The 55847-nt window shown below is 64.2% G+C and carries 59 protein-coding genes and 1 pseudogene (2 of these 60 cut by a window edge); 24 read left to right on the top strand and 36 right to left on the bottom strand.

Annotated elements, in window-relative coordinates; translation table 11 throughout:
• The 3 genes from F9Z44_RS06725 to F9Z44_RS06715 all read right to left on the bottom strand — a co-directional run.
• Nucleotides 1-361 carry the start of an aconitate hydratase gene (locus F9Z44_RS06725; RefSeq protein WP_159604628.1) on the bottom strand. It extends 2519 nt beyond the left edge of the window, so only the first 361 of its 2880 coding nucleotides appear in the window; its start codon is at nucleotides 359-361; the stop codon falls past the left edge of the window.
• Nucleotides 362-526: 165 nt separating this feature from the next.
• Nucleotides 527-685, bottom strand: a complete 159-nt coding sequence (locus tag F9Z44_RS06720; RefSeq protein ID WP_159604626.1) for a DUF3309 family protein — start codon at nucleotides 683-685, stop codon at nucleotides 527-529.
• A 30-nt stretch (nucleotides 686-715) separates the two neighbouring features.
• On the bottom strand, nucleotides 716-1039 hold the full coding sequence (locus F9Z44_RS06715; RefSeq protein ID WP_159604624.1) for a collagen-like protein: 324 nt from the start codon (nucleotides 1037-1039) through the stop codon (nucleotides 716-718).
• Between the two features lie 354 nt (nucleotides 1040-1393).
• Between F9Z44_RS06715 and F9Z44_RS06710 the strand changes: the two genes are divergently transcribed.
• Nucleotides 1394-2566, top strand: coding sequence for an OmpA family protein (locus F9Z44_RS06710; protein WP_159604622.1), 1173 nt, complete (start codon nucleotides 1394-1396; stop codon nucleotides 2564-2566).
• Nucleotides 2567-2627: 61 nt separating this feature from the next.
• On the opposite strand, the gene F9Z44_RS06705 is transcribed toward F9Z44_RS06710, so the two are convergent.
• Nucleotides 2628-3053 carry a hypothetical protein gene (locus F9Z44_RS06705; protein ID WP_201450020.1) on the bottom strand — a complete coding sequence of 142 codons (426 nt, stop codon included), beginning with the start codon at nucleotides 3051-3053 and terminating at the stop codon, nucleotides 2628-2630.
• A gap of 104 nt (nucleotides 3054-3157) precedes the next feature.
• Between F9Z44_RS06705 and F9Z44_RS06700 the strand changes: the two genes are divergently transcribed.
• The gene (locus F9Z44_RS06700) at nucleotides 3158-4009 is read left to right on the top strand and encodes a helix-turn-helix domain-containing protein (protein WP_159604620.1); all 852 of its coding nucleotides are present in this window, start codon (nucleotides 3158-3160) and stop codon (nucleotides 4007-4009) included.
• Here F9Z44_RS06700 and F9Z44_RS06695 read toward each other — a convergent pair whose 3' ends face one another.
• The 9 genes from F9Z44_RS06695 to F9Z44_RS06655 all read right to left on the bottom strand — a co-directional run bounded on the left by F9Z44_RS06695 (nucleotide 4010) and on the right by F9Z44_RS06655 (nucleotide 14901).
• Nucleotides 4010-4396 (bottom strand): Na+/H+ antiporter subunit G, encoded by a 387-nt coding sequence (locus F9Z44_RS06695; protein WP_159604618.1) that lies wholly within the window; start codon nucleotides 4394-4396, stop codon nucleotides 4010-4012.
• Nucleotides 4393-4671 carry a K+/H+ antiporter subunit F gene (locus tag F9Z44_RS06690; protein WP_159604616.1) on the bottom strand — a complete coding sequence of 93 codons (279 nt, stop codon included), beginning with the start codon at nucleotides 4669-4671 and terminating at the stop codon, nucleotides 4393-4395. The genes F9Z44_RS06695 and F9Z44_RS06690 overlap by 4 nt, the downstream gene beginning before the upstream one ends.
• Entirely contained in the window at nucleotides 4668-5156 is a 489-nt protein-coding gene (locus tag F9Z44_RS06685) for a Na+/H+ antiporter subunit E (RefSeq protein ID WP_201450019.1), read from the bottom strand. Before F9Z44_RS06685 ends, F9Z44_RS06690 begins: the two co-directional genes overlap by 4 nt.
• Nucleotides 5156-6859: a monovalent cation/H+ antiporter subunit D gene (locus tag F9Z44_RS06680; RefSeq protein ID WP_159604612.1), complete on the bottom strand. Its 1704-nt coding sequence runs from the start codon at nucleotides 6857-6859 to the stop codon at nucleotides 5156-5158. The genes F9Z44_RS06685 and F9Z44_RS06680 overlap by 1 nt, the downstream gene beginning before the upstream one ends.
• On the bottom strand, nucleotides 6856-7200 hold the full coding sequence (locus tag F9Z44_RS06675; RefSeq protein ID WP_159604610.1) for a Na+/H+ antiporter subunit C: 345 nt from the start codon (nucleotides 7198-7200) through the stop codon (nucleotides 6856-6858). The genes F9Z44_RS06680 and F9Z44_RS06675 overlap by 4 nt, the downstream gene beginning before the upstream one ends.
• Entirely contained in the window at nucleotides 7200-10145 is a 2946-nt protein-coding gene (locus tag F9Z44_RS06670; RefSeq protein WP_201450056.1) for a monovalent cation/H+ antiporter subunit A, read from the bottom strand. The genes F9Z44_RS06675 and F9Z44_RS06670 overlap by 1 nt, the downstream gene beginning before the upstream one ends.
• Before the next feature lie 82 nt (nucleotides 10146-10227).
• Nucleotides 10228-12831 (bottom strand): bifunctional aconitate hydratase 2/2-methylisocitrate dehydratase, encoded by a 2604-nt coding sequence (acnB, locus tag F9Z44_RS06665; RefSeq protein ID WP_159604606.1) that lies wholly within the window; start codon nucleotides 12829-12831, stop codon nucleotides 10228-10230.
• A 66-nt stretch (nucleotides 12832-12897) separates the two neighbouring features.
• Nucleotides 12898-13896 carry an HpcH/HpaI aldolase/citrate lyase family protein gene (locus F9Z44_RS06660; protein ID WP_236574283.1) on the bottom strand — a complete coding sequence of 333 codons (999 nt, stop codon included), beginning with the start codon at nucleotides 13894-13896 and terminating at the stop codon, nucleotides 12898-12900.
• Between the two features lie 18 nt (nucleotides 13897-13914).
• A complete protein-coding gene (locus tag F9Z44_RS06655; protein WP_159604603.1) occupies nucleotides 13915-14901 on the bottom strand; it encodes a malate dehydrogenase in 987 nt (328 codons plus the stop codon).
• A gap of 214 nt (nucleotides 14902-15115) precedes the next feature.
• Here F9Z44_RS06655 and F9Z44_RS06650 point away from each other — a divergent pair, with 214 nt between their 5' ends.
• The 20 genes from F9Z44_RS06650 (at nucleotide 15116) to F9Z44_RS06555 (ending at nucleotide 34965) form a co-directional block, all read left to right on the top strand.
• Nucleotides 15116-15925: a GntR family transcriptional regulator gene (locus tag F9Z44_RS06650; protein ID WP_159604602.1), complete on the top strand. Its 810-nt coding sequence runs from the start codon at nucleotides 15116-15118 to the stop codon at nucleotides 15923-15925.
• Between the two features lie 163 nt (nucleotides 15926-16088).
• Nucleotides 16089-16520, top strand: a complete 432-nt coding sequence (gene sdhC / locus F9Z44_RS06645) for a succinate dehydrogenase, cytochrome b556 subunit (protein ID WP_159604601.1) — start codon at nucleotides 16089-16091, stop codon at nucleotides 16518-16520.
• A 30-nt stretch (nucleotides 16521-16550) separates the two neighbouring features.
• Nucleotides 16551-16916, top strand: coding sequence for a succinate dehydrogenase, hydrophobic membrane anchor protein (gene sdhD, locus F9Z44_RS06640; protein ID WP_159604600.1), 366 nt, complete (start codon nucleotides 16551-16553; stop codon nucleotides 16914-16916).
• A 4-nt stretch (nucleotides 16917-16920) separates the two neighbouring features.
• Nucleotides 16921-18726: a succinate dehydrogenase flavoprotein subunit gene (sdhA, locus tag F9Z44_RS06635; protein WP_159604599.1), complete on the top strand. Its 1806-nt coding sequence runs from the start codon at nucleotides 16921-16923 to the stop codon at nucleotides 18724-18726.
• Between the two features lie 24 nt (nucleotides 18727-18750).
• Nucleotides 18751-19455 (top strand): succinate dehydrogenase iron-sulfur subunit, encoded by a 705-nt coding sequence (locus F9Z44_RS06630; RefSeq protein WP_056271468.1) that lies wholly within the window; start codon nucleotides 18751-18753, stop codon nucleotides 19453-19455.
• Nucleotides 19456-19472: 17 nt separating this feature from the next.
• A complete protein-coding gene (locus F9Z44_RS06625; RefSeq protein ID WP_159604598.1) occupies nucleotides 19473-19784 on the top strand; it encodes an FAD assembly factor SdhE in 312 nt (103 codons plus the stop codon).
• Nucleotides 19781-21091 carry a citrate synthase gene (locus tag F9Z44_RS06620; protein ID WP_159604597.1) on the top strand — a complete coding sequence of 437 codons (1311 nt, stop codon included), beginning with the start codon at nucleotides 19781-19783 and terminating at the stop codon, nucleotides 21089-21091. The genes F9Z44_RS06625 and F9Z44_RS06620 overlap by 4 nt, the downstream gene beginning before the upstream one ends.
• 162 nt (nucleotides 21092-21253) lie before the next feature.
• Entirely contained in the window at nucleotides 21254-22180 is a 927-nt protein-coding gene (locus F9Z44_RS06615) for a LysR family transcriptional regulator (RefSeq protein WP_442907261.1), read from the top strand.
• Between the two features lie 28 nt (nucleotides 22181-22208).
• Complete coding sequence (gene leuC / locus F9Z44_RS06610) at nucleotides 22209-23630, top strand: 3-isopropylmalate dehydratase large subunit (protein ID WP_159604593.1); 1422 nt, start codon at nucleotides 22209-22211, stop codon at nucleotides 23628-23630.
• Between the two features lie 12 nt (nucleotides 23631-23642).
• Nucleotides 23643-23771, top strand: a complete 129-nt coding sequence (locus tag F9Z44_RS06605) for an entericidin A/B family lipoprotein (RefSeq protein ID WP_159604591.1) — start codon at nucleotides 23643-23645, stop codon at nucleotides 23769-23771.
• Between the two features lies 1 nt (nucleotide 23772).
• Nucleotides 23773-24423: a 3-isopropylmalate dehydratase small subunit gene (gene leuD / locus F9Z44_RS06600; protein ID WP_159604589.1), complete on the top strand. Its 651-nt coding sequence runs from the start codon at nucleotides 23773-23775 to the stop codon at nucleotides 24421-24423.
• Between the two features lie 53 nt (nucleotides 24424-24476).
• A complete protein-coding gene (leuB, locus tag F9Z44_RS06595; RefSeq protein WP_159604587.1) occupies nucleotides 24477-25565 on the top strand; it encodes a 3-isopropylmalate dehydrogenase in 1089 nt (362 codons plus the stop codon).
• Nucleotides 25566-25646: 81 nt separating this feature from the next.
• Nucleotides 25647-26774 carry an aspartate-semialdehyde dehydrogenase gene (gene asd / locus F9Z44_RS06590; protein WP_159604585.1) on the top strand — a complete coding sequence of 376 codons (1128 nt, stop codon included), beginning with the start codon at nucleotides 25647-25649 and terminating at the stop codon, nucleotides 26772-26774.
• A 264-nt stretch (nucleotides 26775-27038) separates the two neighbouring features.
• Nucleotides 27039-29702, top strand: coding sequence for a FimV/HubP family polar landmark protein (locus tag F9Z44_RS06585; RefSeq protein WP_236574282.1), 2664 nt, complete (start codon nucleotides 27039-27041; stop codon nucleotides 29700-29702).
• 68 nt (nucleotides 29703-29770) lie between these two features.
• Complete coding sequence (gene truA / locus F9Z44_RS06580; RefSeq protein WP_159604583.1) at nucleotides 29771-30559, top strand: tRNA pseudouridine(38-40) synthase TruA; 789 nt, start codon at nucleotides 29771-29773, stop codon at nucleotides 30557-30559.
• Complete coding sequence (locus F9Z44_RS06575; protein ID WP_159604581.1) at nucleotides 30556-31233, top strand: phosphoribosylanthranilate isomerase; 678 nt, start codon at nucleotides 30556-30558, stop codon at nucleotides 31231-31233. Before truA ends, F9Z44_RS06575 begins: the two co-directional genes overlap by 4 nt.
• 42 nt (nucleotides 31234-31275) lie before the next feature.
• Nucleotides 31276-32559 carry a tryptophan synthase subunit beta gene (gene trpB / locus F9Z44_RS06570; RefSeq protein ID WP_159604579.1) on the top strand — a complete coding sequence of 428 codons (1284 nt, stop codon included), beginning with the start codon at nucleotides 31276-31278 and terminating at the stop codon, nucleotides 32557-32559.
• Nucleotides 32556-33365 (top strand): tryptophan synthase subunit alpha, encoded by an 810-nt coding sequence (gene trpA / locus F9Z44_RS06565; protein WP_159604577.1) that lies wholly within the window; start codon nucleotides 32556-32558, stop codon nucleotides 33363-33365. Before trpB ends, trpA begins: the two co-directional genes overlap by 4 nt.
• Nucleotides 33366-33409: 44 nt before the next feature.
• Entirely contained in the window at nucleotides 33410-34288 is an 879-nt protein-coding gene (accD, locus tag F9Z44_RS06560) for an acetyl-CoA carboxylase, carboxyltransferase subunit beta (RefSeq protein WP_159604575.1), read from the top strand.
• Nucleotides 34285-34965, top strand: coding sequence for an LON peptidase substrate-binding domain-containing protein (locus tag F9Z44_RS06555; protein ID WP_159604573.1), 681 nt, complete (start codon nucleotides 34285-34287; stop codon nucleotides 34963-34965). Before accD ends, F9Z44_RS06555 begins: the two co-directional genes overlap by 4 nt.
• 19 nt (nucleotides 34966-34984) lie before the next feature.
• Here F9Z44_RS06555 and nagZ read toward each other — a convergent pair whose 3' ends face one another.
• The 23 genes and pseudogenes from nagZ to F9Z44_RS06440 all read right to left on the bottom strand — a co-directional run bounded on the left by nagZ (nucleotide 34985) and on the right by F9Z44_RS06440 (nucleotide 55000).
• Nucleotides 34985-36076 (bottom strand): beta-N-acetylhexosaminidase, encoded by a 1092-nt coding sequence (nagZ, locus tag F9Z44_RS06550; protein ID WP_159604571.1) that lies wholly within the window; start codon nucleotides 36074-36076, stop codon nucleotides 34985-34987.
• Between the two features lie 101 nt (nucleotides 36077-36177).
• A pseudogene (acpS, locus tag F9Z44_RS06545) lies at nucleotides 36178-36561 on the bottom strand (holo-ACP synthase); the annotation flags it as partial.
• Nucleotides 36558-37322 carry a pyridoxine 5'-phosphate synthase gene (locus F9Z44_RS06540; protein ID WP_159604567.1) on the bottom strand — a complete coding sequence of 255 codons (765 nt, stop codon included), beginning with the start codon at nucleotides 37320-37322 and terminating at the stop codon, nucleotides 36558-36560. The gene F9Z44_RS06540 and the pseudogene acpS, both read right to left, overlap by 4 nt.
• The gene (gene recO / locus F9Z44_RS06535) at nucleotides 37319-38131 is read right to left on the bottom strand and encodes a DNA repair protein RecO (protein WP_159604566.1); all 813 of its coding nucleotides are present in this window, start codon (nucleotides 38129-38131) and stop codon (nucleotides 37319-37321) included. The genes F9Z44_RS06540 and recO overlap by 4 nt, the downstream gene beginning before the upstream one ends.
• A gap of 90 nt (nucleotides 38132-38221) precedes the next feature.
• Nucleotides 38222-39241 carry a GTPase Era gene (era, locus tag F9Z44_RS06530; protein WP_442907260.1) on the bottom strand — a complete coding sequence of 340 codons (1020 nt, stop codon included), beginning with the start codon at nucleotides 39239-39241 and terminating at the stop codon, nucleotides 38222-38224.
• A gap of 4 nt (nucleotides 39242-39245) precedes the next feature.
• Complete coding sequence (gene rnc, locus F9Z44_RS06525; RefSeq protein ID WP_159604561.1) at nucleotides 39246-39986, bottom strand: ribonuclease III; 741 nt, start codon at nucleotides 39984-39986, stop codon at nucleotides 39246-39248.
• Between the two features lie 43 nt (nucleotides 39987-40029).
• Nucleotides 40030-40377, bottom strand: coding sequence for a DUF4845 domain-containing protein (locus tag F9Z44_RS06520; RefSeq protein WP_159604560.1), 348 nt, complete (start codon nucleotides 40375-40377; stop codon nucleotides 40030-40032).
• Between the two features lie 27 nt (nucleotides 40378-40404).
• Nucleotides 40405-41382 carry a signal peptidase I gene (gene lepB, locus F9Z44_RS06515; protein ID WP_159604559.1) on the bottom strand — a complete coding sequence of 326 codons (978 nt, stop codon included), beginning with the start codon at nucleotides 41380-41382 and terminating at the stop codon, nucleotides 40405-40407.
• Nucleotides 41382-43190 (bottom strand): translation elongation factor 4, encoded by a 1809-nt coding sequence (gene lepA / locus F9Z44_RS06510; protein WP_159604558.1) that lies wholly within the window; start codon nucleotides 43188-43190, stop codon nucleotides 41382-41384. Before lepA ends, lepB begins: the two co-directional genes overlap by 1 nt.
• 72 nt (nucleotides 43191-43262) lie before the next feature.
• Nucleotides 43263-43553, bottom strand: a complete 291-nt coding sequence (locus F9Z44_RS06505; RefSeq protein WP_159604557.1) for a hypothetical protein — start codon at nucleotides 43551-43553, stop codon at nucleotides 43263-43265.
• A gap of 165 nt (nucleotides 43554-43718) precedes the next feature.
• Complete coding sequence (locus F9Z44_RS06500; RefSeq protein ID WP_159604556.1) at nucleotides 43719-45209, bottom strand: DegQ family serine endoprotease; 1491 nt, start codon at nucleotides 45207-45209, stop codon at nucleotides 43719-43721.
• A gap of 118 nt (nucleotides 45210-45327) precedes the next feature.
• Nucleotides 45328-46410: a MucB/RseB C-terminal domain-containing protein gene (locus F9Z44_RS06495; protein ID WP_236574280.1), complete on the bottom strand. Its 1083-nt coding sequence runs from the start codon at nucleotides 46408-46410 to the stop codon at nucleotides 45328-45330.
• Nucleotides 46411-46416: 6 nt separating this feature from the next.
• Nucleotides 46417-47136: a sigma-E factor negative regulatory protein gene (locus F9Z44_RS06490; protein ID WP_159604555.1), complete on the bottom strand. Its 720-nt coding sequence runs from the start codon at nucleotides 47134-47136 to the stop codon at nucleotides 46417-46419.
• A gap of 57 nt (nucleotides 47137-47193) precedes the next feature.
• Complete coding sequence (gene rpoE, locus F9Z44_RS06485) at nucleotides 47194-47835, bottom strand: RNA polymerase sigma factor RpoE (RefSeq protein WP_159604553.1); 642 nt, start codon at nucleotides 47833-47835, stop codon at nucleotides 47194-47196.
• 91 nt (nucleotides 47836-47926) lie between these two features.
• Entirely contained in the window at nucleotides 47927-48346 is a 420-nt protein-coding gene (locus tag F9Z44_RS06480; RefSeq protein ID WP_162147748.1) for a hypothetical protein, read from the bottom strand.
• Between the two features lie 87 nt (nucleotides 48347-48433).
• Nucleotides 48434-49678, bottom strand: coding sequence for a beta-ketoacyl-ACP synthase II (fabF, locus tag F9Z44_RS06475; protein WP_159604549.1), 1245 nt, complete (start codon nucleotides 49676-49678; stop codon nucleotides 48434-48436).
• A gap of 92 nt (nucleotides 49679-49770) precedes the next feature.
• The gene (acpP, locus tag F9Z44_RS06470; protein ID WP_159604547.1) at nucleotides 49771-50010 is read right to left on the bottom strand and encodes an acyl carrier protein; all 240 of its coding nucleotides are present in this window, start codon (nucleotides 50008-50010) and stop codon (nucleotides 49771-49773) included.
• Nucleotides 50011-50133: 123 nt separating this feature from the next.
• On the bottom strand, nucleotides 50134-50895 hold the full coding sequence (fabG, locus tag F9Z44_RS06465) for a 3-oxoacyl-ACP reductase FabG (RefSeq protein WP_159604545.1): 762 nt from the start codon (nucleotides 50893-50895) through the stop codon (nucleotides 50134-50136).
• Nucleotides 50896-50910: 15 nt separating this feature from the next.
• Nucleotides 50911-51861: an ACP S-malonyltransferase gene (gene fabD, locus F9Z44_RS06460; RefSeq protein ID WP_159604543.1), complete on the bottom strand. Its 951-nt coding sequence runs from the start codon at nucleotides 51859-51861 to the stop codon at nucleotides 50911-50913.
• 51 nt (nucleotides 51862-51912) lie between these two features.
• Nucleotides 51913-52890, bottom strand: coding sequence for a beta-ketoacyl-ACP synthase III (locus F9Z44_RS06455; protein ID WP_159604541.1), 978 nt, complete (start codon nucleotides 52888-52890; stop codon nucleotides 51913-51915).
• A 19-nt stretch (nucleotides 52891-52909) separates the two neighbouring features.
• Nucleotides 52910-53971, bottom strand: a complete 1062-nt coding sequence (plsX, locus tag F9Z44_RS06450; protein ID WP_159604539.1) for a phosphate acyltransferase PlsX — start codon at nucleotides 53969-53971, stop codon at nucleotides 52910-52912.
• A gap of 134 nt (nucleotides 53972-54105) precedes the next feature.
• Nucleotides 54106-54288, bottom strand: a complete 183-nt coding sequence (gene rpmF, locus F9Z44_RS06445) for a 50S ribosomal protein L32 (protein ID WP_019575026.1) — start codon at nucleotides 54286-54288, stop codon at nucleotides 54106-54108.
• A 145-nt stretch (nucleotides 54289-54433) separates the two neighbouring features.
• Entirely contained in the window at nucleotides 54434-55000 is a 567-nt protein-coding gene (locus F9Z44_RS06440; RefSeq protein ID WP_159604537.1) for a YceD family protein, read from the bottom strand.
• Nucleotides 55001-55037: 37 nt separating this feature from the next.
• Here F9Z44_RS06440 and F9Z44_RS06435 point away from each other — a divergent pair, with 37 nt between their 5' ends.
• Both F9Z44_RS06435 and F9Z44_RS06430 read left to right on the top strand, forming a co-directional pair.
• Nucleotides 55038-55652 carry a Maf family nucleotide pyrophosphatase gene (locus tag F9Z44_RS06435; protein WP_159604535.1) on the top strand — a complete coding sequence of 205 codons (615 nt, stop codon included), beginning with the start codon at nucleotides 55038-55040 and terminating at the stop codon, nucleotides 55650-55652.
• Nucleotides 55653-55711: 59 nt separating this feature from the next.
• Nucleotides 55712-55847: the beginning of an SAM-dependent methyltransferase gene (locus F9Z44_RS06430; RefSeq protein WP_159608607.1), read on the top strand. It continues 599 nt past the right edge of the window; the window shows 136 of its 735 coding nt (coding positions 1-136); the start codon lies at nucleotides 55712-55714; its stop codon lies beyond the right edge, outside the window.

Here is a 55847-nt window from a genome sequence, read left to right as displayed (position 1 = left end):
TGGGGTCTTTGCCCAGGCGCTCGGCCACGCTGCGCATGGCGGCCAGGTCGGCCAGCAGCGGCACACCGGTGAAGTCCTGCAGCACCACGCGCGCCACGGTGAAGGGAATCTCCTGCGTGCGTTCGCCCCGGGGCTTCCACTGCGCGAGCTGGGCCACGTGTTCGGGCATCACGCGTTCGCCATCGCAGTGGCGCAGCACGCTCTCCAGCACGATGCGCAGCGACACCGGCAGGCGCTTGATCTCGGGAAACTGCCGGGCCAGCGCAGGCAGCGAGTAGAACCGCCCGCTCTTGCCCCCAGCGGTCTTGAAGGTCTTGACGGTGCTGGCAAAGGGGTGCGCGTAGCGGGCGGTGGCGGACATGGCAACTCCAGAGGGCGATTGAATGACCAAACCATTCTGTCAGCAGGTGGGGTGTCCGCGCTGACAGCAGTGACTTGCCCGGCCACGCAGCAAGAAGCCCCCGAGGGCGAACCTGCGGGGGCTTCTTGAGGGAGGTGAGTCACCCGCTGCGGGTGACCTGGGGTGTCAGAGCCTGCCGGTGAGCAGCAACACCACCACGATGATCAAGATGACACCGAGCACGCCACTGGGGCCGTAGCCCCAGCTGCGGCTGTGGTTCCAGGTCGGTACCACGCCCAGCAACATCAAGACCAGCACGATCAACAGAATGGTTCCAATACTCATGGTGTTCTCCTGAAATGGATCCGAACTCGATTACTTGGCGGGCTCTGCGGGAGGCACCACGATCACAGTGCTGCCGTTGCCAGTCTTGCCGGTGTCGCCGGTGGCGCCCGTGGAACCGGTTGCGCCGGTGGCACCCGTGCTGCCGGTGTAACCCGTGGCACCGGTCGATCCCGTTGAACCGGTGGAGCCCATCGAACCGGTGGAGCCCGTGGAGCCGGTGGAGCCGGTGGCACCGGCGGGACCTGCCGGGCCAGGAACGGTGGAGGCCGGTGCATTCACGATCACGGGTTCACGGTCGCAAGCGGCCAGAACGAATGTGGATGCGACGGCGAGCAGCAAGAGTGCTTTTTTCATGGGTGTTCCTTGTGGTGTCATTGACCGGGGCTTGAGCGGTTGCCTGAGTTGCCCGGTCCGACCGAAGAAACACATGCACTGGCATGAACTCCGTCGGTGTCATCGCAGCGTAGGTGTTGGCTCACAAGCCATCTGTTCGCTGGCGAACACCCCATCAAGGATTCATGCAGAAAGTGGCGACCGCCTGTGACCACAAAACAACCCTGGCACATCTGTGTCTGCAAACGCACAGACCCCTTCAGGGCACCCAACTAAAAACGCGTCTGACAACGAAACGCCCTTCACCCGCAAGTGCGTCGCCGCTGCAAATATCCCTTCGTGCAAGCGAAGTCCACCGTCTCTCGAAAGTTCTCCATGACATCCCGTCACGCCTTCAGTGCACTGACACTCGCCCTCCTCTCCATGGCAGCCACGTCGGCTTCGGCCCAATCGTCGGCTCCCTACCAGGAACCCGGCTTCTTCTACGGTGGCGTGTCCGCCGGTGAGGCCCGCGCCAAAGTGGACGAGGCCGGTGTGTCCAACAACCTGCTCGGCGCCAATGGCCCCGCTTCCGGTTTCAGCAGTGACGAGAAAGACACCGCCTACAAACTCTTCGGTGGCTACCAGTTCAACCGCAACATCGCGCTTGAAGGCGGCTACTACGACCTGGGCAAGACCAGCTTCTCGTCCGCCACGCCGGCCGGCGCCTTCAACGGCAGCACCCGCCGCCATGGCCTGAACCTCGACCTGGTGGGCACGCTGCCGATCACCGAGCGTTTCTCCGTGCTGGGTCGCGTCGGCGCTGCCCATGGCCGCACCCGCAGCAGCTATTCGGGCGACGGCGCCACCGCTGCCGGCGTGCAGGGCACCAAGGACAGCAAGACCGATGTGAAAGTGGGCCTGGGCGTTCAGTACGAGCTGAACCGCTCCATGTGGCTGCGCGCCGAGATCGAGCGCTACCGCGTGAAGACCGCCAGCGTCGGCCGCACCAACGTTGACGTGGTCACCGTGGGTCTGGTGTTCCCGTTCAACCGCGCGCCCGCCTACGTGGCCGCAGCACCTGCGCCTTACGTGGCACCTTACGTGGCACCGGCACCGGCACCAGCGCCCGCACCCGTGGTGCAGGCTCCTGTACCCGCACCCATGCCCGCACCGGCGCCCATGCCCCAGCGCGTGAGCATGTCGGCCGAGTCGCTGTTCGGCTTTGACGCCTCCACCGTGAAGCCCGAAGGCCGTGCCGAACTCGACAAGTTCGCCCGCGACCTCTCCACCGCCAACTACCAGACCGTGGTGGTTGAAGGTCACACGGACCGCCTCGGCTCGGACGCCTACAACCAGAAGCTGTCGGAACAGCGCGCGATGGCCGTCAAGAACTACCTGGTGACTTCCGGCAAGCTCGATGGCGGCAAGATCTCGGCCGTTGGCAAGGGCGAAACCCAGCCAGTGACCAAGGCAGGTGACTGCAAGGGCAACAGCCGCACCGCCGCACTCGTGGCCTGCCTGCAGCCCGATCGCCGCGTTGACGTGGAAGTGACCGGCACGCGCTGATCTCGGTCTGCGGACACAAAAAAGCGACGCCTCGGCGTCGCTTTTTTCGTTGTGATTCCCCTCAGGCTGCGAACGGCATGCGCTCGCCGGTGGCGAGCCCGCGCCGCCCCATCCACGCCAGGTCGGCCAGCACGGCCACCACGAGCGCCTGCACCAGCAAATAGGCCAGACCCAGCGGCGTGGGATCCAGCGCGCCACCCCAAGCCAACCACAGGCAGGCCACTGCCCAGGCGACGTTGAGCAGCACGAGCGCCATCAGCGGCCCGCGCGGCGGTGACGCCTGCCATGCCAGCCAGCCGGCCAGCGCCACGAACGCAAAGATCGACAAGCCCGAGGCCTGCAACAAGGCTTCGGGCAGGCCGAGCCACGTCGAGAGCACGGGCGCCAGCAGCAGGTGCAGCGCGCCGGTGCCGGCGCCCGAGACGGCATCGAACGCCAGCACGCGGCGCAGTGTGACGGGAGAAGAGAGTTGAGCGGTGATGGACATGTTGCACTCCTTGCGTTGGTTGAAGAGGCCTTCATCGTGGGCGGTGGCGTGCCGAGCGTCGATGACCTCACAGGTCATGGAAGCGCTGCCCCGGCCGTCCTAACATGCGGTCCATGGACACCCCTGCCCTCTCCCACCGCAGCGCACCACCCACCTCCTTTGGCGACCATCTGCGCCACTGGCGCCAGCGACGGCGCTTCAGCCAGATGGACCTGGCCCACGTGGCCGAGGTGTCCACACGCCACCTGAGCTGCGTGGAGACCGGGCGCGCCAGCCCGAGCCGCGAGATGGTGCTGCGCCTGGTGGAACGGCTGGACGTACCGCTGCGCGAGCGCAACGCCTGGCTGGTGGCGGCGGGCTTCGCGCCCATGTACCGCGCGCGGCCACTGCAGGACCCCGAGATGGCTTCGGCCCGCGCGGCGGTGCAGCGCATCCTCGAATGCCACGAGCCCTGGCCCGCGCTGGCCATGGACCGCCACTGGAACCTGGTGATGCACAACCGCCTGGTGCCACTGCTCATGGCGGGTGCCGCGCCCGAGCTGCTGCAAGGCCCGGTGAACGTGCTGCGCCTGAGCCTGCACCCGCAGGGCCTGGCGCCGCGCATCGCCAACCTGCGGCAGTGGCGCGAGCACCTGTTCGAGCGGCTGCGCCAGCAGATACGGGCCACCGGCGACGCGGTGCTGGTCGCGCTGCTGGAAGAACTCAAGGGCTATCCCGAGGGCACCAGCGCCACGGCAGGCGCGCAACAGCTGGCCTTGCCCGGCGAACACCCGGGTGTGCTGATGCCGTTCCAGTTCCACACCCCACACGGCGTGTTGCAGCTGGTGAGCACCACCACCGTGTTCGGCTCGCCAGTGGACATCACCTTGCAGGAACTTGCGCTGGAAACGTTTTTCCCGGCGGACGACGCCACAGCCACCGCGCTGCGCGGGCTGCAGGCGTCAACAGCCGCCTGATCAGCGTTGGCCGTCGGTCTGCCCCGGCGCGGACGATGCGTGGTTCAGGGGCGGTGGGATCTCGCCGCTGCCGCCGCTGGCCGTGCGACGGCGAAACAGCTCGGTGCGCGCCAGCAGGATGGTGGTCACCGGCACGGTGAGCGCCAGGAAGATGATGATGAGCCAGCTGCGCAGCGCGAGCTTGTCGTCCTGCGCCGAGAAGTACACGATGCTCGCCAGCGTGACGCACCAGGCGGCGAAGCTGTAGGCCAGCGCGGGCGGGTGCATGCGCTGGAAGAAGGTCTTGAAGCGCACCACGCCCACGCCCGCTGCCAGCGCAAACAGGCCGCTGAGCACCAGCAGCAGCGCCACCGGGATCTCGATCCACCAGGCCAGGTTGCCACTCATTCGATCACCTCGCCGCGCAACAGGAACTTGGCCATGGCCGCCGATCCGATGAAGCCGAAGATGGCGATCAGCAACGCCGCTTCAAAGTACATCGAGCTGCGGTAACGGATCGCCAGCACCATCATCATCAACATGGCGATGGTGCAGATCAGGTCCATGGCCAGCACGCGGTCTTGTGCCGAGGGGCCGCGGTACAACCGCAACAGCGACAGGCCCATGGCCAGGGCAAAGCAGGACTGCGCAAACACGATGGCGGCAAACAGCAGCGGGGTCATTCGAATATCTCCATCAAAGGCCGCTCGTAGCGGTGTTTGATCAGGTCGATCTCGGCCTGCGCGTCCTGCATGTCGAACATGTGGACCAGCAGGGCACTGCGGTCCAGCGCGAGCTCGGACCAGATCGTGCCGGGGATCACGCACATGATGGCCGCCAGCACGGCCAGCCCGTTGGGGTCGCGCAGGTCCAGCGGTACCGCCACAAAGCCACCTTGCGGCACCTTGGCCGCGGGTGCCAGCGTGCCCAGGAGCACGCGCCAGTTCCACACCAGCACGTCACGCCCCACCTGGAAAAACAGGCGCAGCGCCACGCCCGGATGGCTGAAGCGCACGGGCGTGGGGCGCAGCGAATGCGTGAGGTAAGGCACCAGCCAGCCCAGCAGCAGCGCCATCAACCACTGGCCCAGGCCGAGCGAGTTGTTGAGCAGCAGCCACAGCGCCACCAGCGCCAGTGACAGCAAGGGCGAAGGGAAGAGCCGGCGCATCACCGTGAAACTCCCGGTTGGGGAACACCCAGCCGATCGGCGTTGGTGGGTGTGGGCTGGGGCCGGGAATTCATCACGGCGCCGATGTAGAGGCTGGGCTGGTAGAGCGCGGCGGCGGTGGCGCTGGTGTAGCGCATCACCGCTTCTGCACGCACCGTGAACACCACGCACAGCGCGATCAGCAGGGCAATCGGCAGGTACTCCACCACACGCAGCACCGGGGCCGGGCGGTCCACCGGCGCCCAGAAGAAGCGGATGCCGGTGCGCGAGAGCGCCAACAGCGCCAGCAGACCCGAGCCGATGATGCAGCCCATGAGCAGCCAGCTCACCGGGGCCACGCTGCCACCGGGCGCGTCCAGCAGGGTGGAGAGGATGGCGAGCTTGCCGATGAAGCCGGACAACGGCGGCAGACCCGCCAGCAGCAGCGTGCAGACGATGAAGGCCAGACCGAGCAGCGCGGTGGAAGCCGGGATGGCACGCCCGACCAGCGGCACCTCGTCTTCGTCCAGGTTGGCGCTGCGGGCGAGCTCCAGCTCCGCCAGCGAAAACGGCAGATGGTCTTCTTCGTCTTCCGGCGCCTGCTGGCGTGCCGGATCGGACTGGCGCGAGCGGTCCATGAGTTCGGTCAGCAGGAAAAACGCTGCCACCGCGAAGGTGGACACGGGCAGGTAGTACAGCGCGCCCGCCGTGACCTCGGGCCGCGCCAACCCGAACACCGCCATGAGCGTGCCCGAGGAAACGACCACCGCGAACCCGGCCATGCGCGCCGGGCGCTGCGCGGACATCATGCCGATGGCACCCATGGCCAGGGTGGTCAGCCCACCCCACAACAGCCACTGGCTGCCGAAGCCGGCCGAGTTGCCCGCGCTGTCTGAAAACAGCAGCGTGGACAGCCGCAGCAGCACATAGATGCCGACCTTGGTGAGCAAGGCGAACACGGCAGCCGACGGTGCGCTGGCACTCGCATAGGCCGGCACCAGCCAGAAGTTCAGCGGCCACATGGCCGCCTTGGCCAGAAAGGCCACGGCCAGGATGGCGCAGCCGGCGTGCAGCAAGGCCCGGTCGGCGTCGGGTACCTCGGGGATGCGCGCGGCCAGGTCGGCCATGTTGAGCGTGCCCGACACGCCGTAGATGAGCGCGGCCCCCACGAGGAACAGCGAGGACGCGGCCAGGTTGATGGCGATGTAGTGCAGGCCCGCCTTCACGCGCGACGGACCGGAGCCGTGCAGAAGCAGCCCGTAAGACGCGGCGAGCATGACCTCGAAGAACACGAACAGGTTGAACAGGTCCCCGGTGAGAAAGGCACCGTTGAGACCCATGATCTGGATCTGGAACAGCGGGTGGAAATGCGCGCCCGCCTTGTGCCAGCGGGCAAGCGAAAACAGCAGGGCCATCAGGGCAACCAGCGCGGTCATCACCAGCATCAGGGCCGAGAGCCGGTCCAGCACGAGCACGATGCCGTAGGGCACGTCCCAGTTGGAGGGCAGGTAGATGCCGAACGCACGGGCTTCGTCGCCGGCCTTGACCCAGAACACCAGCAGCACGGCCACGACCAGGTTGGCCACCGTGGCCATCAAGCCCAGCGTGGCCTTGGTGAGGTGCCGGCGTTCGCTCACCAGCATGAGCAGGCAGGCCGCCAGCAACGGCAGCAGGATGGGTGCGACCATCAGGTGCGGCATGAGCGCTTGGGCCAAGGCCGTCATTCGCCGTCCTCCTGGCCGTCCACGTGGTCGTTGCCCGAGAAGCCCCGCTGCGCCAGCATCACCACCAGGAACAGCGCGGTCATGGCAAAGCCGATCACGATGGCGGTGAGCACCAGCGCCTGCGGCATGGGGTCGTCGTAGAACTCGAAGGTGGGGGGAAAGCCCGCCACCATGATGGGCTCGCTGTCCACCGAGAGCCGCCCCATGCTGAAGATGAACAGGTTCACGCCGTAGCCCAGCAGCGCCAGGCCCATGATCACCTGGAAGGTGCGTGGGCGCAGCATGAGCCACACGCCGCAGGTGGTGAGCACACCAATGGCCAAGGCCAGCACGATTTCCATCAGAGGTCTCCCCGGGTTTGTCCGCCGGCACCCCGGGCGTCGGAGCTCACCCGTCGGTGGCCGCGCACCGACTGGTGGCCCAGGGCCGTGAGGATGAGCAGCGTGGCGCCCACCACCAGGGTGAACACGCCGATGTCGTAGAACAGTGCGCTGGCCACGTGGATCTCGCCCAGCAGCGGGAGGTCGAGGTGGGCCGTGTGCGTGGTGAGGAAGGGGTAGCCGAAGAACAGCGAGCCCAGGCCCGTGGCGGTGGCCAGCAGCAGGCCGGCCGCGATCCAGCGCACGGGACGCAGGCTGATGTTGGCCTCGACCCACTGTGTGCCCGAGACGATGTACTGCAGGATGAACGCGGTGGAAAGCACCAGCCCGGCCACGAAGCCGCCACCGGGCTCGTTGTGCCCGCGCATGAAAAGGTAGACCCCGATGACGGCCGCGATCGGCAGGATCAGGCGCACCAGCACCGCAGGCACCAGCAGGTAGCCGCGTGCGGTGTCGGCCGCGGTCTGTGCATTCACGAGATCGGTCATCAGGTCGGGCGGCAGGGCCCGCTGCTGCGAGGGCAGGTCCATGCTCTCGGGGGCTGGCCTGAAACGGCGCAGCAGCGCATACACCGTGAGCGCCACGATGCCCAGCACGGTGATTTCGCCCAGCGTGTCGAAGCCACGGAAGTCCACCAGCATGACGTTGACCACGTTGGTGCCACCGCCCTCGGACACGGCGCGCTCCAGGAAGAAGGTCGAGATGCTCTGCGGGAAGTCGCGCGTCATCAAGGCATACGACAGGGCGGCCATGCCGCAGCCAGCGCCCAAGGCCACCGCCAGATCACGCGCTCGCCGCACGCGGGTGCGCACGCGCTTGCGCAACGACAGGCGGCGGTCGATCTCTTCGGACCGTTTGGGCAACCAGCGAAGTCCCAGCAGGATCAGCACCGTCGTCACGGCCTCCACCGAGAGCTGCGTCAAGGCCAGGTCGGGCGCGGAGAACCAGGCAAAGGTGACCACCGTGACCAGGCCGGCCACGCTCATGAGCGCCAGCGCGGTCAGCCGGTGGTACTTGGCCTGCCACGACGCGCCAATGGCGCTGCCGATACCGACCAGCCACAGCAGCGCAAACATGGGGGAGAACGGCAGCACACGCCGCTCGCCCGCGAGCCAGGTCGACGCACCAGCCCCCCGCAGGGCAACGAACGCGGCCAGCAAGGTGACCAGCACCAGCAGCAGCATCTGCGCCTGCAGGCGCCGCGTGCCCAGCACCCGCTGCGTGTTGCGGCTGGCACCGGTGATGAGGGCCAGCGTGCCCTCGAACACGCGTTTTCCGCTGACCCGTCCCAGCACCGGCGTGCGCCGGATGCGTCCGGTCTGCAGCGGTCGGCGCAGCCACAGAAAGAGCGCGATACCGCCGGCCAGTGCGAGCAAGCTCATCCACAGCGGCAGGTTGAAGCCGTGCCACACCGCCAGATCGAACTCGGGCAATTGCCCGCCCACCACCGGCGTGGCCGCGGTGGACAGGATGTCCTGAATGGACCACTGCGGCAGCACACCCACCACCAGGCAGGCCAGCACCAGCAGTTCGATCGGCACACGCATCCAGTGGGGTGGCTCGTGGGGCATGCGCGGCAGGGTGCTGCAGGTGTCGGGGCCGAAAAACACGCTGACGGTGAAGCGCAGCGAATACGCCACGCTGAAGGCGCCCGCCACCACGGCGGCGATGGGCAGCAGGCTGTCGAACCAGGGCGCGGCGTTCACGAACACGGCCTCGGTGAAGAACATCTCTTTGGAGATGAATCCGTTGAGCAGCGGCACGCCCGCCATGGCGGCGCCCGCCACCAGCGTGAGCGTGGCGGTGATGGGCATGAAGCGCCACAAGCCACTGAGGCGGCGCATGTCGCGCGTGCCGGTCTCGTGGTCGATGATGCCCACCGCCATGAACAGCGAGGCTTTGAAGGTGGCGTGGTTGATGATGTGGAACACCGCCGCCACGGCGGCCAGCGGGCTGTTGAGGCCCAGCAGCGTGGTGATGAGGCCCAGGTGCGAGATCGTCGAGTAAGCGAGCAGGCTCTTGAGGTCGTTCTGGAAGATGGCCGTGAAGCCCCCGATGAGCAGCGTGATCAGGCCCGAGCCGGTCACGATCCAGAACCACTCGTCGGTGCCGGCCAGCACCGGCCACAGCCGCGCCAGCAGAAACACCCCGGCCTTGACCATGGTGGCCGAGTGCAGGTAGGCCGACACCGGCGTGGGCGCGGCCATGGCGTGCGGCAGCCAGAAATGAAACGGGAACTGCGCGCTCTTGGTCAGCGCTCCCAGCAGGATCAGCACCAGTGCGGTGCTGTAGAGCGGGTGGGTGCGAATCACGTCGCCCGCGCGCAGCACCACGTCAAGGTCGTAACTGCCCACGATGTGGCCCAGCACCAGCATGCCGGCCAGCAGGCACAGGCCGCCAGTGCCGGTGACCGTCAAGGCCATGCGGGCACCGCGCCGTGCGTCGCGGCGGTGGTGCCAGTAGCCGATCAGCAAAAACGAAAACAGGCTGGTCAGCTCCCAGAACAGCACCAGCTGGATCAGGTTGCCCGAGAGCACCACACCGCTCATGGAGCCCATGAAAGCCAGCAGCAGCGAGAAAAAACGCGGCACCGGGTCGGTGGGCGACATGTAGTAACGCGCGTACAGCACCACCAACGCGCCGATGCCCAGCACGAGCATGGAGAACATCCACGCGAAGCCGTCCAGGCGGAACACGAGGTTCAGACCGAGCGAGGGCAGCCAGACGATCTCTTCGCGAACCACACCGCCGGCGGCCATTTCGGGAAACAGCAACGCGGCCTGCACGGCGCAGAACAAGGCGATCGCACCGGCCAGCGTGGACTCGGTGTTCCGGGCGTTCGACGGCAGCAGTGCGGCAACGAGGCTGCCCACGAAAGGCAAGAGGACGAGGCTGTAGAGCGGCAGGGTCATGTGCGTTCGAGTCTATCGGCTGCGACAACGCAAAAAAAAAGCGGCCCGAAGGCCGCTTTCATGCCGTCGGAACGGCTCAGGCGGTGACGCCCTTGGCCGTGTCGGCGTACTCAGAGATCTGGTCGAAGTTCAGGTACTTGTAGATCTGGCTGCCGTCCTTGTTGATCACGCCCATGTCGGCCTGGTACTCGGCCACCGTGGGGATGCGACCCAGCTTGGACGCGATGGCCGCCAGCTCGGCCGAGGCCAGGTACACGTTGGTGTTCTTGCCCAGGCGGTTGGGGAAGTTGCGCGTGGAGGTGGAGACCACGGTGGCGCCTTCGCGCACCTGCGCCTGGTTGCCCATGCACAGCGAGCAACCCGGCATTTCGGTGCGCGCACCGGCCGAGCCGAACACACCGTAATGGCCTTCCTTGGTCAACTCGGCCGCGTCCATCTTGGTGGGCGGCGCGATCCACAGTTTCACCGGGATGTCGCGCTTGCCTTCGAGCAGCTTGGATGCCGCGCGGAAGTGACCGATGTTGGTCATGCACGAACCGATGAACACCTCGTCGATCTTGGCGCCGGCCACATCGCTCAGCAGCTTGGCGTCGTCCGGATCGTTGGGGCAGCACAGCACGGGCTCGGTGAGGTCGGCCAGGTCGATCTCGATCACGGCGGCGTACTCGGCGTCCTTGTCGGCTTCCAGCAGGCTGGGGTTGGCCAGCCAGGCCTCGACCTTCTCGATGCGGCGCGCCAGCGTGCGGGCATCGGCATAACCGTCGGCGATCATGTTCTTCATCAGCACCACGTTGCTGGTGAGGTACTCCTTGATCGGCTCGGGGTTGAGCTTGACGGTGCAGCCCGCGGCCGAGCGCTCGGCCGAGGCGTCGGAGAGTTCAAACGCCTGCTCCACTTTCAAATCAGGCAGACCTTCGATTTCCAGGATGCGGCCGGAGAACACGTTGATCTTGCCGGCCTTGGCCACGGTCAGCAGACCGGCGCGGATGGCGTACAGCGGAATGGCGTGAACCAGGTCGCGCAGCGTGATGCCGGGCTGCATCTGGCCCTTGAAGCGCACCAGAACGGATTCGGGCATGTCCAGCGGCATCACGCCGGTGGCCGCACCAAACGCCACCAGGCCGGAGCCGGCGGGGAAGCTGATGCCGATGGGGAAACGGGTGTGCGAGTCACCGCCGGTGCCCACGGTGTCGGGCAGCAGCAGGCGGTTGAGCCAGCTGTGGATCACGCCGTCACCAGGACGCAGGGCCACGCCACCCCGGTTGCTGATGAAGGCTGGCAGCTCGCGGTGGGTCTTCACGTCCACGGGTTTCGGGTAGGCCGCGGTGTGGCAGAAGGACTGCATCACCAGATCGGCGCTGAAACCCAGGCAGGCCAGGTCTTTGAGCTCGTCGCGCGTCATGGGGCCGGTGGTGTCCTGGCTGCCCACGGTGGTCATCTTCGGCTCGCAGTAGGTACCCGGGCGCACGCCCTGGCCTTCGGGCATGCCGACCGCGCGGCCCACCATCTTCTGCGCCAGCGTAAAGCCGGCCTTGGTCGCCACGGGCGTGGTCGGCAGGCGGAACAGCGTGGAAGCGGGCAAACCCAGGAACTCGCGCGCCTTGGCGGTGAGCGAGCGGCCGATGATCAGGTTGATGCGGCCACCGGCTCGCACTTCGTCGAACAGCACATCGCTGCGCAGCTGGAACTCGACGACGGTGGCGCCGCCCTTGGTGATCTTGCCGTCGTAGGGATGAATGTCGATCACGTCGCCCATGTTGAGCTTGCTCACGTCGACCTCGATCGGCAGCGCGCCCGAGTCTTCCTGCGTGTTGAAGAAAATCGGCGCGATCTTGCCGCCCAGCGTGACGCCGCCAAAGCGCTTGTTGGGCACGAACGGGATGTCCTGTCCGGTGGCCCAGATCACCGAGTTGGTGGCCGATTTGCGCGAGGATCCGGTGCCCACCACATCGCCCACGTAGGCCACCAGGTGGCCGTTCTTCTTGAGGTCTTCGATGAACTGCATCGGACCGCGCTTGCCGTCTTCCTCGGGCTTGAAGGCCGCGTCGGGCCGCGTGTTCTTCAGCATGGCCAGCGTGTGCAGCGGGATGTCCGGGCGGCTCCAGGCGTCGGGCGCGGGCGAGAGGTCGTCGGTGTTGGTTTCGCCGGGCACCTTGAAGACGGTCACGGTGATCAGCTTCGGCACTTCGGGGCGCGTGGTGAACCACTCGGCGTTGGCCCAGCTCTCGATCACTTCCTTGGCCTTGGCATTGCCGGCCTTGGCCTTCTCGGCCACGTCGTTGAAGAAGTCGAACATCAGCAGCGTCTTCTTCAGGCCCTCGGCCGCCACAGCGGCCACATCGGCCTGGTCCAGCAGGTCGATCAAGGGGTGCACGTTGTAGCCGCCCACCATGGTGCCCAGCAGCTCGGTGGCCTTGGCCTTGGAGACCAGGCCCACGGCGATGTCACCGTGCGCCACGGCGGCCAGGAAGCTGGCCTTGACCTTGGCCGCGTCGTCCACGCCGGGTGGCACGCGGTGCGTGAGCAGGTCCAGCAGGAACGCGTCTTCCCCGGCGGGCGGCGCCTTGACCAGTTCGATCAGGTCGGCGACCTGCTTGGCATCAAGGGGCAATGGCGGAATGCCCAGTGCCGCGCGTTCGGCGGTATGGGCGCGGTAGTCGGTGAGGAAGGTGGTGGACATGGCGATCTCCAGAGGGAAGTGATGTGCGTGGGGGTCGGAAAACGGATGAAGGCAGGGCAAGCAAGCTCAATGCCGCAGTGCGACGGGCTCGTTGAAGTGGGACTGCACCGACTCGGGCAACGACAGGCCGGTGTGGTGCGCGCGCTCCAGCACCTGCCAGAAGTAGCGGTAACTCGCGCGGTCGTGCAGGCGGCCCTCGAACTGCACCGGCGCCCAGTCGGCGGCGATGGCGCATTCAATGAGTGCCGCCGCGGTGTCGACCTCGCGCTCCGATGGTGCGAACGCGGCCAGGATGGGGCGGATCTGGTCGGGATGAATGCTCCACATGCGGGTGTAGCCGAGTTCACGGGCGGCCTTGCGCGCGGCGCTTTGCAGCGAGGCCATGTCCTTGAACTCGGTGACCACACAGTGCGAGGGCACCTTGCCGTGTGCGTGGCAGGCCGAGGCAATGGCCAGCTTGGCGCGCAGCACCAACGGGTGGCTGAACTGACCGGCCACGCTCATGCCGTCGGCGGGGATGGCCCCGCCATGCGCCGAGACAAAGTCCATCAGACCGAAGCTCAGGCTCTGCACGCGCGGGTGGCCCGCGATGTCGAAGGCGCGGTGCACGGCGGCGGGCGACTCGATGAGCACATGCAGCGGCAGTGCCGATGCACCTGCGGCATCCAGCGCAGCCACGGCCCGCTGCACATCGGCCAACGACTCGACCTTGGGCACCATCAGGTGCGTGAGGCGTTGGCCCGCGCGGCCAGCGATGGTGGCCACATCGGCATCGAACGCCGGGTGATCCACCGGGTGCACGCGCACGGCCACACGAGCCTTGGGCGCAGCGGCCAGCGCCAGTTCGGTGACGAGCAAGGCATGTTCGGCCTCTGCGCCCACCGGCGCGCCGTCTTCGCAATCGAGCGTCACGTCGAACACGCACGTGCCGAACTCCTCGGCCATCTCGGCCTGCAGTGCCAGGCTTTTCTTCATCCGCGCCTCCACCCCGCTGTAGTGGTCACAGACCGGCAGCGCGAACGCACCGGCCTGGGCACCCAGAAGAATGGAACGCGGATGAGTCACTGCGCAGTTACCAGCCGGTTACAGCAGGTGCTTCACACCGTCTTGTTCACCCTGCAGCTCGGCCAGGGTCTTGTTGATGCACTCCTGCGAGAAGGCGTCGATGTCCAGGCCTTCGACGACCTTGTACTCGCCGTTGTCGCAGGTGACGGGGAAGCCGAACATGATGTCCTTCGGAATGCCATACCAGCCTTGCGAAGGAATGCCCATGGTGACCCACTCGCCCTTCGTGCCCAGCGCCCAGTCGCGCATGTGGTCGATGGCAGCGTTGGCAGCGGATGCGGCCGACGACAGGCCGCGCGCTTCGATGATGGCGGCGCCACGCTTGCCCACGGTCGGCAGGAACACGTCCTTGTTCCAGACCTGGTCGTTGATCATGTCCTTGACCGAGGCGCCGTCGATGGTGGCGAAGCGGTAGTCGGCGTACATGGTGGGCGAGTGGTTGCCCCACACGGCCAGTTTCTTGATGCTGGCCACGGCCTTGCCGGTCTTGGCGGCGATCTGGCTCAGGGCGCGGTTGTGGTCCAGGCGCAGCATGGCGGTGAAGTTGCCGGGGTTCAGGTCGGGCGCGCTCTTCATCGCGATGTACGCGTTGGTGTTGGCGGGATTGCCGACCACCAGCACCTTGACATTGCGCGAGGCCACGGCATTGAGCGCCTTGCCCTGCGCGGTGAAGATGGCGCCGTTGATGGCCAGCAGCTCGGCGCGCTCCATGCCGGCCTTGCGGGGCATCGAACCGACCAGCAGCGCGTAGTCGGTGTCCTTGAACGCGGTCATCGGGTCGCTGTGGGCTTCCATGCCCACCAGCAGCGGGAACGCGCAGTCTTCCAGTTCCATCATCACGCCCTTGAGCGCTTTCTGCGGTCCATCCACCGGCACCTCCAGCAATTGCAGGATCACGGGCTGGTCTTTGCCCAGCATTTCGCCAGAAGCGATGCGAAACAGCAGGGCGTAACCGATCTGGCCAGCGGCGCCGGTGACGGCAACACGAACGGGCTTCTTGTGCATGGTGAGAACTCCAGAATGAGACGAGGAAGGGGATGGGGTTGGGGAGGGAACACCCCGAGACAAAGGCGACAGAAGCGGGCGGAAGACGCGCCGCTGGTGGGTCAAGGTCAGGCGAAGAGTGTACCCTCGCAAACCCTGATACGTCAATTTGTCTTATGTCTTATATAAGATATGATTCGACCTCCGTGCGCGCCCACCTGGCGCGCCCAAAATCATGGCCACGACCCCCATCAGCATCCCAGACGCCACACCGAACGACGGCCGCACGGCAGCCGACGTTGGCGCGTTTGAACACTCCGCGCCGGCGTTCAGCCCGCTCTACCAGCAGATCAAGACGCTCATCCTGCGCAGCCTGCAGGCCAGCGAGTGGAAGCCCGGCGACATGATCCCGAGCGAATTCGACCTGGCGGCCCGCTACAAGGTGAGCCAGGGCACGGTGCGCAAGGCCATCGACGAGCTTGCCACCGACAACCTGCTGGTGCGCCGCCAGGGCAAAGGCACCTTTGTTGCCACGCACTCCGAGCAGCACATCCAGTACCGTTTCTTGCGCCTGCTGCCCGACACCGGATCGCTGGAAGACCAGGGCCCCGCAGAGCGCCGCATCATCGAATGCCGCCGCCTGCGCGCGCCCGCCGAGGTGGCGCGCCAGCTTGCCTTGCGCACCGGCGACCCGGTGCTGCAGGTCAAGCGCGTGCTCACCTTTGCCCAGGTGCCCGCCATCCTCGAAGACCTCTGGCTGCCCGGCGTGCCGTTCAAGGGCCTGACCATCGAGACCCTGTCGGACGACAAGGGGCCGATGTACGCCCTGTTTGAAGCCCAGTTCGGCGTGCGCATGGTGCGTGCGGTCGAGAAGATCAAGGCCGTTGCCGCGGACGGCGAGAGCGCGGGCCTGCTCGGCGTGGCCGAAGGCTCTCCGCTGCTCAGCGTCGAGCGCCTGGCCTTCACCTACAACGACACTCCGATGGAGTTGCGTCGCGGCCTGTACCGCACCGATGCCCGTCACTACCGCAATGAACTCAGCTGAAGCGTGCGCTGCTACGTCCTTGATAGCCCCGCGCCTGCATTGGCTGTCAGCCTGACCATTGGTGCATTGCAATAGAATTTGCCACTCGGTGGTTTCGGTTACCAACGCGTTACACCACCGACATCCCTACCCCGCATCCCCTCTGCGCAAGAAAGTCCCCACCATGACCGAGTTGACCAAAAAGCGGCCCGAGTTCCGCAACATCAACGCATTCAAGGATCTCACCACCTACCGCCTGCCGCCCGCGGGCTGGGTCTCGATCCTGCACCGCGCCAGCGGTGGCCTGATGTTCATCCTGTTGCCCTTGATCGTCTGGCTGTTCGACACCTCGGTGTCCTCAGAGATTTCCTTCGACCGCTTCAGCGCAGCCTTCTCGGCGGGCCTGGGCTTCGTGCCGGGGTGGTTCTTCAAGCTCGTGGTGCTGGCACTGATCTGGGCCTACCTGCACCACCTGATTGCCGGCGTTCGCCACCTCTACATGGACGCGCGCCACGCCGTCACCAAGGAGTTCGGCAAGTCCTCCGCCATCTTCACGCTGGTGGTCAGCATCGGCCTGACCGTGCTGCTCGGCGCCAAGCTGTTCGGCCTGTACTGATCCCGCGAACCCACACAAGGACCCCACAAGATGTCTGTCAATTACGGTTCCAAACGCGTCGTCACCGGCGCCCACTACGGCCTGCGCGACTGGCTCGCCCAGCGCATCACCGCCGCGATCATGGCGGTGTTCACCCTGATCCTGCTGGTGCAGGTGCTGTTCACCAGTGGCCCGCTGGGCTACGAGGGCTGGGCCGGCATCTTCGCCGCCCAGTGGATGAAGGCGCTGACCTTCGCCGTCTTCCTCGCCCTGACCTACCACGTGTGGGTCGGCATGCGGGACATCTGGATGGACTACGTCAAGCCCGCCGGCATCCGCCTGGTGTTGCACGTGTTCACCATGGTTTGGCTCCTGTCCTGCCTGGGCTGGGCTGTTCAAGTTCTCTGGAGGCTCTGAAGCAATGACCGCAACCGCAAATCTCCCCAAGCGTCAGTTCGACGTCGTCATCGTCGGCGCTGGCGGCTCCGGCATGCGTGCCTCGCTGCAGCTGGCGCGCGCCGGCCTCAAGGTGGCCGTGCTCTCCAAGGTGTTTCCGACCCGCTCGCACACGGTGGCTGCGCAAGGCGGCATCGGCGCCTCGCTGGGCAACATGAACGAGGACAACTGGCACTACCACTTCTACGACACCATCAAGGGTTCCGACTGGCTCGGCGACCAGGATGCGATCGAGTTCATGTGCCGCGAAGCGCCCAAGGTCGTGTACGAACTGGAACACTTCGGCATGCCGTTCGACCGCAACCCCGACGGCACGATCTACCAGCGTCCGTTTGGTGGCCACACGGCCAACTACGGTGAGAAGCCGGTGCAACGCGCCTGTGCTGCGGCCGACCGCACCGGTCACGCCATGCTGCACACGCTCTACCAGCAAAACGTGCAGGCGCGCACCACCTTCTTTGTTGAATGGATGGCGCTGGACCTGATCCGCGACGCCAGCGGCGACGTGCTTGGCGTGACCGCGCTGGAAATGGAGACCGGCGAAACCTACGTGCTGGAAGCCAAGACCACGCTGCTGGCCACCGGCGGCGCGGGCCGCATCTTCGCGGCCTCCACCAACGCCTTCATCAACACCGGCGACGGCCTGGGCATGGCGGCACGCGCCGGCATCCCGCTGGAAGACATGGAGTTCTGGCAGTTCCACCCCACCGGCGTGGCCGGAGCCGGCGTGCTGCTGACCGAAGGCTGCCGTGGCGAAGGCGCGATTCTGCTCAACAGCGAAGGCGAGCGATTCATGGAGCGCTATGCGCCCACGCTGAAAGACCTGGCCCCGCGCGACTTCGTCAGCCGCTGCATGGACCAGGAGATCAAGGAAGGCCGCGGCTGTGGTCCGAACAAGGACTACGTGCTGCTCAAGCTCGACCACCTGGGCGCGGAGACCATTCACAAGCGCCTGCCCTCGGTGTACGAGATCGGCGTGAACTTCGCCAACGTGGACATCACGCGCGAACCGATTCCCGTGGTGCCCACCATCCACTACCAGATGGGTGGCATCCCGACCAACATCAATGGCCAGGTCGTCACCCCCGACGGCCAGGGCAACCAGCAAGTCGTCAACGGCCTCTACGCCGTGGGCGAATGCTCCTGCGTGAGCGTGCACGGAGCCAACCGCCTGGGCACCAACTCGCTGCTGGACCTGCTGGTCTTCGGACGCGCGGCTGGCAACCACATCGTGCAGTTCAACGACAAGAACAAGACGCACAAGCCGCTGCCGGCCGATGCCGCCGACAAGACCCTGGCGCGTCTGGCCCGACTGGACAACGCGACCGACGGTGAATACGCGCAAGACGTGGCCAACGACCTGCGCGCCGCCATGCAGCAACACGCCGGCGTGTTCCGCACCCAGGCCAGCATGGACGAAGGCGTTGCCAAGATCAACGCCATGCGTGCCCGCGTCAACAGCATCGGACTCAAGGACAAGTCCAAGGTGTTCAACACCGCGCGCATCGAAGCGCTGGAAGTGGAAAACCTGATCGAGTGCGCCCAGGCCACCATGACCTCGGCCGCCGCCCGCCACGAATGCCGCGGCGCCCACACGGTCAACGATTACGAGCGCCCCGCCGACGACGCGCAGTTCCCGCTGGGCCGCAACGACGCCGAGTGGATGAAGCACACGCTCTGGCACAGCGCCGACAACAGCCTGACCTACAAGGCCGTGAACTTGAAGCCGCTGACGGTTGAATCCGTCCCGCCCAAGGTTCGCACCTTCTAAGCACCCACGCACTGGAGCAACCTCATGGCCAAACGCACCTTCAAGATCTACCGCTACGACCCCGAAAAGGACGCCAAACCCTACATGCAGACCATCGAGGTGGAACTCGACGGCCACGAACGCATGCTGCTGGACGCACTGATGAAGCTGAAAGCGGTGGATCCCTCCATCTCGTTCCGCCGCTCCTGCCGCGAAGGCGTGTGTGGCTCGGACGCAATGAACATCAACGGCAAGAACGGTCTGGCCTGCCTGACCAACATGAACACGCTGCCCGGCGTGATCACGCTCAAGCCGCTGCCCGGCCTGCCCGTGGTGCGCGACCTGATCGTGGACATGACGCTGTTCTTCAAGCAGTACAACAGCATCAAGCCGTACCTGATCAACGACACCGTGCCGCCTGAAAAGGAACGCCTGCAGAGCCCCGAAGAACGCGACGAGCTCAACGGCCTGTACGAGTGCATCCTGTGCGCGAGTTGCTCCACGAGCTGCCCCAGCTTCTGGTGGAACCCGGACAAGTTCGTCGGCCCGGCCGGCCTGCTGCAGGCCTACCGCTTCATCGCCGACAGCCGCGACCAGGGCACGGCCGAGCGGCTGGACAACCTCGAAGACCCGTACCGCCTGTTCCGCTGCCACACCATCATGAACTGCGTCGACGTCTGCCCCAAGGGTTTGAACCCCACGAAGGCCATCGGCAAGATCAAGGAAATGATGGTGATGCGCTCGGTCTGAGCGCGCGCCCCGACCCCATGACCGACACCGACCTGCACGATCCTTTGCTGGACGAGCGCGCGCTGAGCAAACTGCGCTGGCGGTGTCGCCGTGGCCTGCTCGAGAACGATCTGTTCATCGAGCGATTCTTCGCCAGGCATGAATCTGGCTTAACCGTGCGCCAAGCCGATGCACTCGGGGCCTTGATGGACTTGTCCGACAACGACCTGCTGGATCTGCTGCTCGGCCGAAAGCCCCTTCAGGGCGATCTCGAACGCGCGGACGTGACGCAGGTGCTTGCACTGCTGCGCGGCCCGCGACCTCTCCCATCATCCGAGGAACCTGCATGAAACTCGTAGACAACAAAGCCACCCTGTCGTTCTCCAACGGCAGCCCCAGCGTCGACCTGCCCGTGTACGCCGGCAGCATTGGCCCGGATGTCGTGGACATCCGCAAGCTGTACGCGCAGACGGGCATGTTCACTTATGACCCGGGCTTTCTGTCAACGGCATCCTGCCAGTCGGCCATCACCTACATCGATGGCGACAAGGGCGAACTGCTGTACCGCGGCTACCCCATCGAACAGCTCGCCACCCAGTGCGATTACCTCGACACCTGCCACCTGCTGCTCAACGGCGAACTGCCCAACGAGCAGGAGCGCAAGGCTTTCCACAAGCTCGTGATCAACCACACCATGGTGAACGAGCAGATGCAGTTTTTCCTGCGCGGTTTCCGCCGTGACGCCCACCCCATGGCCGTGCTCACGGGGCTGGTCGGCGGACTCTCGGCCTTTTACCACGACAGCACCGACATCAACAATCCGAAGCACCGCGAGATCGCAGCCATCCGCCTGATCGCCAAGATGCCGACGCTGGTGGCCATGTCGTACAAGTACGGTATCGGCCAGCCTTACATGTACCCGAAGAACGACCTGAGCTACTCGGGCAACTTCCTGCGCATGATGTTCGGCACGCCTTGCGAAGAGTACGTGGTCAACCCGGTGCTTGAGCGCGCCCTCGACCGCATCTTCATCCTGCACGCAGATCACGAGCAGAACGCGTCCACTTCCACCGTGCGTCTGTGCGGCTCGTCGGGCACCAACCCGTTTGCAGCCATCGCAGCCGGCGTCGCCTGCCTGTGGGGCCCTGCCCACGGCGGTGCCAACGAAGCCTGCCTGAACATGCTGGAAGACATCCAGCGCCAGGGCGGCGTGTCCAAGGTCGGCGAATTCATGGAGAAGGTCAAGGACAAGAACTCCGGCGTCAAGCTCATGGGCTTTGGCCACCGCGTGTACAAGAACTACGACCCGCGCGCCAAGCTCATGCAGGAAACCTGCAACGAAGTTCTGCAAGAGCTCGGCCTGGAAAACGACCCCCTGTTCAAGCTCGCCAAGGAACTCGAGAAGATCGCCCTGGAAGACGAGTACTTCGTCTCGCGCAAGCTCTACCCGAACGTGGACTTCTACTCCGGCATCGTGCAGCGCGCCATCGGCATCCCGGTGAACCTGTTCACCGGCATCTTCGCGCTGGCCCGCACGGTGGGCTGGATTGCCCAGCTCAACGAAATGATCGGTGACCCGGAGTACAAGATCGGCCGCCCGCGCCAGTTGTTCACTGGCTCGCCGCGTCGCGACATCAAGCCCCTGGCCAGCCGCTGACCGGCCAGCGCCCAATAAAAAAAGGCCCGCCACCGAGTGGGCCTTTTTTGTGTCCACGCCTTCGTCATGCGGCAGCTCGGTCATCGCAGTTCGAGATGTCAATACACGTCTATCTGAGGGAAAATTCGCAGCCGACCTCTCCGAATGAGAAGTCAAAACCCCATGCTGTCCGAACGCAACTTTGCCCGCCAGATCGATCTCACCTCGCTGCAGCTCTTCGTGGCCGTGTGCGAGCTGGGCAGCATCGGCCGCGCGGCCGAGCGGGAGTTCATCGCGGCTTCGGCCATCAGCAAACGCCTGTCAGACCTCGAAGCGGTGCTGGGCACCACCCTGCTGGACCGGCACACGCGAGGCGTGCGCCTCACGCCAGCGGGTGAAGGGTTGCTGCACCACGCGCGCGCCGTGCTGTTCGGGCTGGAGAAAATGCAGGTCGAACTGGCCGAGTACGCGGACGGCGTGCGGGGTCATGTGCGGGTGCATGCCAGCATCTCGGCCATCGTGCAATTCCTGCCCGAAGACCTGGGCGCCTTTACCCGCCGCCACCCGCAGGTCAAGGTCGATCTGGAGGAGCACCTCAGCCCCGAGGTGCTGCGCGCTGTGCAGGAGGGCGCGACCGACCTGGGCCTGTGCAACGGCGCGATGGGAACTGGCGGCCTGCAGAGCCTTCCCTACCGGCGGGACAGCCTGGTGCTGGTGGTACCGCGAGGGCATGCGCTGGCCGACGGCGGTCCGGTGGCGTTCGAGGCATCCCTGCCCTTCGACCATGTGGGCCTGCACGCCAACAGCTCCATCCACCTGATCACGCACCAGGCAGCCATCCAGTCCGGCGCCACCGTGCGCGTGCGCATCCGCGTGACCGGGCTGGATGCCATGTGCCGAATGATCACCAATGGCCTCGGCGTAGGGGTGATGCCCGGGCGCGCCTTCGACCTGCTGCACACGGGCGGCGCGCTACAGGCACTTCCGCTGACCGATCCCTGGGCCCAGCGCCAGCTGGTGCTGGTGGCCCGCGACTTCTCCAGCCTGCCCGCCACCGCGCGGCTGTTCGTCGACCACCTGACTGCAGAATCCACCCGCCAAGCCGCATAAAATCAACCCTTCGCAAAAAGCCAACGCCATGCCACGCACGCTCTACGACAAGATCTGGGACGAACACGTCGTCCACACCGAAGACGACGGCACCTCCGTGCTCTACATCGACCGCCACCTGGTGCACGAAGTCACCAGCCCGCAGGCGTTTGAAGGACTGCGTCAGGCTGGTCGCAAGGTCTGGCGCGTGAGCTCGGTGGTCGCCACCGCCGACCACAACACACCCACCACCGGCTGGGAACTGGGTTACGACGGCATCACCGACCCGATCAGCAAGGAACAGATCACCACGCTGGACAGCAACATCGCCGAGTTCGGCGCTGCGGCGTTTTTCCCCTTCATGTCCAAACGCCAGGGCATCGTGCACGTGATCGGTCCTGAAAACGGCGCCACCCTGCCCGGCATGACGGTGGTCTGCGGCGACAGCCACACCTCCACCCACGGCGCGTTCGGCGCGCTGGCCCACGGCATCGGCACCAGCGAGGTGGAGCACGTGCTCGCCACGCAGACCCTGCTGGCCAAGAAGGCAAAAAACATGCTGGTGCGCGTGGACGGTCAGCTCGCCAAGGGCTGCACCGCAAAGGACATCGTGCTGGCCATCATCGGCAAGATCGGCACCGCCGGCGGCACCGGTTACACCATCGAATTCGGCGGCTCAGCCATCCGTGCGCTCAGCGTCGAAGGCCGCATGACGGTCTGCAACATGGCCATCGAAGGCGGCGCGCGCGCCGGCCTGGTGGCGGTGGACGACAAGACCATCGACTACGTCAAAGGCCGCCCGCTCTCGCCCACCGGGATGGAATGGGACCACGCGGTGGCCTACTGGAAGACGCTGCAGTCCGACGTCGACGCGAAGTTCGACGCCGTGGTCGAACTCGACGCCTCGCAAATCGTGCCGCAGGTGACCTGGGGCACATCACCCGAGATGGTGCTGGGCATCGACGGCAACGTGCCCGATCCCGACCGCGAAAAAGATGCCAACAAGCGCGGCGCCATCGAACGCGCCCTGACCTACATGGGGCTGCAACCCGGTAAGGCGCTCGACGACATCTTCGTCGACAAGGTCTTCATCGGCTCCTGCACCAACAGCCGGATCGAAGACATGCGGGAAGCCGCAGCCGTGGTCAAAAAGCTCGGCCAGAAAGTGGCCAGGAACGTGAAGCTCGCGTTGGTGGTGCCCGGCTCCGGCTTGGTAAAAGCGCAAGCCGAGCGCGAAGGCCTGCACGAGATATTCAAGGCCGCCGGCTTCGAGTGGCGCGAACCCGGCTGTTCGATGTGCCTGGCCATGAACGCCGACCGGCTGGAGCCGGGCGAGCGCTGCGCCTCCACCAGCAACCGCAACTTCGAAGGGCGCCAAGGCGCCGGCGGTCGCACACACCTGGTCTCCCCAGCCATGGCGGCCGCTGCGGCTGTGCATGGTCATTTTGTTGATGTCCGTCAATTTGCCTGAAAGGAAGCTCCCATGAAATCCATCGTCGCCATCCTCGCCGCCGCCTGCGTGTTCGTTCTGACGGGTTGCAACACCGTTCAAGGCATCGGGCAAGACATCCAGAAAGGCGGGCAGGTGCTTGAAGGCGCTGCCAAGAAATGAGATGAGAGCTTTTCAAGTGCACAAGGGGCTGGTCGCCCCGATGGACCGTGAGAACGTCGACACCGACGCCATCATCCCAAAGCAGTTTCTGAAGTCGATCCGCAAAACCGGCTTTGGCGAGAACCTGTTTGACGAGTGGCGGTACCTCGACAAGGGTGAGCCGGGACAGGACCCGGCCAGTCGCAAGCCCAACCCCGACTTCGTGCTCAACCAGCCGCGCTACGCGGGTGCGTCGGTGCTGCTGGCGCGCAAGAATTTCGGTTGTGGCTCCAGTCGGGAACATGCGCCATGGGCCATCGAGCAATACGGCTTTCGTGCGCTCATTGCACCCAGCTACGCCGACATTTTTTTCAACAACTGCTTCAAAAACGGACTGCTGCCAATCCAGTTGCCCGAAGCCCAGGTGGCTCAGTTGTTTGACGAGGTGGCGGCATTCCCGGGCTACGAGCTCACCATCGACCTGGAACGCCAGGTGATCGTTAAGCCACAGGGCGAAGAGCTGCCGTTTGAAGTGCAGGCGTTTCGCAAGTTCTGTCTGATCAACGGACTGGACGACATCGGCCTGACCCTGCGCTACAAGGACAAGATCGCCGCTTTTGAAGCCGAGCGTCTGGCCACAAAGCCTTGGCTCGCCCACACGATGCCCGTCTGACCCAACCACAGACAACACGCCGGCGCAGCGCCGGGGTGAACCACTTCCAACCCATGAAAATCGCAGTTCTTCCCGGTGACGGCATCGGCACCGAAATCGTCGCCGAAGCCGTCAAGGTGCTTGCCGTCCTTGATCTCCCGTTTCAGATGGAAACGGCTCTGGTCGGTGGCGCCGCCTACGAGGCGCACGGCCACCCGTTGCCTGAATCCACCTTGAGGCTGGCCATGGACGCCGACGCCGTGCTGTTCGGCGCCGTGGGCGACTGGAAATACGACAAACTCGACCGTCCGCTGCGACCCGAGCAGGCCATCCTGGGTTTGCGCAAGCACATGGGCCTGTTCGCCAACTTTCGCCCCGCCATCTGTTACCCCGAGCTGGTGGGCGCCTCCAGCCTCAAGCCCGAAATCATCTCGGGCCTGGACATCCTCATCATCCGCGAGCTCACCGGTGACATCTACTTTGGACAACCACGCGGCAGGCGCGTGGCCACCGACGGCCATTTCCCCGGCGCCGAAGAAGCCTTCGACACCATGCGCTACAGCAAGCCGGAAATCGTGCGCATCGCGCACGTGGCCTTCCAGGCGGCTCGCAAGCGCAACAAGAAGGTCACCAGCGTCGACAAGGCCAACGTGCTGGAAACCTTCCAGTTCTGGAAAGACGTGGTGACCGAGGTGCACACCGAGTACCCGGACGTGGAACTGGAACACATGTACGTGGACAACGCGGCCATGCAACTGGTGCGCGCACCCAAGAAATTCGACGTGGTGGTCACCGGAAACATGTTCGGCGACATCCTGTCCGATGAGGCGTCCATGCTGACCGGCTCCATCGGCATGCTGCCCTCGGCCTCGCTGAACACGAAGAACCAGGGCCTGTACGAACCCAGCCACGGCAGTGCACCCGACATCGCCGGCAAGGGCATTGCCAATCCGCTGGCTACAATACTGTCCGCCGCCATGATGCTCCGTTTCTCACTCAACCAGCCCGCTGCTGCCGATCGCATTGAACGTGCGGTCAGCGGCGTGCTCGCGTCTGGCTTGCGCACGACCGACATCTGGTCGGAAGGCACCACGAAAGTCAGCACCCGCGACATGGGTGACGCGGTCGTGGCGGCCATCACCAAAACGATTACCAAGGGCTGATCCAGCTCCGGTTCGTCACGCCCCTCCCCGGCACGACGAGCCGGGGCTCAAAAGGTTTTTCAACTTTGAAAGGGCGTTGACATGAAACTCGTAGGACTCGTTGGATGGCGCGGCATGGTCGGTTCCGTGCTGATGGACCGCATGGTCGCGGAAAGCGACTTCGACCTGATCGAACCGCTGTTTTTCTCCACATCCAATGCGGGCGGCAAGGCCCCGGCGATGGCGAAGAACGAAACCACGCTGCAGGACGCGCACGACATCGCCGCCCTCAAGCGCTGCGACATCATCATCACCGCCCAAGGCGGTGACTACACCAGTGAAGTCTTCCCCAAGCTGCGCGCTGCGGGCTGGAACGGCCACTGGATCGACGCCGCTTCCACCCTGCGCATGGACAAGGACGCGGTCATCATTCTGGACCCTGTCAACCTGCCCGTGATCAAGTCCGCCTTGAGCAATGGCGGCAAGAACTGGGTGGGTGGCAACTGCACCGTTAGCTGCATGCTCATGGGCGTGGGCGCGCTGTACAAGGCCGGTCTGGTCGAGTGGATGAGCACGCAGACCTACCAGGCGGCGTCGGGCGGCGGTGCTCAGCACATGCGTGAACTGCTCACGCAATACGGCACGCTCAACGCCGAAGTCAAAGCCTTGCTGGACGACCCCAAGAGCGCCATCCTGGAAATCGACCGCAAGGTGATCGCCAGACAACGCGCACTGACCGGCGCCGAAACAGCCAACTTCGGCGTCCCGCTGGGCGGTTCGCTGATTCCGTGGATCGACAAGGATCTCGGCAATGGCATGTCCAAGGAAGAGTGGAAGGGCATGGCCGAGACCAACAAGATCCTCGGCATGGGCGAAGGCTTCAGTGCGCCCGCCATCCCGGTGGATGGCTTCTGTGTGCGTGTTGGTGCGATGCGCTGTCACAGTCAGGCGCTCACTTTCAAGCTCCGCAAGGACGTGCCTGTGGCAGACATCGAAGCCATGATCGCGGCCGACAACGCCTGGGTCAAAGTCGTGCCCAATACCCGTGAAGCGACCGTCAAGGACCTGACGCCTGTGGCCGTCACCGGCACCATGACGATTCCGGTCGGACGCATCCGCAAGCTGGCAATGGGTCCCGACTACCTGGGCGCGTTCACCATTGGTGACCAGTTGCTGTGGGGCGCCGCCGAGCCGCTGCGCCGCATGCTGCGCATCCTGCTGGACGCCTGAAGACCCATCAGGCCAAACGCCAGGGGTGGCACGGCCTGGAAACGGCGGAAATGATTCGTTGCAAGTCAGCAACGTAAATTCAAGCGCCAAACACGACGAGCGGTGAGCTGGGAAACTCAAGCGGATTCTCAGCTTGTCACCGTAATCTGTTGATGTTAAGGTCAAAATTAGGTTTTTTCCTTCGAGGTCCAAGTGCCATTCAAACCCCGCCCTACCCCATTTCAATCGGCGCGCCAGGTGCGACAAATCACCGGGTTTGGTGGCTTGCAAGCAGTCGCCGCGGCCGCCTTGCTGTGTGCCACGCTCACGCACCACGGTGCCGCTCAAGCGCTGGCGCTGGGTCGAGTGGTCGTGCAATCTGCTCTCGGCGAACCTCTGAGAGCTGAGATCGACGTACCGGACATCAATGCCGAAGAGGCAGCCAGCCTTCGGGTGGGGCTGGCTTCGGCGGAGACATTTCGCAGCTCCGGGATGGAAATGAACGCAGCCTTGACCGGGTTGCAGATTTCGCTGCAAAAACGAGCCGATGGTCGCTCGTTTCTTCGTTTGACCAGTCCACGCCCGGTCAACGAGCCTTTCGTGGATTTGGTCGTGGAAGCCAACTGGGCATCGGGTCGGATCGTCCGCGACTACACCCTCCTCTTTGATCCACCCAACCTGCGCCCGGCGCCGCAGATCGCGCCTGTGGCACCCGGTGTGAGTTCACCGCCCACTTCCACGCGCGCCCAGCCAACCGTACCCAGCGCGCCGATGCCGCCTGTGGCGCAGGCCGCACCGGCACCTTCCGTGAGCCGTCCTGCATCCCCCGCACCGGCTGCGCCTGTGCAACCCCAACGTGCCGCACAAGCTCCCAGCGTTGCGCCCGCTGGTACTGGGGGGGGCGGGCAAGTTCGCGTGCAGCCAGGTGACACGGCGGGCCGCATCGCAGCGGCCAACCGACCTGCCAACGTGTCGTTGGACCAGATGCTCGTGGCCATGCTTCGCTCCAGCCCGAATGCATTCATTGGCGGCAACGTCAACCGGATAAGGGCCGGTGCCGTGGTCGATCTCCCAACCGCCGAGCAGGCCGGTTCGGTGAGCGCGAGCGAGGCACGCCAGACGATCACGGCACAAAGCCGTGATTTCAACGATTTCCGCAGACGCCTGGCGGGCGCAGCTCCGGAAGCCGAAGTGGGTGTTGCGGATCGCCAGGCGGCGGGACGCGTGCAGACTGAAGTGAAAGACGCAGCACCTGCAGCACCTGCGGCCGACAAGCTCACGCTGTCCAAAGGTGCCACGCCAGCGCAAACCGCCAGTGAAGAAAAGATCGCCAAGGATCGCCAGGCCAAGGAAGCCTCGACTCGCGTGGCGGAACTCTCGCGCAACATCGAAGAACTGTCCAAACTCGGCACGCCCGGTCCTGCAGCCACTGCACCGGCTACACCCGCTACACCCGCTGCACCCGCTGCACCCGCGCCGGCGCCTGCCAGCCCGCCGGTAACGGCCTCAACGCCGGCGCCCGACACAGCAGCACCAGCGACCCCTCCCGCAGCGCCGGTGGCAGCGGCCGATGTACCTGCCCCTCCACCGGCACCCGCTGCGGCTCCAGCTCCAGTTCCAGCCGCTGTTCAGGTTCCTGCTCCGGCACCAGCGCCATTGGCAGACGAACCCTCGTTCATTGACCAATTGAGGGACAACCCATTGGTACTGCCGTTGGCCGGCGGCCTTCTGGCTCTACTGGCTGGCTTCGGCATCTACCGCATGCGCAAGCGCAGGGGTGGCTCCAGCGTCGACAGCTCGTTCCTGGAAAGCCGGTTGCAACCCGACTCGTTCTTCGGGTCCAGCGGTGGGCAGCGAATCGACACCGCCGAGTCTGTAGCCTCGGGTTCGTCCATGGTTTATTCACCCAGCCAGCTTGATGCGGCGGGCGATGTGGACCCCGTGGCCGAAGCGGACGTGTACCTGGCTTACGGACGCGATCTGCAGGCTGAAGAAATTCTCAAGGAAGCAATGCGCAGCACGCCGACCCGTGTGGCCATTCACAACAAGCTGCTGGAGATCTATGCCAAGCGGCGCGACGCCAGAGCCTTCGAAGTGGTGGCAACCGAAGCGTTCGGCCTGACCCAAGGACAGGGTCCTGAATGGGATAGAGCCTGTGAATTGGGCAAGGAGTTGGACCCCAGCAACCCGCTGTACCAGCCCGGTGGCAAGCCGGTATCCAAGACCGGTGCCGTAGAGAGCTATGCAGGTGCTGGCCCCAACACCATGCCCTTCGCCAGCAGCACCGTTGCAGCGACATCGGGCGCTGCCGCTGCCGCCGGCTTGGGCGATCTGGATCTGGACCTTGATTTCTCGCTCGACGACTCTCCTGTTGACGGGTATTCCGTGGCAGCAGCCCCCAGTCCATCACGTGAACCTGTGATGTCGGACATGGGAGATCTGCAAGCCACCGACGCATTGACCAGTCAGACGGCCGACGTTGCGGGCCCTTCGTCCATGTCGATGGACTTTGACCTGGACTTCCCGTCGCAACCCGCCCACCTGCAAACCACCTCGATGGCAGCCGCACCGGCGCCTAATGAACCTTTGGTGGCAGCTGAAAATGCGCCGACCTTCGACTTGAGTGAAGAAGCGCCAGACTTCGGCCTGGACCTGGACATGCCCGACGCCCCAGTTGCCGCGCAAGTGGCTCCGGCTGCAGCGCCAGAGTTGATGACCTTCGATTTGAACAACCTCAGTCTCGACCTGGACACGCCAGAGGAGGCCGACTCGGCGTCCAACGACGTGCCCGGCCAGGAAAACCCACTGGAGACCAAGCTCTCGTTGGCCGAGGAATTCCGTGCGATTGGTGACTTCGAAGGTGCGCGATCATTGGCCGAAGAAGTGCTTGCAGAGGCCTCTGGCTCACTCAAGACCAAAGCCGGCACCTTCCTGGCCGATCTGGCTTGAACCACACGGCCAACCAGGAACCGAATCCTTCGGACCAGCGACAGACCTCACAGAATCCCCGGCCTGACATGACTCGCATCGCCTTGGGTGTGAGCTACAACGGCCGGGCCTACGAAGGCTGGCAGAGCCAGCTGGGGGGGCGAACCGTGCAGGACAAACTGGAACAGGCCCTCACCCGCTTCGGCGCTGTCGACCCCATCAAGACCTTGTGCGCCGGCCGCACCGACTCTGGAGTGCATGGCCTCATGCAGGTGGTGCACTTCGACACCCCGCTGGATCGAGACGAAAACGCCTGGGTTCGGGGCACCAACCGCTTTTTGCCCCCCGACATTGCAATCCAGTGGGCGCGCAATGTCGACAAGAGCTTTCATGCTCGTGGTAGCGCGCGCTCGCGCCGCTATGCGTATGTGGTGCTCGAATCCCCCGTGCGCCCGAGCGTGGATGCCGGCCAGGTGGGCTGGGTATTTCGCCCGTTGGCTCTGGAGCCCATGGTGCAGGCGGCGCAGATGTTGGTGGGCGAGCACGACTTCACCTCCTTCCGCGCCGCCCAGTGCCAGGCCCATTCGCCGGTCAAGCACCTCATGCGCGCAGAGGTCACGCGCCGTGGCGCCTACTGGCGCTTCGAGTTCGAAGCCTCGGCCTTTCTGCACCACATGATCCGCAACATCATGGGCTGCCTGATCGCCATCGGCATCGGCAGCCGTCCGCCCGAATGGATGACCGAGGTGCTGCTGGCCCGCAGCCGCGATGTGGCCGCCCCCACCTTTTCCCCGGACGGCCTGTACTTCCTCGGTCCGGTCTACGATCCGGTGTGGGGCTTGCCCGAACGCACGCCCACCTTCGACTGGTTGCCATGAATCCTCACCGCACCCGCATCAAGATCTGCGGCCTCACCCGTGAGGCTGATGTGGATGTGGCCGCCCGCGCCGGGGCGGACGCCGTGGGCTTCGTGCTGTACGAAAAAAGCCCACGCCACGTCACGCCCGAACGCGCTGGTGTGCTGGTGCGCGGCCTGCCCGCCTTCGTGACGCCGGTGCTGCTGTTCGTCAACGCCAGCCCGGAATACATCCAGCGTGCCTGCGAAGCGGTTCCCAACGCCCTGCTCCAGTTCCACGGCGACGAATCGCCCGCCGACTGCCTGGCCGCAGGCCGTCCCTTCATGCGCGCCGCGCGCATACCCGCAGGCCCCGCCGGGCATGGCTTTGATCTTCTAAAATACGCGTCTGACTTCTTGGCAGCCCAAGCCATCCTGCTCGACGCCCACGTCGAAGGCTACGGCGGTGGGGGTCAATCCTTCGACTGGACAGCATTCCCTTGGTCACATCCGCTTCTAAACGCCAGCTCTCGCCTCGTTTTGTCTGGTGGACTCACGCCTGCAAACGTGATCGATGGCATCACGTGCGTGCGGCCCTGGGCCGTTGACGTGAGTTCCGGCGTCGAGGTGTCCAAAGGCATCAAGAGCCCGGACCTCATGAACGCCTTCGTCGCTGCCGTCCGGGCAGCCGATGAACAACTTTCCCGCCTGCCCTGATCGTCCTGATCTCGGGGTGGGCAATCGAACCGAGATCACCCCATGCAGACCTACCAGCAACCCGACGCCCGCGGCCATTTCGGCATCTACGGCGGTAGCTTTGTGAGCGAAACGCTCACCCACGCCATCAACGAACTCAAGGCCGCGTACGCGAAGTACCAGCACGACCCAGAGTTTCTCGCTGAATTCAAGAGCGAACTGGCGCACTTTGTGGGCCGACCCAGCCCGATCTACCACGCGGCTCGCATGAGCCGCGAGGCAGGTGGTGCGCAGATTTTCCTCAAACGCGAAGACCTCAACCACACTGGCGCGCACAAGATCAACAACACCATCGGCCAGGCCATGCTCGCCAAGCGCATGGGCAAGCCGCGCATCATTGCCGAGACCGGCGCAGGCCAGCACGGCGTGGCCACTGCCACCATCTGCGCGCGCTACGGGTTGGAATGTGTGGTGTACATGGGCAGCGAAGACGTGAAGCGCCAGAGCCCCAACGTCTACCGCATGAAGCTGCTGGGCGCCACGGTGGTGCCAGTCGAATCGGGCAGTCGCACGCTCAAGGACGCGCTCAACGAAGCCATGCGCGACTGGGTCGCCAACGTGGACAACACCTTCTACATCATCGGCACCGTGGCCGGCCCGCACCCCTATCCGATGATGGTGCGCGACTTCCAGAGCGTCATTGGCGAGGAATGCCTGGTGCAGATGCCCGAGATGCTCGCCGCCGCCGGCTGCAAGAGCGAGCAGCCCGACGCGGTGATCGCGTGCGTGGGTGGCGGCAGCAACGCCATGGGCATCTTCTACCCCTACATCAACCACGCGCAGACTCGCCTGATCGGCGTGGAAGCCGCTGGCGAAGGCATGGAGAGTGGCAAGCACTCGGCCTCGCTGCAAAAGGGCAGCCCGGGCGTGCTGCACGGCAACCGCACCTATGTGCTGCAGGACGACAACGGCCAGGTGACCGAAACGCACAGCGTGAGCGCCGGCCTGGACTACCCCGGTGTCGGGCCCGAGCATGCCTTCCTCAAGGACATCGGCCGAGCCGAGTACGTGGGCATCACCGACGCCGAGGCGCTGGAGGCATTTCACTACCTGTGCCGCACCGAGGGCATCATCCCCGCACTCGAATCGAGCCACGCCGTGGCCTACGCCATGAAGCTAGCCAAGACCATGAAGCCCGACCAATCCATTCTGGTGAACCTCTCGGGTCGGGGCGACAAGGACATCGGCACCGTGGCCGATCTGTCCAACGCCGATTTTTATTGCCGCCCAAGCTGCCGAGGGCAGTCGGTCAAAGGTGGCGTGGCCACCATCGAGGTGAAGAAATGAGCCGCATCGACACCACCTTTGCCGCGTTGAAGAACGAAGGCCGCAAGGCGCTGATTCCTTTTGTGACGGCGGGCTTTCCTTACGCCGACATCACGCCTGAGCTCATGCACGGCATGGCCGAGGCTGGCGCCGACGTGATCGAACTCGGCGTGCCTTTCTCCGACCCCTCGGCCGACGGCCCGGTGATTCAAAAGGCCGGCGACCGCGCGCTGGCCGCCGGCATCGGCCTCACGCAGGTGATTGCCATGGTGCGCAGCTTCCGCGAGCGCAACAACACCACCCCCGTGGTGCTGATGGGCTACGCCAACCCGGTGGAGCGCTACGACCAGAAGCACGGCGCGGGCGCCTTCGTGCGCGACGCCTCGGCTGCGGGCGTGGACGGCGTGCTGGTCGTCGACTACCCACCCGAAGAATGCGAAGAGTTCGCTGCCTCGCTGCGCGAACACGGCATGGACCTCATCTTCCTGCTGGCCCCCACCTCTACCGACGAGCGCATGGCGCAGGTCGCGCGCGTGGCCAGCGGCTACGTGTACTACGTTTCTCTCAAGGGCGTCACCGGTGCCGGCACGCTCGACGTGGGCCAGGTCGAGGCCATGCTGCCGCGCATCCGCGCGCACGTGAGCGTGCCCGTGGGCGTGGGCTTCGGCATCCGGGATGCTGAAACCGCACGGGCCATCAGCCGCGCGGCCGACGCGGTGGTGATCGGCAGCAAGATCATCCAGCTGATCGAGAACGAGCCGCATGAGAAAGTCGTGGCAGTCGCGTCGAACTTCATTCGCACGATCCGCAAAGCTCTAGACGCATAATTCCGGATGGCGCCCTCGGGGCGCATCCGCACGGAGAAGAACACATGTCCTGGCTCGAAAAACTGCTGCCCCCCAAGATCACCCCCACCGACCCGACCGAGCGCCGCAGCGTGCCCGAGGGCTTGTGGATCAAGTGCCCGAGCTGCGAGGCGGTGCTCTACAAGAACGATCTGGAGAAGAACCAGAACGTGTGCCCGCACTGCAGCCACCACCACCGCGTGGGCGCACGCGCGCGGCTCAATGCGTTTCTGGATGCCGAAGGCCGCTACGAACTCGCGCAGGAAGTGCTGCCGGTCGACGCCCTGAAGTTCAAGGACAGCCGCAAGTACCCCGAGCGTTTGAAAGATGCGCTGGAGACCACTGGCGAGACCGACGCGCTGATCGTCATGGGTGGCGCGGTGCACGGCATCAGTCTGGTGGTGGCCTGTTTTGAATTCGATTTCATGGGCGGCTCCATGGGCTCGGTGGTCGGCGAGCGTTTCGTGCGCGGCGTTGAAGAAGCCATTGCACAGAAGGTGCCCTTTGTGTGCTTCACCGCCACCGGCGGCGCACGCATGCAGGAAGGCCTGCTCTCGCTGATGCAGATGGCCAAGACCAACGCAGCGCTGACGCGCCTGGCCAAGAAGGGCCTGCCCTACATCAGCGTGCTGACCGATCCGACCATGGGCGGCGTGAGCGCCGGCTTCGCTTTCCTGGGCGACGTGGTGATTGCCGAGCCCAAGGCTCTGATCGGCTTTGCCGGGCCGCGTGTGATCGAGAACACCGTGCGGGTGAAACTGCCCGAGGGTTTCCAGCGCGCCGAGTTCCTGCAAACCAAGGGGGCGGTCGACTTCATCTCCGACCGGCGCGAGCTGCGCGCCACCATCGCCAACACCTTGGCCATGCTGCAGCGTCAGAGTGCAGACGCGGTGGTCAACGATTGAGTTCCGCGCCAGCAGCCGAGGCGCTCACGCTGTCTCAGCTTCCGTTGTTTCCGCTGCAGACCGTCCTGTTTCCTGGCGGGTGGTTGCCGCTTCGCATCTTCGAGGTGCGCTACCTCGACATGATCGGGCGTTGCCACAAGGCCGGCGCACCGTTCGGTGTGGTGTGCCTGAGCGAAGGCAGCGAAGTGCGCCGGGTCAACCCATCAGCGCCGCCCACGGGCGACAGCTTCGCCAAGGAAGTTTTCCACACTGTGGGCACGCTGGCTCACATTGAAAGCCTGGAGCGGCCCCAACCCGGGTTGATGGTGATCAGGTGCCGAGGCTTGCAGCGATTCCACATCAACCGCCGCAACCAGCTGCCCCATGGCTTGTGGGTTGCCGATGTGACACTGGACGAACACGAGGCCGTGGTGACCGTGCCGCCCGATCTGGCCAACACCCGCGACGCGCTGAAGCGCCTGCTGCAGAACCTGCAGGAGCGCGACCCTCAGAGCCTGGACCAGTTGCCGCTGCAACCGCCCTACCAATGGGACGACAGCGGCTGGGTGGCCAACCGCTGGGCCGAGTTGCTGCCGGCACCGGCCGAACTCAAACAGCGCCTGATGGCGCTGGACAACCCGCTGCTGCGCCTGGAGTTGGTGTCGGACCTGCTGGACAAGCTGGGTCTGGAGAACTGAGCCTGCCGTCGGGCTGGCGTCAGGGCAGCAACGAGAGTGCCTGCATGTAGCGTTCGCTAACCATCAAGCTGTCCCAATCGGGCGCAGCGGCGCGCGGCAACAAGGCCAGGCGGCGCTCTTCGCTCGCCTCGCTGGGTGACCAATCGCCGTTCAGACAGGCCTTGGACAGATCGTTGATGGCTTCATCGATCGGCGCACCGCCGGCCTCCACCGACTGGTTGCACAACAAGACCATGTCGCAGCCCGCCTGCAGAGCCGCCAGCGCGGCGGTGGTGAAGCTCACAGCCTGGCCATCGATCTGGCGCGCCGCGGCCATGCTGAGGTCGTCGCTGAAGATGGCGCCGGTGAAGCCCAAGCGGTGGCGCAACACGTCTTGCAACCAGCGTGCGGAGAACCCGGCGGGGCGCGGGTCGACCTTGGGGTAGATCACGTGGGCGGGCATCACGGCCTGCAGGCTGGCCGAGAGCCAGCCATACGGTGCAGCGTCTTCCGCCAGGATGGCTTTCAGGCTGCGCTTGTCCACGGGAATGGCCAGGTGCGAGTCGGCCTTGACGAAGCCATGGCCCGGGAAATGTTTGCCGCAGTTGCCCATGCCGCTTTGCAGCAGGCCGTGCATCAGCGCCTGCGCGAGCAGCGTGACGATGCGCGGATCGCGCCCGAAAGAGCGGTCACCAATCACCGAGCTTTCGCCAAAGTCGAGATCCAGCACCGGCGTGAAGCTCAGGTCGACGCCGCAGGCGCGCAACTCGGCACCGAGCACGTAGCCGGCAGCGGTGGCCGCGTTGCAGGCCTGCAATGTGGCCACTCCGTCGGGCTCACCGGCTTTGCCTGGGCGCATGGCCATGGCGCCCAGCGCTGCCATGGGCGGCAGGTGGGTGAAGCCATCGGTGCGGAAGCGCTGCACACGGCCGCCTTCGTGGTCCACCGCGATCAGCAGGTCGGGCCGCACAGCCTTGATCTGGCGGCACAGCTGGGTGAGTTGCGCCCGGTCATGCCAGTTGCGGCCAAACAGGATGACGCCACCGACCAGCGGATGGGCCAGGCGCTGGCTGTCCACCGTGGTGAGGCTGTGGCCGGCCACGTCGATGATGAGAGGGGCGTGTGGGTTCATGTCGGGTCAGGTTGATGATTCGCCGCCGGGCCGCCCCAAGGCGAATCAGCCCCCTCGGGGGGCAGCGACCCGCGAAGCGGTGGAGCGTGGGGGTCTTCCCATTCAACCACGACGAAGCTGGCCGCGTAGTCGGTCTCGTCGGTCACGGTCACATGCGCGCGCAGGCCCTGGGCTTCAAACCACGTCTTGAGTTCGCCGTGCAGCACGATGACCGGCTGGCCGCTGGGCAGGTTGTTGATTTCGCATCGCCGCCAGGTCATGGGCATTCGCATACCCAGTCCAATGGCTTTGGAGAAGGCTTCTTTGGCAGAGAACCGCGTGGCGAGAAAACGCAATCCGCGCTGGGGCCAGCGCGCGCCGCGTTTCTCCCAGACGGCGAATTCCGCATCGCTGAGCACCTTGCGCACGAAGCGCTCACCCTGGCGCTCATATGTCGCCTGGATGCGGCGCATGTCGCAGATGTCGGTGCCGACGCCAAAAATCATCTGGCCTCGGCAATGCAGCGGTTGTAGTCGGCGATGGTGGCGGTGTAACCCAGCTCCAGCGCGTCAGCCATCAGCGCATGACCGATCGAGACCTCGCTCACGCCGGGCACAGCGCGCAGGAAGGCGGTGAGGTTTTCGCGATTGAGATCGTGACCGGCGTTCACGCCCAAGCCAATATCCAGCGCGGCCTGCGCGGCGGCGCGAAAACGCTCCAGCTGCTCAGCCCGCTGCGGCGTGTGCCACGCGGCAGCGTAAGGCTCGGTGTAGAGCTCCACGCGATCGGCGCCCACGGCCTTGGCGCCAACCATCTGCGGGGCATCGGCGTCCATGAACAGGCTCACGCGCACACCGAGCGCATGACACTCTGCGATCAGCGGGCGCAAGCGATCGGCGTCGGCTGGGAAGTTCCAGCCGTGGTCGCTGGTGAACTGGCCTTCGCTGTCGGGAACGAAGGTGACTTGGTGCGGGCGCACGGAGCGCACAAAGCCCATGAGGTTGTGAAAGGGATTGCCCTCAATGTTGTACTCGCGGTCCGGCCAGGCCTTCATGAGTTCGGCCAGGTCGTGCACGTCGTGCGCCCGGATGTGGCGCTCATCGGGCCGGGGGTGCACCGTGATGCCGCGCGCGCCGGCCTGCAGGCACAGCGTGGCCGCACGGGTGACCGATGGAATGCCAAGGTGGCGCGTGTTGCGCACCAAGGCCACCTTGTTGAGATTGACCGACAGCGCAGTGCGCAGGTGGGAGGGAGTGGCCGCGTTCATGTAGAGGGCTCGGGGTTGGGGGTTGCCGTATCAACCGGGTCGGGTGCCACGTTGGAGCGGGACCGCGTCATCGCTTGCACATCCAGCATGAGTTGCCGCGTCTTGAACACCCGCACGCCGCAATGGTAGTGCAGCAGGTGGCGCAGCTGCGGACGAAGGGCCTGCAGCGCGCTGGCGCAGGCCCTCAGCGTGGCAATGAAGGGCGCCGGGCTGTCCATGGCGGCTTGCAGGCCCAGCCACTGTTCGCCGCTGAGCGGATGCGCGTCGTCCGCGTGGGCCGCACGCAGGCCGCTCTCGGGCGTAAGCACATAGAGCACATCAGGGTCGAGGCGAGTGAGCGTGTTGGCCTCTTGTGTCAGGTCGGGCAGCAGCCCGACGTCGCGCAACAGCAGCAGCTCGAACGCCCGCAAGATCACTTGCTGAGCATCGCTCTTCTCGGCCAGCAGCTGCACGGCGGTGGTGAAGTGATCGAACAGACGTTCGTGCGGATCGTCGCGAGCCAGCAGGCGCATGAGCAGCTCGTTGAGGTAGCTGCCCGAGATCAGCGCTTCGCCGGTGGGCATCACGTGCCCCCCCTGCCATTGGGCCGACTTGAGCGTGCGCACCTCGGCGTCACCCGTCCACGACACATGCAGCGGCTGCAGCGGCAGCAGCACCGGACGAAACTGGGAGGTGGGGCGCTTCACCCCTTTGGCAACCAGCGCAATACGGCCATGGTGGCGAGTGAACACTTCGAGCACCAGACTGGTTTCGCTCCAGTCGTAGCGGTGCAGGACGAAGGCCGGTTCTTCGCCTACCCGAACCTTCATCGATAGCGACCGACCTGACGCCGGGCCGCCCCAAGGCAGGTCAGCCCCCTTGGGGGGCAGCGACCCGCGCAGCGGCGGAGCGTGGGGGCTCTATTCATAGCCAAAGGAGCGAACGCGCGCATCGTCGTCGGCCCAGCCCGAGCGGACCTTCACCCACAGCTCCAGGAACACCTTGCAGTCCCAGAGTTTCTCGAGTTCCTGGCGGGCCTCGGTGCCGATGCGCTTGAGCTTCTCGCCACCCTCGCCAATCACCATGCCCTTGTGGCCTTCGCGCTCCACCACGATGGTGGCAGCGATACGCTTGAGCGACCCCTCTTCCTCGAACTTGTCGATGATCACGGTGGAGGTGTAGGGCAACTCGTCGCCGGTCAGACGGAACAGCTTTTCGCGCACCATCTCGCTGGCCATGAATCGCTCGCTGCGATCGGTCAGGTCGTCTGGATCGTGCATCCAGGGTTGCTGCGGCAGGAACTTCTCGCAGATACCGAAGAGGCGCTCAATGTCCTTGGCGGTCTTGGCCGACATCGGCACGAACTCGGCAAACGGGTGGCGCTCCTGCATGGAACGCAGCCACGGCGCCAGATCGCCTCGGCGGTGCACCAGATCGAATTTGTTGGCCAGCAAAATCACCGGCACGTTGGCCGGCAGCAGCGACAGCACCTTGGCGTCGGCCAGATTGAAATGCCCGGCTTCCACCACGAACAGGATCAGATCCACATCGCTCACGGCGCCCAGCACGGTCTTGTTCAACGCACGGTTCAGCGCGTTGCCGTGGCGGGTCTGGAAGCCCGGCGTGTCCACAAAGATGAACTGCGTGGGACCCACGGTGCGCATGCCGGTGATGCGGTGGCGCGTGGTCTGCGCCTTGCGCGAGGTGATGCTGACCTTCTGCCCCACCAGAGCATTGAGCAGGGTTGACTTGCCCACATTGGGCTTGCCGACGATGGCCACATAACCGCAGCGTTGTTCGGCGGGATCAACCTCGGCCACTTCTTCCGTGGGCGCATCGGCCTCACCCACCGGCATGGCCGCCGTTTCCTTGCTCAGAGCTTTGGCGAGCATGGCGTCGAGGTCGGGATTGGACGGCGGATTCACAGGTGTGCGGGGCATGGCTTCAGGGTACCTTGGCGGATGGGGCGACATCGGTCGTCGCGGGGGGCAAGGCATGGGCCTGCTTCGGGTCGGCAGTGAGGTGCTGCAACATGGCAGCAGCTGCGGCCTGCTCACCAGCCCGCCGCGACGCGCCGATGCCGCGTTCGCTGCGGCCGGTTTCGGTCACGGTGCACTCCACATCAAAGGTCTGTTTGTGCGCCTCGCCCAAGGTGGCTACCACGCGGTAGACCGGCAATTTCATTTTGCGCCCCTGCAGCCACTCCTGCAATTCGGTTTTGGGGTCCTTGCCCATGGCGCTCATCTGCGCGTTGAGCTCCAGGCCGCTGTAGAGGCGGTGCACCAGGGCAGCAGCCACTTCAAAGCCGGCGTCCAGGTACACCGCACCAATCACCGCTTCGAGTGCGTCGGCCAGGATCGAGGGCCGCTTCTGCCCACCCGAGCGCTTTTCGCCATCGCCCAGCCGAAGACCGGCCGACAGGTTCAGGCGCGATGCGATCTCGAACAGGGTGTCCTGCTTGACCAGGTTAGCCCGAACGCGAGACAAATCGCCTTCGGGCAATTGGTTGAGTTTTTCAAACAGCAGCCCGGAGACCGCCAGATTGAGCACGGAATCACCCAGAAACTCCAGGCGCTCGTTGTGGTCGGCGGTGAAACTGCGGTGGGTCAGCGCGCGCTCAAGCAAGCGCGGGTTGGCAAAATTGTGTTGCAGGCGCCGTTGCAGCGCCAGAAGTTCCGGGTTCAAGAATCCGGGCGCTCCGTCGAGCGCTCCCTGCCCAGGCTGCATGTCACTTCGAGCGGCCTTCGTATTTCATGACCAGATACGCTGGCCCGGTGAGATGAATTTCGCGGATGTAAGCGAACGAGACCACCACACGAGCACCTTCCTTTCCCACCGTCAGGTCCTTGCCCGAGATGGTGCGGATGTCGTCGATGGTGGCCGCCTTGTCGAAGATGTTGCGCACCTCGGCCACGGTGGAACCCACCGAAGCCTTGTCCACGGCCTTTTGCACGGCAATGAACTCGATATAGGTCGGCACAACCTGTGCAAACACCACGCCGGCCACCGCCAGCAAAACGCCCACGATGATCAGGCCCATGAAGGTCAGGCCTTGTTGTTGTCGCTTCAGCTTCATGACGTCATGCTCCGAGGGTGATGGTTGTCATTCAAAGGACCCGATACGTCCCAGGTCGCCAAAATTCATCCAGACAAAGAAGGCCTTGCCGACGATGTTGCGCTCGGGCACAAAGCCCCAGTAACGCGAGTCGAGCGAGTTGTCGCGATTGTCGCCCATCATGAAATAGTGGCCTGCCGGCACTTTGCAGGTCACACCTTCGACGGTGTACTTGCAACCGTCGGCGAACGGGAATTCGGTGGCGCCCGGAATGAAGGCGGGCCGGTCGTCGTCGTTGAGGGTGTTGTACTTGCGCTTGTCGAGCGTTTCTCCGAACTGCTTGGAGTAGCGCATCGAATCCGTGTCGAAGAAATCGGGCTGTGCCACGCGCGGCACGGCTTTGCCGTTGACTGTCAATTGCTTGTTCAGATAGGCCACCTCGTCGCCAGGCACACCGATCACCCGCTTGATGTAGTCCAGGCTGGGCTGAGGCGGGTACCGAAACACCATCACATCACCGCGCTGGGGCGAGTTGTTGGCTATCAGTTTGGTGTTGAACACCGGCAGGCGCACGCCGTAGTGGAATTTGTTCACCAGAATCAGGTCGCCCACCCGCAAGGTGGGGATCATGGAGCCCGAAGGGATCTTGAATGGCTCGAACAGGAACGAGCGCAGCACGAACACCGCGAGGATCACCGGGAACAGGCCTGCGGTCCAGTCCAGCCACCAGGGTTGCGCGAGCAATTTTTGCCGCGCCGGCTCCACGTCGCCTTCAATCTGGCTGAAACCCTGTTTGATCAAGGCAGCCTTGCGTGTTTTGTGCTCCTCCAGCAATTGCGCTGCTGCACGCCGGCGCTGGGGCAGGAATACGAACCTCTCGGCCAGCCAGTACAAGCCCGTCACCACCGTGGCCAACATCAGGAGCAGTGCGAAGTTGCCTTCGACCGCGCCGGAGTACCAAGCGCCCGCGTAGGCCGCGAAGGCCGCCAGGATCACCGCAGTGACCGTTCCCATGAGCGCCTGCATCAGTCCTGCACCTGCAATATGGCGAGGAACGCCTCCTGGGGAACTTCCACCGAGCCGATCTGTTTCATGCGCTTCTTGCCTGCTTTCTGTTTTTCGAGAAGTTTGCGTTTGCGGGAAATGTCACCGCCGTAGCATTTTGCCAGCACGTTCTTGCGCAGCGCCTTGATGGTTTCCCGTGCAATCACATTACCGCCAATGGCCGCCTGGATCGCCACGTCGAACATCTGGCGGCTGATGATTTCACGCATCTTGGCCACCACCGCACGACCACGGTACTGCGACTGCGAGCGGTGCACGATGATGGACAAAGCATCGACCTTCTCGCCATTGAGCAAGATGTCAACCTTGACCACATCGGCCGCGCGGTACTCCTTGAACTCGTAATCCATGGATGCGTAGCCACGGCTCACCGACTTGAGCTTGTCAAAGAAGTCCAGCACGATCTCGCCCAGCGGCATGTCGTAGGTCAGCATGACCTGCTTGCCGTGGTAGGCCATGTTGAGCTGGAGGCCACGCTTCTGGTTGGCCAGCGTCATCACCGCACCCACATACTCCTGTGGCATGTACAGGTGCACGGTGACGATGGGTTCGCGGATCTCCTCCAGTCGGCCCTGGTCGGGCATCTTCGACGGGTTCTCGACCATGATCACTTCACCGTCGGGCTTGACCACCTGGTACACCACGCTCGGAGCGGTGGTGATCAGGTCCTGGTCAAATTCTCGCTCCAGGCGCTCCTGCACGATCTCCATGTGCAGCAGACCCAGGAAGCCACAGCGGAAACCAAAGCCCAGCGCCTGAGACACCTCGGGCTCGTACTGCAGCGAGGCGTCGTTGAGCTTGAGTTTTTCCAGCGCGTCGCGCAGCGAGTCGTATTGGTTGGCCTCGGTCGGGTACAGACCGGCAAACACCTGGGGCTGCACTTCCTTGAAGCCGGGCAAGGCCTCGGTTGCCGGGCCGGCGTTGTTCGGCAGCTTTTTTTCCAGGGTGATGGTGTCGCCCACCTTGGCCGCCTGCAGCTCCTTGATGCCCGCGATGATGTAACCCACCTCGCCGGCTTGCAATGATTCGCGAGGCTCGTTGCCCGGCGTGAACACGCCCAGGTTGTCGGCGTTGTAGACCGTGTTGGTCGCCATCATCTTGAAGCGCTCGCCCTTGAGCAGGTGGCCGTCAACCACGCGCACCAGCATCACAACACCCACATACGCGTCGTACCAGCTGTCCACGATCATGGCGCGCAGCGGCGCATCGGGGTTGCCCTTGGGGTGTGGAATGCGCGCGACCACCGCCTCCAGGATGTCTTCGACGCCCATGCCGGTCTTGGCCGAGCAGGGAATGGCGTCGGTCGCGTCGATGCCGATCACGTCCTCGATCTCGTTCTTGGCATTCTCCGGATCCGCATTGGGCAGGTCCATCTTGTTGAGCACCGGCACCACTTCCACGCCCAACTCAAGCGCGGTGTAGCAATTGGCGACGGTCTGGGCTTCAACACCCTGGCTGGCATCCACCACCAGCAACGCACCCTCACAAGCCGACAGTGAGCGCGAGACTTCGTATGAGAAGTCGACATGGCCAGGCGTGTCGATCAGGTTGAGGTTGTAGACCTGCCCATCACGCGCCTTGTACTTGAGCGCAGCAGTTTGCGCCTTGATGGTGATGCCTCGCTCCTTCTCGATGTCCATCGAGTCGAGCACCTGCTCACTCATCTCGCGATCGGACAAGCCGCCACAGAGGGAAATGATGCGATCGGCGAGCGTGGACTTGCCATGGTCGATGTGAGCAATGATCGAAAAATTGCGGATGTGATTCATCAGGAGAGCGGCTCAAACACTGGGGGAAACCGCGGTTCCGAGCAGGAACGAGCGGCCATAAAAAAGGGCGCGTCAGCTGCTGACGCGCCCGTAACCAACAATCAATGGCAACTGCGATAGTTGGGGTTTCATTGTAGGCAAAAAGCCCGGAATGCACACCACCGAACCACCAACAGTGCCTTGTTGCGACGCAGCAACGTGAACTTTATACACAGCATATCCACAAGATAACGGGGAAACTTGTGGGCGGACTGTGGACGGCTTGAAGACTTCCGCGGCCACTCCCACATCGTGGATCAATGCAGCATCGGAGCGCAGGAATTTCTCCAAAAACAGACCTATTTTAGCGAAATCGGTCAACATAAGATCACCGATAGTAAGCATCCACTAACAAATCTACAGTCCAAGGGTTCATTCCTCGAAACCGATGCACTGTGGCGAATCGGCCACCCTCAGAAAAAACCCCCAGGTCCGAAGGGATCTGGGGGTTTTTGCACCGCTCCGACCGGCGGTCAAAGCACGACGGTCTCAGCGCAACGGGCGGATCACGGCGTACTGCGCCCATTCGCCACGTCGGAACAGCACATTCACAGGCCGCGACTTGTCGATCTTGCTCAGCGCCGCTTCCATGTCCTTCAAGCTGGCGGTATCCGTGTTGGCAATGGCCACGATGACGTCGCCCTCGCGCAAGCCAGCGCGTGCCGCAGGGCCTTCAGCCGATGCGATGCGCACTCCGCCTTTAAGGTTGAGCTCCTTCTTTTCAGCAGCAGTCAACTCAGCCAGGCCCAGGCCCAGCGACTGCACGGCATTGCTCGCCTGAGGCTTGGCGGGCTCAGGTGCTGCTGCCTTCACTTCTGCCTTCTCGGCTTCCAGCTCCGCCACAGTGATCGACAGCTCCTTCGGGGCGCCGCGTCGCAGGACGGTCATGGCGCTCTTGTTGCCCGGCTTGGTGTTGCCCACGAAACGCGGCAGGTCAACCGACTTGTCGATGGTCTTGCCATCGAACTTCAGGATGATGTCGCCAGGCTCCACACCCGCCTTGGCCGCCGGTGAATCGGGTTCCACACCCCGCACCAAAGCGCCCTTGGCGGTGCCCAGTCCGAGCGACTCGGCGACTTCCTTGCTCACCTGGTCGATCTGCACGCCGATGCGCCCACGGGTCACACGACCGGTGGCCTTGAGCTGGTCTGACACACGCACCGCCTCGTCGATCGGGATGGCGAACGAGATGCCCTGAAAGCCACCCGAGCGGGAGTAGATCTGACTGTTGATGCCGATCACTTCGCCGCGCATGTTGATCAGAGGTCCGCCAGAGTTGCCCGGGTTGATGGCCACATCGGTCTGAATGAACGGCAAGAAGTCACCGGTGTCGCGCTGCTTGGCACTCACGATGCCAGCGGTCACGGTGTTCTCAAGGCCAAACGGTGAGCCAATGGCCATCACCCACTCGCCCACCCGCAGCCGGTTGACGTCGCCAATCTTCACCGGCGCAAGACCTGAGGCCTCGATCTTCACGACCGCCACATCGGTGCGCTTGTCAGCACCCACCACCCTGGCCTTGAATTCGCGATTGTCGGGCAAGGTCACCAGCAACTCGTCGGCGCCCTCCACCACATGGGCATTGGTCATGATCAGACCATCGGCACTCAGGATGAAGCCAGAGCCCACCCCGCGCGGCTGAGCGTCCTCCGACGGTCCGCGCTCCTGCTTGGGCGCGCGCGGCGTCATGCCAGGGGGCACGGGAATGCCGAAGCGCTTGAAAAACTCGAGCATCTGCTCATCGGGCGCACCGCCTGCACCGGGGCGCGTGGCCACTGCACGCTCCAGTGTTCTGATGTTGACCACCGAGGGCCCCACCAGGTCGACCAGATCGGTGAAATCCGGCAGACCTCGCACACTTGCGGCCGGCGCCACCGGCACCACCGTTTGTGCTGAGACTGCCGGCTGCAGCATCAGCAGAGCTGCACCAAGTGCAGCCAGTGCCAGAAAAGGTTGTTGGGTACGTTTCAGGTGCGTCATGGTGATCCTTTACATAAACGCAGTGGCAGAACTCGGCAGCCTGCAACAAGCAGTGCCGAACTTGCATCAACCGCAGTGAAGATGCGGTTCCACCGAACAGAAAACAAGTCTGGCAGGTTTACCGTGTCCGCTCCAATGCAAGGGCAAAACGGCGCAGCGTCGACGGAGGCACCTCGCCCAGCGCCGTCAGCCAGTGGTCACCCACACGCTTGCTGACCGAGTGCGTCGCTCCGACCGCCACCGACTTTTCCTGGCCATGGCGCTGCGGGTCGAAGGGCTCGACGAACAGGGAGACCGAGGCCAGACCATCGGAAAACACCCACTGCATTGGCGCGGTGCCGGGTATTTGCGCGGGACCGGCGTCGCGCGTGTGGCAACTCATGGCCGTGAAACCTGGCACTGCCTCTTTCAATCGCCAGCCCTCGGCTTCTGCCGTGGTCTTCTTGAGCACCGGCTTGTGCACTTCGTAGCCACGCGTGTCCTTCATCAGCCGCTGGAGCTTGTCCATGCTGACCGAGGCATCCAGCTGGAGTTCGGAGAAGGCCATTTGCTCAAGCACGGCCCCTTGCTCACCCAGCGTCTGCAGCTTCACCACCAGACCCGTTTGCCGCTCGGACCAGATGCGGTAGCCAAACCGCAGCTCATCCCTGGGCAGGATTTCAACCATGTCAGCCAAGTGCCCAGCCACGCGCTGAACACCCGTTTCGCGTGCCGAATAGAACTGCGGGATCAGGTTGCTGGGCGTGCGCAGCAACTCGGGAAACATGCCCAGCGACTCGCGTTTTTCAACGAACGCCATCTTGGTTTCCGGCTCGAACGTGATGACGTCGCTGTTGCGGCGAATGGTTGTGCGCGGTGCACCCGTGAGCGTGTCGATGCGCTCCATCTGCTGGGCTCCGTCGCACACATGCCAAATCTTCGAGGCGGACATGGTGGGTCCAGCCGACACGACCAGCGTGCCGGTGTAGGCCCGCTGGCGAGACGCCTCGTGCATACGGGAGAGCCACTCGTTGACGGTACGCGTCCCGACCGGGGCTCCCGGGTTGACCTGTGCCTGCAGGGATCCGCCCAGCAGCAGCCCTGCTGCCAGCATGGCCATGGCACCCACAGGTCGCCATCGGCCACTGCGAGGAAGGCGGTGCGGGAAGCGCATGACGGCGGGCGGCGTGGCGGGGCTGATGTCAAACTGGTTGGGCGTCATGGCAGATCAGCGCCCTGCTGCGTCGTATGTCGCGTTGCGAATGAACCCCGAAGGCATTTGCAGGGCAGACATGCCACCGTGCTGACGGTGTTCGGCCAACAGGGCTTCGAGCTGGGCATCGCGGATCAAAATACCTTGACCGGTGTTGATCGCCAGCGGGGAGGTTGTCGCAGGCACGGCAGCGGCCATCGCCGTCGTGGGCTGTTGAGCGGGCAACGAATCAGGGCTGGGTGAGGTCAATGCCAGCTGTGCACCAGCAGTGCCATCCAGCGCGCCACCCGATCCGACCATCACACTCCAGCTCACGGCCATCACGGCTGCAACAGATGCAAACCCCGCCACCAGCTTCCAGCGAAAGACGGCCTCGTTGGCGGCTTCGCTGTGACGACCTGAGGCGCGAACAGTGGTGGCCTCCACAGGCTGTAGCGACGAGAAGCCCGGTTCGACGCTCTGCGTGTGCAGACCGAGTCGAACGGCGGCCAGAAAATCACTTGCCGAAGTCGCACCCATTGGATCTTCGTGACCGCGCAGCACGTCGCCGATCACTTGGTAGGCATGCCAGTTGGACAACGTCTGGTCCGAATCGTCAAAGGAGCCCAGCAAGGCGTCGAGCTCGGAGGCACCGATCTCCCCATCGGCCATTGCAGACAGCGCGTGATCATCGGAGGCGCTCAAGGCTGCGGCGCCCTCAACTGGCAGTTGCTTGTGATGTTGTGCGGCATTCATGATTCATTTCCCCGTTGTGCCATCGGCCATGCATGCGTCAAACGACCGCTCGCGCCGTCACCAGCGTTTGCCCGTCTGTCGCTCCAGCATCGGCTTGATACGCCCCGAAATCGCCTCGCGGGCTCTGAATATCCGAGAACGCACCGTTCCGATCGGGCACTCCAGCGCCAGCGCAATTTCTTCATAACTCATGCCCTCAATTTCCCGCAAGGTGATGGCCATGCGCAACTCTTCGGGCAACGCATCCATGGCCGCGTTGACCGCTTGCGCGATCTCCTTGCTGGCCAACACCGCTTCGGGCGTCTCGGTATCAGCAGCATTGAAATTTAGTTCGCGTTCCGACGAGGAAGTTTCATCGTCATCCGAGGATTTCATCTGCGACTGAAAAACCAATGGATCCCGCTTGAGCTCCATCAGTTGTTTCTTGGCCGTGTTGACCGCAATCCGGTAGAGCCATGTGTAGAACTGTGCGTCGCCCCGAAACTGCGCCAAGGCTCGGTAAGCGCGGATGAAAGTTTCCTGGGCGATGTCCTGAACCAGGTCGGAATCGCGCACCATGCGACCAACAAGCCGCTCGACCCGGCGCTGGTACTTGATGACGAGCAACTCGAAGGCGCGCTGCTCGCCGCCCAGCGTGCGCTGCACCAACATGACATCGCTGTCGGGCGGCGGTGGGGCTGTGTGGTCTTCGGGAGTCATGCGCGCGGAAATATAACCCAGGGGATCAAGCGGAGAGCAGGGACTGAAACAAGTCCGGCAATCCCGGCAGCCCGCAACCGCCAGCACGTGCTCAGGCGCGGCTGGACACCAGGGCGCGGCGCAGATCGTTCCATCGCGCCTGATTGCTGCGCCGCTCCACCCAGATCCATCGTTGGCCGGTGTTGACCGAGCGAATACACAGCAGAATCTGCCTCTGCAGATCCAGCACACACGCCACCTGGCTCAGCGATATGGGCTCGGCGTCGGATGAACTGCACCACAACCACCCTCCCGCACCACCGTCTTCCTGCACCGAACTTGAATCCCATTTCAAGACGCCCTCCGGTGACCGAAGCCAGCTCGCCACGGCCAGCACGAGCCAAGCCATCCATGAAAGCACGCCAGCCAACGCTGTGGTCCAACCCCAAGGCTGACCTGCCCTCTGCAACACCCCGGACAAAAACATCGCTCCGATCAGTGCGCACACCAAGGCGATCATCGCCAGCAGCACGGCGTAAAAAACGCAACGCCCCACCGGGTAGACCACGGATGGGGCGTTGTGCATGGGTGAAGCGCAGGATAGGGGCGATCGTCGGATTCAAACGCGCTTGAAGACCAGCGAGCCGTTGGTGCCGCCGAAGCCAAAGTTGTTCTTGAGCGCAACATCGATCTTCATGTCCCGCGCCGTGTTGGCGCAGTAGTCCAGATCGCACTCCGGGTCCTGATTGAAGATATTGATGGTCGGCGGACTCTTTTGGTGGTGCAGGGCGAGCACGGTGAACACGCTCTCGATGCCGCCGGCGCCACCCAGCAGGTGCCCCGTCATGGACTTGGTGGAGTTCACCACCACCTTCTTGGCGTGGTCACCCAAGGCCGCCTTGATGGCGTTGGTTTCGTTCAGATCACCCAGTGGCGTTGAGGTGCCGTGCGCATTGAGGTAGTCCACCTGATCGGCGTTCAGCCCCGCGTTGCGCAGCGCGCTGACCATGGCGCGCCGAGGTCCGTCCATGCTGGGTGCCGTCATGTGACCCGCATCGGCGCTCATGCCGTAACCCGAGAGTTCGGCATAGATCCGCGCGCCTCGTGCCTTGGCGAACTCGTACTCTTCGAGCACCATCACGCCAGCACCTTCGCCCAGAACAAAACCGTCCCGGTCCTTGTCCCAAGGACGGGAGGCAGTGGCGGGATCGTCGTTGCGGGTAGAGAGCGCGCGCATGGCAGCGAAGCCGCCCACGCCCAACGGCGACACCGTCGCCTCGGAACCACCCGCAACGATCACGTCTGCGTCGCCATATTCAATCTTGCGAGCCGCCTCACCAATGCAATGCAGTCCAGTCGTGCAGGCAGTGACCACCGCCAGATTGGGACCCTTGAATCCATAACGCATGGATACATGGCCAGCAATCATGTTGATGATTGAAGCGGGCACGAAGAAGGGTGAGATGCGGCGCGGGCCGCGACTCACCAGTTCAGCGTGCATGTTTTCAATCAGCGGCAGCCCGCCAATGCCGGAGCCGATGATGCAGCCGATGCGTACGGCGGTCTCTTCGTCCAGCGCATCACCCAGAGGCAGCCCGGAGTCAACGACGGCCTGGTGAGCCGCAGCAATTCCGTAGTGGATGAACGTGTCCATCGTGCGCGCATCTTTGGCGCTCATGTAGGACTCCAGATCGAAGCCCTTGACCTCGCCCGCAATTTTGCAGGCGAAGTTGGAAGCGTCAAACCGGGTGATGAGATCGATACCGGAATGACCGGCGAGGATGTTGGCCCAAGCGTCTGCCACCGTGTTGCCCACGGGACTGATACAACCCAGACCGGTCACGACAACGCGACGACGGCTCATTCAATTCCCCCACGCCTTGAGCCATGCGCCTCGGGTGCGACGTCTGCTGAACGTGCGGGCCGGGCGATGGACAAGCGTTTGCAAATGGACAATCAGGCCTTCTGGTGGGCCATTGCGTAATCGATGGCGTTTTGCACCGTCGTGATCCTCTCGGCGTCTTCGTCGGGGATTTCGATACCGAACTCGTCTTCAAGAGCCATCACCAGTTCAACCGTGTCCAGGGAATCGGCGCCGAGATCGGCCACAAAAGCCTTCTCGTTGGTGACCTGACCCTCCTCCACGCCGAGTTGTTCGGCAATGATTTTCTTAACACGTGCTTCGATATCGCTCATAAGTCCCTCTGAGGGTGGTTGAAATACAAGGCCGCCATTTTAGCCGGGCTAGGGAGGTCCCCCCAGATGGCCCGCCGGGCGGCTGGCGCGGCGATTCGACAATGTTTCAGCAGGGAGGCATCGTCAGGACATGAACATGCCGCCGTTGACGTGCAGTTCCTGGCCCGTGACGTAAGACGCCTGTGGACCGGCGAGGTAGGCCACCGCGTGGGCGATGTCGGCCGGCTTGCCCAGATGCCCGAGCGGGATCTGGCCCAACAAAGCCTTTTGCTGCTCTTCCGGCAGCGCAGCGGTCATGTCCGTTTCGATGAAACCTGGCGCCACGCAATTCACCGTGATGTTGCGGCTGCCGAGTTCACGCGCCAGCGCACGTGTCATGCCCGCCACGCCGGCCTTGGCCGCCGCGTAGTTGGCCTGGCCCGCATTGCCAGATGCACCGACCACGCTGGTGATACTGATGATGCGCCCATAGCGCTGTTTCATCATCGGGCGGATGACAGCCCGACTCATGCGAAACACCGCCTTGAGGTTGGTGTCCAGCACAGCGTCCCAATCGTCGTCCTTCAGGCGCATGGCCAACATGTCGCGGGTGATGCCGGCGTTGTTCACCAACACCTGCAGACCACCATGGGCCTTGACGATCTCGTCGATCAGCGCTTCGGCTGAGGCCGCATCGTTCACGTCGAGCCGGGCACCGCGACAACCGGCCACAGCGCCTGAAACACCGTTCAAGGCCGTGCTGATCTTGGCGGCACCTTCGTCACTGGTGGCCGTGCCGATCACGATCAGGCCGCGCGCAGCAAGCTCGAGCGCAATGGCAGCCCCAATGCCACGGGATGCCCCGGTGACAAGCGCCACCTGACCGGCAAACTTCACTTCAGACATGGTGTGCTCCGGGCCTCAGGCCAACAAGGTTTTGACGTCGGCCACAGTGGCTGGGTCGTACAGGGCTGCGCCCGTGAGTTCGGCGTCGATGCGCTTGACCATGCCTTCGAGCACTTTGCCAGGACCGCACTCGATGATCGTGTCAACGCCACGCGCCTTGATGGCTTGCACACATTCAACCCAACGCACCGGGCCGAATGCCTGGCGATACAGAGCGTCGCGGATGCGATCGGCGTCGGATTCCACGGCCACGTCGATGTTGTTGATCACCGGAATCTGCGAAGGAGCAAATGCGGTGTTCGCCAGCTTTTCCCTCAATCGTTGCGCCGCTGGCTTCATGAGGCTGGAATGGAAGGGCGCCGACACGGGCAAGGGGAGCGCCCGCTTGGCGCCATGGCCCTTGAGGACCTCGCACGCCTTATCCACCGCAGCCTTGCTGCCGGCAATCACCGTCTGGGCAGGGTCGTTGAAATTCACCGCTTCAACGACTTCCAGACTGCCCGCGCCAAACGTGGCCTGCGCCTCGGCGCAGCCGGCAATGACGCGCTGCGCCTCCATGCCCAGAATGGCCGCCATGGCCCCAGTGCCTACCGGCACGGCTTCCTGCATCGCAGCCGCGCGAAAACGCACCAGCGGCGCGGCCTGGGCCAGCGTCAACACGCCGGAAGCGACCAAAGCAGCGTATTCACCCAGCGAATGGCCAGCGAGCACCGATGGCAACGCCCCCCCCTCGGACCGCCAAACACGCCATGCCGCGACACCCGCAACCAGCATCACTGGCTGGGTGTTGGTGGTCAGAGACAGCAGTTCCTTGGGACCTTCGTGAATCAGTTGACCCACATTTTCGCCCAGGGCGTCAGACGCCTCGGCAAGTGCACTGAGCACCTCGGGGTGATCCCCCCAGGCGTCGAGCATGCCAACGGACTGGGAGCCCTGGCCCGGAAAAACGAATGCAAAATTCTTCATGTGATCAACCGTTGTGGTGTGCAACTGAGTCCGTGGCGCAGGCCGCAGTGCTCAATAATCCAGCAGCACCGAGCCCCATGTGAACCCGCCACCCACACCTTCGAGCATCAAGGTGTCACCCCTTTTCACCTGACCGCCACGCACTGCGTGGTCCAGAGCCAGAGGAATCGAAGCAGCCGAGGTGTTGCCGTGCTGGTCGACCGTCACAACCACCTTGTCCATGGGCAACTTGAGCTTGCGCGCCGTGCTTTGCATGATGCGGATGTTCGCCTGGTGAGGAATGAGCCAGTCGACATCTTCGGCCGTTCGGCCCGCCTTGGCGAGCACGGCCCGCGCGGTGTCTTCCAGCACGCCCACAGCCAGTTTGAACACCGCCTGACCATCCATCTTGAGCAGTGGGTCGCCCAGAATCGAGCCGCCAGATACATGCCCTGGCACGCACAGGATGGCCGAATGTTTCCCGTCGGCGTGGATGTCGGTGGCGAGAATGCCGGGCGTCTCGGATGCTTCCAGCACCACCGCCCCGGCACCATCACCGAACAAAACGCAGGTCGTGCGATCGTTGAAATCCAGGATCCGGCTGAACACCTCGGAGCCGACCACGAGCGCCTTGCGGGCAGTGCCCGACTGGATCAAGGAATCGGCCACCGTGAGCGCGTAGATGAAGCCACTGCAAACCGCCTGCACATCGAACACCGGACAACCAGCGATGCCCAGCTTGTGCTGCAGCAGCGCTGCAGTGGACGGAAACACCATGTCGGGCGTCGACGTGGCCACGATGATGAGATCAATGTCTGCCGGCAGCACACCCGCTGCGGTCATGGCATCGCGGCAGGCGGCCGCGGCCAGGTCGCTGGCATACATGCCATCAGCGGCGAAATGTCGCGCACGGATCCCGGTGCGTTCGACAATCCAGTCGTCGCTGGTTTCCACGCCGCGCTTGGCCAGCATGTCCACCATGTCGGCGTTGGTCAGGCGATTTGGCGGCAGGCAACTGCCGGTGCCGGTGATGCGGGCAAAACGGGTCATGCGAGGCGGATGGGACAGATCAAAGTGTCGGGATGCTCTTGAACTCGCTGGGCAGCGACTCTGGCGAGATCAATTGCCGGGCATGCGCAATGCGATCACGCACGTTCTCCAGCAGCTGGTTGTGGGCCGCATCATAAGCCCGCCTCAAGGCATGCTCGAACGCAAACGCATCAGCAGAGCCGTGGCTCTTGAACACCAGACCTTGCAGGCCCAGCAATGCAGCGCCGTTGTACCTCCGGTGATCCACGCGACTTTTGAACGACTTTAGAACTGGATACGCCACGATCGCAGCCATTTTGCGAAAAATGCTGCTGGAAAATTCTTCGCGAATGAATCCGCTGATCATGGACGCCAGGCCTTCACTGGCCTTCAAGGCAACATTGCCCACAAACCCGTCGCAAACGACGATATCGGTGGTTCCTTTGAAGATGTCGTCACCTTCAACGTTGCCGAAGAAATTGAGATCACCGGTGTTGGCTGCATTTCGCAGCAAAACACCTGCTTTTTTTATCACTTCACTGCCTTTTATCACTTCTTCACCGACGTTCAGCAAGCCAACGCTGGGCTCCGGGCGACCAGTGGCTGCCGCCACCAGGGCCGAGCCCATCACAGCGAACTGCAAGAGGTGTTCGGCAGAGCAATCAACGTTGGCCCCCAGATCGAGGACGGTTGTGGCGCCACCGCGGGCATTGGGCATTTGTGTGGCAATGGCCGGCCTGTCAATGCCATCCATGGTCTTGAGCACATAGCGGGCAATGGCCATCAAGGCGCCGGTATTGCCAGCCGACACCGCCGCTTGGGCGTGCCCATCCTTGACCTGGTTGATGGCGACTCGCATGGATGAGTCCTTTTTGCGGCGAAGCGCAATTTCCACCGGGTCGTCCATCCCGACGACCTCCGTGGCAGACACCACGGTGCAGCGGACGTTGTTGAGCAACTGCGGCCACGCCCGGAACACCTCGGGCTTGCCCACCAGCAACAGTTGGGCCTGAGGGTGGCTGACAAGAAAAGCCTGGCAGGCGGGCATCGTCACGCCCGGGCCGACGTCTCCACCCATGCAATCCACGGCAATGGTGATCATCTCAACTTCCTGAGGCGGGCACCGCAGGTGCCCCGTCCATGAAAAAAGCCCGCATGGATCATGCGGGCCTGTGCCTGTCGAGTCCGCCTGACCCCGAGCGCATGACGCAGCAGGGCCAATGGCGAACCGTCACGTCAGGCTTCGGATTTGTTCTTCAGCACCTGACGGCCACGGTAGAAACCGTTGGGGCTGATGTGGTGGCGCAGGTGGATTTCACCGGTGGTGGGTTCCACGGCGATGCCCGGCACGTTCAAGGCGTTGTGCGAACGGTGCATGCCGCGCTTGGAGGGGGACTTTTTGTTTTGCTGAACAGCCATGGTGGGCTCCTGAAATCGGTAGGGTCAAACGGGTGCGCCTGAACCATGCACATTGGTGTGCCTGTGGATGCCAGCGCAAAGCCAAGCATTATAGCCCGAAGCCCGCGCTGGCAGCCACCCCCCTTGTCGGAGCTGTCCGATGGGCCTATTTCTTGAGCTTGGCGAGCCCGGCGAACGGATTCTTTCGCTCAGACTCACCCTCTTCCCGGTCCACCAAGGGATCGGAGGCATGCATGACCACGGGCACCGGACAGACCTCGTGCAACGGGACCAGCGGCAGTTCCATCAACAGCTCGTCTTCCAGCACATCGTAGAGTTTGGGGCGGGGCTCCAGCGCCAGCAGGTCTTCCTCGCAATCGTCGTCCTCGGCAGCTGCAGTGGCCTCGTCGGCAACAAAGCGGAACCATCGGTCCACCGACAGAGGCGTCTCGACCGCTCCCAGGCAGCGCTGACAGGTTAATGGCACCCGGGCGCTGGCCTCCAGATGCAGCCAGACGGCCGGGGCACCACCAGAGGCCCCAGGGCGCATTTCGCCCCGCGCCTGCCAGCTCACGCTGCCCAACTCTGGCGCACCGTCATTGGCATGGGCTTCGGCCCGAAGGCGCTCAAAACGCGTCATGGGATCGTCGGCTTGCAGGCTGGCGCCGGCCTGGGCAAAAGCCCGTACGTCCAGCCGATCGGGGCTCCAGGCTGTCTTGGGGGTGGGTTTCATGTCGGTCAGTTTAAGAGAATGCAAGGAGAATAGCGGGATGATCTCCGACCGCCCCAGCGCCACACCTCCGGCCTCACGCCCTCTCATCCTGGGCTCCACATCCCGTTACAGGCACGAACTGCTGTCGCGCTTGAAACACCCTTTCGAGGCGGTGGCCCCGAATGTCGACGAAACCCCGCGCTCGGGCGAGAACCCGGCCGACCTGGCGGTGCGACTGGCGCTGGCCAAAGCACGCGAAGTGGCACATCGACACCCGCAAGCGGTGGTGATCGGCAGCGACCAGGTGGCGGACTTGCGCGGGGAGCCACTGGGCAAGCCAGGCACTCACGAGCGGGCGGTGGTGCAGCTCAGACGGCTGCGCGGCGAAACGGTGGTGTTTCAGACAGCGCTGGCCGTGGTCTGCGCGGCCACGGGTTTTGAGCAGTGCGACATTGCCTCGGTGCGCGTGGTGTTCCGCAAACTCAGCGATGCCGAGATCGAGCGCTACCTTCGCGCCGAGCAGCCCTACGACTGCGCAGGCAGTGCAAAAAGTGAAGGCCTCGGCATTTCGCTGTTGGAGCGCATTGACAACGACGACCCGACGGCGCTGGTGGGCCTGCCATTGATCCGCACCTGTCGCATGATTCGCGCTGCTGGCGTGCACGTGCCGTGAGCGGCGGGCAAGTCCGAACAGGCGTGCTGTACCTGGTGCCCACGCCGCTGGATTTCGGCATGGCGGTGGATGCTGCACCGGTCGAAACCTGGTTGCCCCGGGAGACGATGTCGGTGGCCAGTGGCCTGACCCACTGGATCACCGAGAACGCCAAGAGCACGCGTGCTTTCTTGAAGCGGGTTGAAGTGGCCGTCG

Origin of the sequence: Hydrogenophaga sp. PBL-H3, from assembly GCF_010104355.1 — a bacterium.
In the GTDB taxonomy this organism is placed as follows: domain Bacteria; phylum Pseudomonadota; class Gammaproteobacteria; order Burkholderiales; family Burkholderiaceae_C; genus Hydrogenophaga.
The sequence above is the reverse complement of the archived record's forward strand: the minus strand, read 5'-3'. Positions and strand labels throughout refer to the sequence as shown.

Coding starts and splice junctions, on each gene's coding strand:
- plsX (WP_159604539.1), bottom strand. CDS start 53,971: ATGATCACCATTGCCGTGGATTGCATGGGTGGAGACGTCGGCCCGGGC.
- nagZ (WP_159604571.1), bottom strand. CDS start 36,076: ATGAACCCACACGCCCCTCTCATCATCGACGTGGCCGGCCACAGCCTC.
- rpoE (WP_159604553.1), bottom strand. CDS start 47,835: ATGACTCCCGAAGACCACACAGCCCCACCGCCGCCCGACAGCGATGTC.
- F9Z44_RS06575 (WP_159604581.1), top strand. CDS start 30,556: ATGAATCCTCACCGCACCCGCATCAAGATCTGCGGCCTCACCCGTGAG.
- F9Z44_RS06505 (WP_159604557.1), bottom strand. CDS start 43,553: ATGTTGACCGATTTCGCTAAAATAGGTCTGTTTTTGGAGAAATTCCTG.
- F9Z44_RS06655 (WP_159604603.1), bottom strand. CDS start 14,901: ATGCACAAGAAGCCCGTTCGTGTTGCCGTCACCGGCGCCGCTGGCCAG.
- F9Z44_RS06710 (WP_159604622.1), top strand. CDS start 1,394: ATGACATCCCGTCACGCCTTCAGTGCACTGACACTCGCCCTCCTCTCC.
- F9Z44_RS06605 (WP_159604591.1), top strand. CDS start 23,643: ATGAAATCCATCGTCGCCATCCTCGCCGCCGCCTGCGTGTTCGTTCTG.
- F9Z44_RS06620 (WP_159604597.1), top strand. CDS start 19,781: ATGAAACTCGTAGACAACAAAGCCACCCTGTCGTTCTCCAACGGCAGC.
- F9Z44_RS06705 (WP_201450020.1), bottom strand. CDS start 3,053: ATGTCCATCACCGCTCAACTCTCTTCTCCCGTCACACTGCGCCGCGTG.
- F9Z44_RS06520 (WP_159604560.1), bottom strand. CDS start 40,377: ATGAAGCTGAAGCGACAACAACAAGGCCTGACCTTCATGGGCCTGATC.
- era (WP_442907260.1), bottom strand. CDS start 39,241: ATGCCCCGCACACCTGTGAATCCGCCGTCCAATCCCGACCTCGACGCC.
- F9Z44_RS06685 (WP_201450019.1), bottom strand. CDS start 5,156: ATGCGCCGGCTCTTCCCTTCGCCCTTGCTGTCACTGGCGCTGGTGGCG.
- leuD (WP_159604589.1), top strand. CDS start 23,773: ATGAGAGCTTTTCAAGTGCACAAGGGGCTGGTCGCCCCGATGGACCGT.
- sdhC (WP_159604601.1), top strand. CDS start 16,089: ATGACCGAGTTGACCAAAAAGCGGCCCGAGTTCCGCAACATCAACGCA.
- F9Z44_RS06495 (WP_236574280.1), bottom strand. CDS start 46,410: ATGACGCCCAACCAGTTTGACATCAGCCCCGCCACGCCGCCCGCCGTC.
- F9Z44_RS06490 (WP_159604555.1), bottom strand. CDS start 47,136: ATGAATGCCGCACAACATCACAAGCAACTGCCAGTTGAGGGCGCCGCA.
- F9Z44_RS06690 (WP_159604616.1), bottom strand. CDS start 4,671: ATGACCCCGCTGCTGTTTGCCGCCATCGTGTTTGCGCAGTCCTGCTTT.
- F9Z44_RS06455 (WP_159604541.1), bottom strand. CDS start 52,890: ATGACCCGTTTTGCCCGCATCACCGGCACCGGCAGTTGCCTGCCGCCA.
- accD (WP_159604575.1), top strand. CDS start 33,410: ATGTCCTGGCTCGAAAAACTGCTGCCCCCCAAGATCACCCCCACCGAC.
- F9Z44_RS06720 (WP_159604626.1), bottom strand. CDS start 685: ATGAGTATTGGAACCATTCTGTTGATCGTGCTGGTCTTGATGTTGCTG.
- sdhD (WP_159604600.1), top strand. CDS start 16,551: ATGTCTGTCAATTACGGTTCCAAACGCGTCGTCACCGGCGCCCACTAC.
- leuB (WP_159604587.1), top strand. CDS start 24,477: ATGAAAATCGCAGTTCTTCCCGGTGACGGCATCGGCACCGAAATCGTC.
- F9Z44_RS06435 (WP_159604535.1), top strand. CDS start 55,038: ATGATCTCCGACCGCCCCAGCGCCACACCTCCGGCCTCACGCCCTCTC.
- rpmF (WP_019575026.1), bottom strand. CDS start 54,288: ATGGCTGTTCAGCAAAACAAAAAGTCCCCCTCCAAGCGCGGCATGCAC.
- F9Z44_RS06680 (WP_159604612.1), bottom strand. CDS start 6,859: ATGACGGCCTTGGCCCAAGCGCTCATGCCGCACCTGATGGTCGCACCC.
- F9Z44_RS06540 (WP_159604567.1), bottom strand. CDS start 37,322: ATGAACGCGGCCACTCCCTCCCACCTGCGCACTGCGCTGTCGGTCAAT.
- lepA (WP_159604558.1), bottom strand. CDS start 43,190: ATGAATCACATCCGCAATTTTTCGATCATTGCTCACATCGACCATGGC.
- sdhA (WP_159604599.1), top strand. CDS start 16,921: ATGACCGCAACCGCAAATCTCCCCAAGCGTCAGTTCGACGTCGTCATC.
- F9Z44_RS06615 (WP_442907261.1), top strand. CDS start 21,254: ATGCTGTCCGAACGCAACTTTGCCCGCCAGATCGATCTCACCTCGCTG.
- lepB (WP_159604559.1), bottom strand. CDS start 41,382: ATGCAGGCGCTCATGGGAACGGTCACTGCGGTGATCCTGGCGGCCTTC.
- acnB (WP_159604606.1), bottom strand. CDS start 12,831: ATGTCCACCACCTTCCTCACCGACTACCGCGCCCATACCGCCGAACGC.
- leuC (WP_159604593.1), top strand. CDS start 22,209: ATGCCACGCACGCTCTACGACAAGATCTGGGACGAACACGTCGTCCAC.
- trpB (WP_159604579.1), top strand. CDS start 31,276: ATGCAGACCTACCAGCAACCCGACGCCCGCGGCCATTTCGGCATCTAC.
- recO (WP_159604566.1), bottom strand. CDS start 38,131: ATGAAGGTTCGGGTAGGCGAAGAACCGGCCTTCGTCCTGCACCGCTAC.
- F9Z44_RS06440 (WP_159604537.1), bottom strand. CDS start 55,000: ATGAAACCCACCCCCAAGACAGCCTGGAGCCCCGATCGGCTGGACGTA.
- fabD (WP_159604543.1), bottom strand. CDS start 51,861: ATGAAGAATTTTGCATTCGTTTTTCCGGGCCAGGGCTCCCAGTCCGTT.
- fabG (WP_159604545.1), bottom strand. CDS start 50,895: ATGTCTGAAGTGAAGTTTGCCGGTCAGGTGGCGCTTGTCACCGGGGCA.
- F9Z44_RS06630 (WP_056271468.1), top strand. CDS start 18,751: ATGGCCAAACGCACCTTCAAGATCTACCGCTACGACCCCGAAAAGGAC.
- asd (WP_159604585.1), top strand. CDS start 25,647: ATGAAACTCGTAGGACTCGTTGGATGGCGCGGCATGGTCGGTTCCGTG.
- fabF (WP_159604549.1), bottom strand. CDS start 49,678: ATGAGCCGTCGTCGCGTTGTCGTGACCGGTCTGGGTTGTATCAGTCCC.
- F9Z44_RS06695 (WP_159604618.1), bottom strand. CDS start 4,396: ATGAGTGGCAACCTGGCCTGGTGGATCGAGATCCCGGTGGCGCTGCTG.
- F9Z44_RS06715 (WP_159604624.1), bottom strand. CDS start 1,039: ATGAAAAAAGCACTCTTGCTGCTCGCCGTCGCATCCACATTCGTTCTG.
- acpP (WP_159604547.1), bottom strand. CDS start 50,010: ATGAGCGATATCGAAGCACGTGTTAAGAAAATCATTGCCGAACAACTC.
- F9Z44_RS06675 (WP_159604610.1), bottom strand. CDS start 7,200: ATGGAAATCGTGCTGGCCTTGGCCATTGGTGTGCTCACCACCTGCGGC.
- F9Z44_RS06625 (WP_159604598.1), top strand. CDS start 19,473: ATGACCGACACCGACCTGCACGATCCTTTGCTGGACGAGCGCGCGCTG.
- trpA (WP_159604577.1), top strand. CDS start 32,556: ATGAGCCGCATCGACACCACCTTTGCCGCGTTGAAGAACGAAGGCCGC.
- truA (WP_159604583.1), top strand. CDS start 29,771: ATGACTCGCATCGCCTTGGGTGTGAGCTACAACGGCCGGGCCTACGAA.
- F9Z44_RS06500 (WP_159604556.1), bottom strand. CDS start 45,209: ATGACGCACCTGAAACGTACCCAACAACCTTTTCTGGCACTGGCTGCA.
- F9Z44_RS06650 (WP_159604602.1), top strand. CDS start 15,116: ATGGCCACGACCCCCATCAGCATCCCAGACGCCACACCGAACGACGGC.
- F9Z44_RS06700 (WP_159604620.1), top strand. CDS start 3,158: ATGCGGTCCATGGACACCCCTGCCCTCTCCCACCGCAGCGCACCACCC.